Source organism: Sphingobium sp. B2D3A (assembly GCF_025961795.1).
Lineage (GTDB): Bacteria > Pseudomonadota > Alphaproteobacteria > Sphingomonadales > Sphingomonadaceae > Sphingobium.
On sequence record NZ_JAOQOI010000001.1, the window covers coordinates 2789605 to 2846066 of the forward strand.

Below are 56462 nucleotides of genomic sequence, written 5' to 3' on the forward strand. Positions count from 1 at the left end.
GCAACGAGGTGGCGGAGCGGCCGGTGCTGGCATCATGGCAGGCCCTGCTCGATTATTTGCGCGCCGACATGGCCCATCTCTCGATCGAGCGCGTGCGCGTGCTTCATCTCAACGCCCGCAACATCCTGCTGCGTGACGATCATATGGGGGACGGCTCGGTGGATGAAGCTGCCATCTACGCCCGGCAAGTTGCCCGTCGCGCACTGGAATTCGGCTCGGCCGGCGTCATTCTTGTCCACAATCATCCCAGCGGTTTGCCCGAGCCGAGCCGGCAGGACATCCTCATGACTCGCGACGTCATCGCCGCGCTCAAGCCCCTCGGCGTGACCGTCCACGATCATGTCATTGTCGCGACCGAAGGTCACCGTTCGATGCGGGCCATGGGACTGATCTGAGGTTGCGGCACGCGGACGAGGCTCTGATCAATCGGTCGACGCGCACCCATCTGCGGACGATTCGCTTTATGTCGCCGCGACCACCCACCACGGACAGCATTGATTTTTATCGCCATATCTCAGTACCTTGAGTCATAGCCACCGCCATCACCCGCGCGATTTGCCCGTTTCGCCGCAGCCTGCTAGGGGCAGGCCGTCTCCAATCTGTCTCATCAGGAACCCGCCTCATGGTGCCTCGTTACGCTCGCCCGCAAATGACCGCGATCTGGGAGCCGGAAGCGCGCTTCCGGATCTGGTTCGAGATCGAGGCTCATGCGACCGAAGCGTTGGCCGAACTGGGCGTGGTGCCCAAGAGCGCCGCCAAGGCGCTGTGGGACTGGTGGGCGACCAATCCCTCCATCGACGTGCCCGCCATCGATGCCATTGAGGCCGTGACCAAGCATGACGTGATCGCCTTCCTCACCTGGGTGGCCGAGCAGGTCGGCGATGAAGCCCGCTTCATGCACCAGGGCATGACCAGCTCGGACGTGCTGGACACCTGCCTCAACGTGCAACTTGCCCGCGCGGCCGATCTGCTGATCGCCGATCTCGATGCGCTGCTGGAGGCGATCAAGCGCCGCGCGTTCGAGCACAAGCTCACGCCGACCATTGGTCGCAGCCACGGCATCCACGCCGAGCCGGTCACCTTCGGCCTCAAGATGGCGGAAGCCTATGCCGAGTTCTCCCGGTGCAAGGCGCGGCTGATCGCGGCCCGTGAAGACGTCGCCACCTGCGCAATTTCGGGCGCCGTGGGCACCTTCGCCAATATCGATCCCAAGGTGGAAGAGCATGTCGCGGCCAAACTCGGCCTTACGGTCGAGCCGGTCAGCACGCAGGTGATCCCGCGCGATCGCCATGCGATGTTCTTCTCGACGCTGGCGGTGATCGCCGGCTCCATCGAGCGGCTCTCGGTCGAGGTGCGCCACCTGCAGCGCACCGAGGTGCTGGAGGCCGAGGAATATTTCTCTCCCGGCCAGAAGGGCTCGTCGGCGATGCCGCACAAGCGCAACCCGGTGCTGACCGAGAATCTGACCGGCCTTGCCCGCATGGTGCGCGCTTATGCCCTGCCCGCGCTGGAAAATGTCGCGCTGTGGCATGAGCGGGATATCTCCCACTCTTCGGTCGAACGCTTCATCGGCCCCGACGCCACGATCACGCTCGACTTCGCCCTAGGCCGGCTCACGGGCGTGATCGACAAGCTGCTCGTTTACCCCGAGCGCATGATGAAGAACATGAACCGGATGGGCGGCCTCATCCACTCGCAGCGCGTGCTGCTCGCCCTCACCCAGGCTGGCGTGAGCCGCGAGGACAGCTATGCGATGGTCCAGCGCAACGCCATGCAGGTGTGGCAGTCGGATGGTGCCCATTCGCTGCTCGATCTGCTCAAGGCCGACCCGGCCGTTTCCGCGCATCTCTCCGGTCCGCAGCTCGAGGCACTGTTCGACCTCGACTATCATCTGAAGCATGTCGACACGATCTTCACGCGGGTGTTCGGAACCGCTGGCTGACCCGCCCGTTCCGGAAGCTCCCATGTCCGCAGAGAGGCGTTGAAACGCGCCCCTAGGCAAGCCGTCACGGCGCGCTTATGGTCAGGCTCTACGGACCAAGCAGAGGAAGACAAGCCATGCAGTTCCTCCGGACAGCCTTCTGGGTCGTACTGGCGATCATTATCGTCATTTTCAGCTTCGCCAACTGGACCCCCGTGATGATCAATCTGTGGGGCGGTCTCCAGCTGGAAACCAAGCTGCCGGTTCTCGTGATCGTCGCGTTTCTCGCCGGTTCGCTGCCGTTCTGGGCGCTGCATAAGGCCACCAAATATCGGATGCGCCGGCGGCTCGACAGCGCAGAGCGTGCGCTCGCGGCTTCCGCGCCGGCGGCGACGGCGCCAGTGGTTCACACCCAGGACCACCCCGCGCCAACCGCCACGCCCGATCACATCACCCCAGCGGGATTCGACCCCGCACCGCCCGTTCGCACGATCGACGTGCGGGTGGACGACGATCTCAAACCGGCAGGCAGAACCGACACTCCATGACCAGCATTATCTATATCGCCATCGACACGCCGTCCCTGCCCCATGCGCAGGAGCTGGTTCAGAAGGTCCGCAACCATGTCGGCGGCATCAAGCTGGGGCTGGAATTCTTCTGCGCCAATGGCCACCATGGCGTGCATGAGATGCGCAAGTTCGGTTTGCCGATCTTTCTCGACTTGAAGCTGCACGACATCCCGAACACCGTAGCCAAGGCGGTTCAGGCCCTGCACGCGCTCGAACCGTCGATCCTCACCGTCCATGCCTCTGGCGGACGGGCGATGCTGGAAGACGCCAAGGCTGCGGCCGGGGTCCATACCAAGGTCGTCGCCGTGACGACGCTCACGAGCCTTGACCAGACCGATCTGGAGGAAACCGGCGTCCATGGCGGTCCGCAGGAACAGGTCGAGCGGCTGACGTTGCTCGCAAAGGAGGCTGGTCTCGACGGCATCGTCTGCTCCGGCAATGAGGTCGCCCGCGCGCGCAAGCTGTGGCCCGCCGGCTTCTTTGTCGTGCCTGGCGTGCGCCCCAGCGGCGCCAGCAAGGGCGATCAGAAGCGCGCGGTCACGCCGCGTGAAGCGGTGGATGCCGGCGCCTCGCTGCTGGTCATTGGCCGTCCGATCACTCAGGCGCCCGAGCCTGACATGGCGGCCCGCGAGATCGAGGCGACGCTTTAGGCGACAGACGAAATACTCCCCTCCTCTTCAGAGGATGGGCCAGGGGGGGTTGGCGATGCGCAGCATCGCTCTATCGGTGAACAACCGCGAGGTTGCTGCACCACCCCAACCCCTCCTCTGAAGAGGAGGGGCTAAATCCGGCCCTGAATACTTTGCGTAATTCAACAGCGGGATGTGCTTGGGCAGCACGGCCCTCGTCGCCCACGACTCCGGCGTAGATCCGGCCCATTGCCCGAGCCGCGTCCCACCGCAAATACGCAAAACCTCGTATCAACAGCAGCGAGCCGCAGGCCGATCACTGGCTTCGCGACGAGGTGCTGCACAGGTTGGTGCGAGTCGGGTCAAGGCCCGGTTCGCCCACCATGGCTCCCCTCACGCAAAGGGGTGACATGGGATATAACCACATATGACAGACACTAACGCGCTGCGCATGAGCAAGCGTGATCTGCTGGCGCTCATTGGAACCACGGCGGGCGCATCGGCGATGTACATGGCGATGTCGAGCCTCGGCCAGGCTCAGGCCTCGACGTTCAAGGGACCGATCAAGCTGGAGGGCGGCGCCAAGGGCGCAAGCGTGCTCATTCTGGGCGCCGGCGTCGCGGGGATGACCGCCGCGCTGGAACTCAGCCGCGCCGGCTACAAGGTTCAGGTGCTGGAGTATAACGACCGCGTGGGCGGGCGCTCCTGGACGCTCAAGGGCGGCGACACCTACACTGAACTCGGCGGCGCGACACAGAAGTGCGACTTCGCGCCGGGCAATTACATCAATCCCGGCCCGTGGCGCATTCCATGGCACCACCATGGCATCATGCATTATTGCCGCGAACTGGGCGTCGCGCTCGAACCGTTCATGCAGGTCAATTACAACGCCTATGTCCACTCGACGAAGGCGTTCGGCGGGGCCCCGCAGCGCTACCGGCATGTGCAGGCCGATTTCTACGGCCATGTCAGCGAATTGCTCGCCAAGGCGGTCAACAAGAATGCCCTGGCGGATACGCTCAGCAAGGAGGATGGCGACATCCTGCTGGAATCCCTGCGGAGCTGGGGCGCGCTCGACAAGGACATGCGCTATGTGAAGGGCCGCGAGTCCAGCAACCGCCGTGGCTGGGATAAGCAGCCGGGCGGCGGCCTGACTGCCGAGCCGATCCCCTCCGAGCCGATGACCGCCGAAACGGTGCTCCGTTCACGCCTGTGGCGCTCGATTGGCGGCAACCTCACCTGGGATCATGAGTTCGCCATCTTCCAGCCGGTTGGCGGCATGGAAATGGTCGCCAAGGGCTTTGAGCGGGCCGTGGGCCATCTGGTTCGCCTCAACAGCAAGGTCACTGCGATCAAGCAGGGCGCGAAAGGCGTCACGGTCGATTATGTCGACACCAAGTCCGGTGCCGCCGCGCAGGCCAAGGCTGACTGGTGCATCTGCACGATCCCGCTGCCTATCCTCGCGCAGATCGACATGAATGTCGGCCCCAAGCTGGCCGGCGCCATCCGTGCCGTGCCCTACTCGACCAGCGTCAAGGTCGGGCTGGAGTTCAAGCGGCGCTTCTGGGAGCAGGACGACCAGATCTATGGCGGCATCACCACCACGGATCTGCCGATCTCGCAGATCAGCTACCCCAGCAGCAATTATGGCGCCAGCGGCCCGGGCGTGCTTCTGGGCGCTTATACCGGCGGCTCGACAGGGTTCGAACTGACCGCGCTGCCGCCGGAAGAGCGCGTCAAGCGCGCGCTCGAATGGGGCGCGCAGATCCATCCGCAATATAAGGCCGAGTTCATGAACGGCGTGGCCGTCGGCTGGCACCGGGTACCCTGGGTGCTCGGCTGCTTCGGGCAATGGACGGAGGAAGCGCGCGCCGAGCACTACCGGAATATGTGCGAATTCGACGGGCGGATCGTCCTGGCGGGCGAACATACCTCCTATATCGGCGGATGGCAGGAAGGCGGTATCACCTCCGCCATCGATGCGATTACGCGGCTCCATCAACGTGTCACCGCGAGCTAATATCATGAAGATCAGCACATTGGCCTTTGGCCTCGCCGCCGGCATTCTCACCGGCTCGGTTTCCGTCGCACTCGCGCAGGATGCTGCCCAGCCACGCCAGGGCGATCCCGCCGCTCTGGTCGCCCAGCAAGGTGATGCCGACGGGGCATTCGTGATGCCGGGGCGGTTCAGCGAACCCGACGGCGAAAAAATGTACAGGCGGGTCTGTGCCGCCTGCCACATGCCGGACGCAGCCGGCGCAACGGGCGCTGGCAAATATCCCGCGCTCGCCAACAACCCCAATCTCGCCGCCAGCGGCTATCCCATGCTGGTGACGCTCAAGGGCCTGAACGGCATGCCGCCGGTGGGGGAGATGATGACGGACCAGCAGGTCGCCAATGTGGTGAACTATGTCCGCACGCATTTCGGCAATCATTATGAGGACGCGATCACCGCCGAGGACGTCAAGGCGATGCGCTGAGCCGGTGCAAGCCCCGCCCTTAACGGCGGGGCTTGCGCGTCGGCGCATGGAAGTCCGCCGACTTGCCGGCAACCCAGCGCAGAAAGGCAGCGAGCGCGGGATCACCGCGCAACGCCGCCTGATCGCGCCCCATGCGCGCCAGCTGGCCATTGCTGAAATGCGCGTGGATCGCGCGATGACAGATCGGATGCAGCGGCACCGTCTCCCGGCCGCCCTTGGCCTTGGGCACGGGATGATGCCATTCGATGCGTGCGCCCAATGGCCGCTCGCACAGCCAGCATGAATCAGGCGTGCGCTCCAACGCGTAGCTCAGCGCGCCAGCTTTTCCGCCCGCACCCGCCACGCGTCGGCGAGGACGCGGGTCTCGGCCAATTGTGCGACGCCCGCCGGATCGGCCTTATGTCCGCCTGCGATCAGCAGGTTGAACACCCGAGCAATCGGCCAGTCTTCCAAGGGGCGCTCCAGCAGGATCATCGCATCGCCCGCCTTGGCCTCACCCTGCTCGATCACGCGCAGATAGAGACCGCAATGGCCGCTCGCGATGGCCTGACCCAGCACGTCTTTGCGGCCGAAGCGCGCGTTGAGCTTGGCGCAGGGCTGGCGGCCGTGGCTGATTTCCAGCACAGCGCTGCCCAGCGCGAACCGGTCTCCCAGACACAGATTGGCCTCGGTTGCCCCGCGCGTCGCAAGATTCTCGCCGAACGCGCCCGGCGTCTCGAGCAGCGGATGATCGTCCAGCGCGCCGCGCCACCAGGCATAATGCTCGTGCGGCACGAGATGGACGGCCTTGTCATGGCCGCCATGATGAAGGGGGTCAGCGACACTGTCGCCCTCCAGCCCCAGCCAGCTGATCCGGACCGGCCCGCGAACGGGTTGTTTGCCCATGGCACTCATCACGCCGGGCGCCAGCAAGGCGGGCGACCCGACCAGCAGCGCGTCGACGGAAAGGGAAAGGGATGGCTCGTCCATGTCCTGTCATGGCACGACCCTTGTGAGTCGCGCCAGTGCAACAACGGTCGGACAAGTTCCCGCCGATGGCGCAGCAGCACTTTGACCGCACGGCCGGCCTCGCTATAGGGCCTCGATGCTCCCCAGCGACCTCCGCATTGCCCTGTTCAGCGGCAACTATAATTACGTCCGCGATGGCGCCAATCAGGCCCTCAACAATCTGATGGCCTCTGCGCTCGCGAGCGGCGCCAGCGTGCGTGTCTATTCCCCCACCATCGATCCGCCGGCGTTCGAACCGGCTGGCGAACTGGTGTCGGTGCCGAGCTGGTCCATGCCGGGCGGCCGGGGCGAATATCGGCTCGCCAAGGGGCTTTCAGCGCAGACTCGGGCGGACCTGGCAGCTTATGCCCCCAATATCGTCCACGTCTCTGCGCCGGACATTTTAGGGCATCGCGCATCGAGCTGGGCGCGGCGAGAGGGCATCCCCTGTGTCGCCTCCCTTCACACGCGCTTTGAAACCTATCCGCGCTATTATGGCCTTGGCGTCATCGAGCCGTTGCTGGTGCGCCTGCAGACGCGCTTCTACAATCGCGTCGACCAGGTGATGGTGCCGAGCGGCAGCATGGCGACGCTGCTGCGCGAATGGGGCGTGACGACGCCGATCGGCATCTGGTCGCGCGGCATCGATCATGCCCGGTTCAACCCGCAGCGGCGGGACAATGGCTGGCGGCGCTCGCTCGGCATCGCCGATGACGAGATCGCCGTCGGGTTCCTTGGGCGGCTTGTTCTGGAAAAGGGCCTCGGCGTCTTTGCCGATGTGATCGCGGCGCTCAAGGCGCGCGGCGTTCGCCACCGGGTGCTGGTGATCGGTGAAGGACCCGCGCGCCAGTGGTTTGCGGAGCGGGTGCCGGAGGCGGTGTTTGCGGGTTTTCAGGGCGGCGATGACCTCGGTCGGGCGGCCGCCTGCATGGATATCTTCTTCATGCCCTCGGTCACCGAGACTTTTGGCAATGTGACGACTGAAGCCATGGCGGCGGGCGTGCCGGTGGTCGCTGCCCGCGCCACAGGCGCGATTGATCTGGTCGCGGACGGTGAGACCGGCTTCCTAGTTCCGCCGCGGGACGTGCAGGCTTATGCCGACGCCATCCAGCGCCTCATCGAAGACCCCGCCTTGCGCGCAGCGGCGGGGCAAGCCGGGCATCTGCGGGTGCAGGATTACAAATGGGATCAGGTGAACGCCGCGATGATCGAAACATATTGCGGCTTGGCGAAACGCCGCGCCGGCTGAGCACACGGCGACGAAGACTGAGTGTGACTGCGTGCAACCGTTCATCTCTCGGCGCGTTATGTGTTCGATGAGACAAAGGCCGCCCCTGCCCCGAATTGCGCCATTCCTTTCGCCGCGGCTCGCAAGATCACGCGTTGTATATTGCCGGCACGCGCTGTAAATTCACGGCAATGTCTTTCGATACTGATCCCGGCGTGGCGGAAATCCCGACAACAGCCGCGGCTCAGCCAGTGGCCTTCCATCAAGTCCTGAAGAAAGAGACGCGTGCCGACCACGACGAAGTCGACAGCCTGTTCAGCCAGTTCGATCTGACGAGCCGTGCGAGTTACGGCCGTTTTCTGTCAGCCCATGCAGCGGCGCTGGTGCCGCTGGAGCGCTGGCTGCGTTCAACCTCGCCGAATATCGACGCGGCCGCGCGCGTACAGGCCCTGACAGCCGACCTCGACGCCTTGGGCCAGGCCGTGCCCGAGGCCGAGCCGCTGACATGGGCCCCGAGCACGGCGGCTCATTGGGGTGCCGCCTATGTGACGGAAGGCTCTCGCCTTGGCGGCGCGATGCTCGCGCGCCGCGTGCCTGACGATCTACCGCGTGATTATCTGAGCGCCGTGCATCCCCAAGGCGCGTGGCGCGCCTTCATCGCCGCTCTGGAGGATCAGGCCCTGACTCACGGCCCCGTCTGGCAGCGCGAAACCCGCGCAGCAGCGACCCGGACCTTCGCCCTTTACCGAAATTGCGCCATCGCGATGGGAGCCAGACTTGGCCAATGATCCTGCCGGCTTTCGGGTCGATCTCACCAATTGCGACCGCGAACCGATCCATATCCTCGGGACGATCCAGCCGTTCGGTTTCCTGATGGCGGTCAGTGCCGATTGGATGATCGGTCGCGTATCGGACAATATCGCCGGGTTCACGGGCAAATCGGCGGATGCGCTGCTCGGTTCCAAGCTCACCGATCTCATCACGCCCGCTGCCCAGCATGACATCCGCAACCGGATCTCCATGCTGCGCGGCAATGATTCCGTGGAGCGCCTGTTCTCGCAGCCGCTGTTCGACGATGGCAAGCTCTACGATGTCGCCGTGCATTTCTCGGGCAACAGCATCGTCATCGAATGCGAGCCCGCGCTCGAAGATCCGGGTGAAGCTGCGACGCTGGTCCGCACGCTCATGTCGCGCCTCGCCCAGGCCGATACGCTCACCTCCTTCATTCGCGAGAGCGCCCGGCAGGTGAAGGCGATCACCGGTTTCGATCGGGTTATGGTCTACCGTTTCGATGCCGAAGGCTCGGGCGAGGTTGTTGCCGAGGCGCTGAGCGCTGGCGTCGACAGCTTCCTTGGCCTGCATTACCCCGCATCGGATATTCCGGCACAAGCGCGGCAGCTTTATGTGCGCAACCCCTTCCGCATCATCGCTGACGTGAATGCAGAGCCTGTGCCGATCGTGCCGCAGACCGACCCGAGCGGCGCGGTCCTCGACCAATCCCTGTGCCTGCTCCGGGCGGTTTCGCCGATCCATGTCGAATATCTGCGCAACATGGGCGTCAGCGCGTCGCTATCGATCTCGATCATCGTCGAAGGCAAGCTCTGGGGGCTCTTCGCTTGCCACCATTATCAGCCGCGCCTGCCTGGCCTCGCCATGCGCACGGCCGCCGAGCTGTTCGGCCAGATCTTCTCGCTGATGCTCGAGAGCCGGGAACGCAGCGAGAATGCCGGCTATGAGTCGCGCGCACGCGGCGCCACCGATCGCTTGATGGCCTCCATCGCGCAGGATGGGAACCTGCTGCGAGACGCGGACTGGCTCGGCGAGGTCGTGTTCGATACCATTCCTGCCGACGGCGTCGGGGCTTATGTCGATGGCTCCGTCTCGCTCAGCGGGCTGACGCCCTCGCGCGAGCAGTTCATAAGCCTCGTCTCCATCCTCAATCAGCTTTCGCACGGCGAGGTCTTTGCGACGGACTGCATTTCATCCGTCCTGCCCGAGGCGGCCGCTTATGCGGATGTCGCCGCCGGCCTGATCGCCATCCCGCTCTCCCGAAAGCCGCGGGACTATGTGGTGTTCTTCCGCAGCGAGCAGATGCGCTCGGTGCGCTGGGGCGGCAACCCGGAGAAACCGGTCGAACTCGGACCCAATGGCGACCGACTCACGCCGCGCAAAAGCTTCGAAAGCTGGTCGCAACTGGTGAAGGGCCGCAGCCTGCCGTTCACCACGGTCGAGCGCCGCGTTGCCGAAGCGCTGCGGGTCGGCATGCTGGAAGTGCTCATCCGCCTTTCCGAGAGCGCAGGCGAGGAGCGGCAGCGTGCGCAGGAGCGGCAGGAGCTGCTGATCGCCGAGCTCAATCACCGCGTGCGCAATATCCTCTCGCTCATTCGCGGCCTCGTGTCGCAGACCCGCGACGGGGCGGCCAGCGTCGAGGATTTTACGCGCAATCTGGACGATCGCCTGCAGGCGCTCGCCCGTGCGCACGACCAGGTAACGCGCGATCGCTGGGGTCCGGCGCGGTTGCGGGATCTTATCGACATCGAGGCCAATGCCTTCCTGCGCGACAAGCGCACCAATGTGGAGACCAAAGGCTCCAACATCCTGCTTCAGCCGGTCGCCTTCACCGTGCTGTCGCTGGTCTTCCACGAGCTCATGACCAATGCCGCCAAATATGGCGCGCTCTCCGATAGCGGCACGGTGCTGATCAGCTGGCAGCAGGACGAGGATGGCAGCCTGTTGATCGACTGGTCTGAACTCGGCGGACCGGCGGTCACCCCGCCCTCGCGCCGCGGCTTTGGGTCGACGGTGATCGAAAAGACCGTCCCCCACGATCTGGGGGGCGATGCCAAGATTCACTACCGACTGAGCGGTGTGAAGGCGCATTTCTGCATTCCCTCCCGCTTCGTGGCCGGCGTCGCGCCGGAGGACCGGATCGACGCGACGGACGGCGCGTCCGCCGATCTGCGCGAGCCGGCGAAGCTGCCGCTTGCCGGGCAGCGCGTGCTGCTGGTGGAAGACAGCCTCATCATCGCACTCGACGGGCAGGACGCTTTGATGGAACTCGGCGCCGAGAAGGTCGAGGTCGCCTCCAGCGTGACGGCCGCGCTGCGCGCCTGTGCGACCGTTCCGCTGGATGTGGCCATGCTCGATTATAATTTGGGCGCGGAGACGAGCGAGCCGGTCGCCAGGGCACTGGCCGAACGCGGCATCCCGTTCGTCTTTGCGACGGGCTATGGCAGCGGTCTCGATTCCTCGCGCTTCCACGCCGTGCCGATCGTCACCAAGCCTTATGGCACGGCGCAGATCGCAGCCGCTCTTGCAGAACTGAAGACCGAACCGGCGGACTGATCGCGCCGGTTCAAACCCTCACAACCAGGGAAAGCTGAGCGGCGCCTCACGGAACGCGAAGCGATCGAGATGGCGGGCGACCGTGTTTTTGAGGCCTTCGAGATGCTCCGGGCTGCTGGCGTCGATGGTCACGTCGAGCGTGTCGGGTTGCGCGACCATCGTCACCAGAGCGTCAGCCGGCCAATCGGCGCCGCGCGCGTCGCGCGGAAACACGATCGTGCCGCGCTCAGGTGTGAACTCCACCTTGAGGTTGTGCGACCAGTGCTTGCACAGTTGCTGGAGATAGCGGCTACCGCTCTGCGTAGGCACCTTGGCTGTTGCGCTGTTCATGACATTGTCTTTCTGTTGGTGCCTCCACCGTCCGGCGGTGGAGCGATTGGAATTATGCTGTGCAGTCTTACAACCGCTCGATCTTCCGCGCTGCCTCATCGAGAATCGCGGCGATCTCATGCGGCAGATCGTCTGTGGTCTCGCCTTCGCGCAGCCGGCCCATCAGAGCCGTCTTGAGATTGCCCATGGCGCGGCGGACCGGGCCGCTGTTCGATCGATGCTGCTCGGCGCCGAGGCCGGCCAACCGGTCCATCAGGCCGCCGATCTCGTCAGCCTTCTCGGCAAGATGGGCCTCTCCTGCGGGGGTAATCGCGTACAGCTTGCGCGCCCCTTCGCTCTCGCTGTCGGCGATGAGGTCCATCTCCGCCAGCAGGGTGAGCGTGGGATAAACGACGCCGGGGCTGGGCGCATAAGCTCTGCCGGTCAGTTCCTCGATCGCACGGATGAGGTCATAGCCGTGGCGCGGCCCCTCGCCGATCAATTTGAGCAACACGAGTCGCAACTCGCCGCCATCAAACAGGCGTCCGCGTCCGCGACGGCCACCGCGCGGACCGCCATGACCGCCCTGCCCGTCCCACTCTGCGCCGCCCCAGCCGCCGCCAAAACGACCGCCCCGGCCCATCATGGCCTTGAGCGCGTGACGGTGCCCATTCGGGCCGCACCGTCCATGTGTGCGTGTGTGAAACATCAAAGATTCAATCCTTCCAAAATTCAGATTGATCTAAGATATATCTTAGACTGATTTCCACAAGGTCCTTTTGCAATTTTTTTGAGCGTGCCCGCGAATGGCCCGCAATGCGATGCAAGCTGGCCCGTGCAACCGGTGACGGGCCGACCTATATGAGTCCGCATGTCTGATCTCTTCGGCGGCCTTGCCGCCGCCTCCAGCCCTGCCGAGCCTCGCGCGGATGCGCCGCTGGCCGATCGTCTGCGCCCGCGCACGCTCGATGACGTGGTCGGGCAAGACCACCTCACCGGTGCTGATGGCGCCATCGGGCGCATGGTCGCGGCGGGACGGCTCTCCTCGATGATCCTGTGGGGACCGCCGGGCACCGGCAAGACCACGGTGGCGCGACTGCTGGCCGAAGCGGTGGACATGCGCTTCGCGCCGATCTCCGCGGTCTTTTCCGGCGTGGCGGACCTCAAGGCTGCCTTTGCCGCCGCGCGCGACGCCGCCCGCGCCGGGCAGCGCACGCTTCTGTTCGTGGATGAAATCCATCGCTTCAATCGCGCGCAGCAGGATGGCTTCCTGCCTTATGTCGAGGATGGCACCGTCACGCTGGTCGGCGCCACCACCGAAAATCCGAGCTTTGCTCTCAACGCGGCGCTGCTCAGCCGCGCGCAGGTGCTCATCCTGCGCCGGCTGGACGAGACCGCGCTCGATACGTTGATCTCCCGTGCAGAAGCTCTGACCGGCGCACCGCTGCCGCTGACCGACGATGCCCGCGCCGCGCTCGTGGCTTCGGCTGATGGGGATGGCCGCTTCCTGCTCAATCAGGTGGAGACGCTGCAGGGCATTGGCCTCACCCAGCCGCTGGACCCGGCGGGCCTCGCCGCCCTGCTCCACCGCCGGATGCCGGTCTATGACAAGGATCGCGACGGGCATTACAATCTCATTTCCGCGCTCCACAAGGCGCTGCGCGGCTCCGATCCGCAGGCCGCGCTCTATTATCTCGCGCGGATGCTGGTCGCAGGCGAGGAACCGCTTTACGTCCTGCGCCGGCTGGTGCGCTTCGCCAGCGAAGATGTCGGCCTGGCCGATCCGCAGGCGCTCACTCAATGCCTGGCTGCCAAGCACGCCTATGAATTCCTCGGCTCGCCCGAAGGCGAGCTGGCGATCGTGCAGGCCTGCCTGTATCTCGCGACCGCGCCCAAATCCAACGCCGCCTACAAGGCGCAGAAGGCCGCCTTCGCCAGCGCCAAGCAGACCGGATCGCTGATGCCGCCCGCGAACATCCTCAATGCGCCGACCAAGCTCATGAAGGAAATCGGCTATGGCAAGGGCTATAGCTACGATCATGATGTGGAAGGCGGCTTCTCCGGCGACAATTACTGGCCCGAGAAGATGGCGCCGCAGACCTTTTACGCGCCCACCGAGCGCGGGTTCGAGAAGCGGATCGCCGAGCGCATCGCCTGGTGGGATGAGCGTCGGCGCGACTTGCGCGGTGACTGATCCCGCCCGCCACCCGTGAGCCGCTTCCGCCATTTCGCCGCAATCGACTGGTCGGGCGCACAGGGGCCGCGGCAGCCGGGCATTGCCGTCGCCATCTGCGACGCGGATAGCGGCGCTGGCCCGGCGCTGGTCCGGCCCGGCCATATCTGGTCGCGCCAAGATGTTCTCGACTGGATGCGCAAAGACATGCCGCGCGACACGCTCGTCGGCCTCGACCTTGGCCCCTCCCTCCCCTTTGCCGACAAGGGCGCCTTCTTTCCCGGCTGGGATCGGTCCCCGCCCGATGCGCGCCAGCTCTGGGCCTTGGTCGAGGACATCTGCGCCGAAGAGCCGCATCTGGGGGCCGGCGCCTTTGTCGATCACCCGGAGGCCGCGCGGCATTTCCGGCGCCATGGGGCCCGGGAGGGTGATTTGTTCGGCGGCGGACGCGGGCGCTTGCGCCAAACGGAGTTGGCCCAGCAGGCACAGGGCCTCAATCCCTGCAGCAACCTCAATCTCGTCGGTGCCGCGCAGGTCGGCAAATCCAGCCTGACCGGGATGCGGGTGCTGCACCGTATCCAGGCGGACATGCCGGTCTGGCCGTTCGATGCCGACCCCGGCTCAGGCAGTCTGATCGTGGAAATTTACACGAGCCTTGCCGCGCTCGCCGCCGGCAAGCGCAAGGGCCAGACCAAGGTTCGCGAGGCCGAATTGGATGCCTGCCTTGCGCGTCTCGCCAGCGGACCGCATGTGCGGTTCACCGGCCGATACAGCGACCATGCCACCGATGCGCTGCTCAGCGCGGCCTGGCTGCGGCTGGTGCATCGCGAGCCGGCCCTGTGGGCACCACAGGCGCTGACGCCGGAACTGGCGCGGACGGAAGGCTGGACCTTCGGCGTGCTTTGACGCGCAGACGACCGCGCGGCCTGCCGAGCTAAACTATCACCCCTGCAAAGATCGCTTGATTGCCGGTGCCGCACCTCCCGGCTTAAACCCCTTTTGTCCGGAATGACGGGCGGCGCTGCCGCCTCCAGCCCGGAACGCGGCTTTTGATGTTTGTCAGCTTGCTCCGCGTCACCAACCGCTAAAGCGCACGAATCCCACGCGACAACGCCGGCTTCGTGCTCCGTATTGGAGAAACGATATGGCTATCCGTTCCATTCCCCGCCGTAACCGTAATCATGCCCAGCGAGCCGGCCGCGCGCTGGCGCCGCTTCCGCACCCGAGCTGGCGACTGGCGCCTGCGGCCCCGCACGACTCGCCGCCCCTCGCCAGTGCCAGTGACTTCTGGTCGCGCCTCGGCCTCTGACGCTCATTTCGAGAGGCCAGTGACGATGAAGCGCGCGCTTGTGATTCGGCACGTCCCCCATGAGGGCATGGCGGGATATCGAGAGCCGGTGGAAGCGGCCGGCTATGCGATCGACCGGATCGACGTGACTAACCCCGCCTTCGCCACGCTGGACCTGCGAGAACCCGATCTGCTCATCATGATGGGCGGGCCGATGGGGGTGTATGAGCAGGATCGCTATCCGTGGATCGCCTGCCAGCTGCGCCGCCTGGCGCTGCGGCTGGCGGCCGACCGCCCCACGCTGGGCGTGTGCTTCGGCGCGCAGATGATCGCGGCGGCGCTCGGCGCGAAGGTCTATCCCGGCCCGGTCAAGGAAGTCGGCTTCCATTCGGTCAAGGTCAACGATGCCGGTCGCACCGGCCCGCTCTGTCATCTTGTCGACGTGCCGGTGCTGCACTGGCACGGCGACACGTTCACCCTGCCGGAAGGCACCCAACTGCTTGCGTCCAGCGACCGCTATACGCATCAGGCCTTCCGGCGGGGACAACATGTGCTTGCCCTACAATTCCATGCCGAAATGGGCGAGGATGCGCGCTTCTATCAATGGATGGAGGAATGGCCGGAAGCTGCGGCGGAATCCGGCGGCTGCAACGACAGCCTGCGCGCCGCGCATGATCGGCTCGGGCCTCGGGCCGTCTCCGCCGGGCGCGCCATGCTCGGCGACTGGCTGGCGGGACTGAAAGCGGCCGCGTGATTGCGCCCGCATGATCGTCACATCACCAGTCTGACCAGCGCGCGGGCCATGCGTGCACACCGCCTTTTGCAAGCCTCTCGCAACAACGCGATCCAGCGGTTTGCGCTTGCCAGCCGCGCAAAAAATAGGCAGTAACACAAACGAATTTCAGCAACGAAAGAAGACTTGGGAGACCCGCGCGCATGAGAGACGCCAAAGCCGATCGGCTGGACGAGATCATCGCGAGCCATAGCCGCCGCGAAGGGCCTCTTCTCCCCATCCTCCATGACGTGCAGGCCGAGTTCGGCTGCGTGGACGAGGCGTCCAAGCGCCAGATCGCCCTCGCGCTCAACCTGAGCCGTGCAGAAGTGCATGGCGTGGTGAGCTTTTATCATGATTTCACCGCCGAGCCCAAGGCGGCGCCGGTGCTCAAGCTGTGCCGTGCGGAATCCTGCAAGGCACGCGGCGTCGAAGCTCTGGTCGATGGCGCGGTTGCCGCGGCCGGCGAGCGCGTGAAGATTGAAACCATTTATTGCCTCGGCCTGTGCAGCGTCGGCCCCAATGCGATGATCGGCAATGCCGTTCACGCCCGGCTGGACGCGCCCAAGCTCGACAAGCTGATCCGGGAGATTGCCTGACATGGTCATGGTGCGCATTTCCGACGACGCGCTGGCCATCGCCTGCGGTGCCGACGCGGTTGCCGATGCCTTTGCAAGAGCCGGCGCAACCGTCGAGCGGGTTTCGAGCTGGGGCATGCAGTGGCTGGAGCCGCTGGTGGAAATGGACGGCAAGGGCTTCGGCCCGGCGACGGCCGATGATGTTGCGGCGATTCTGGACGGCTCGTCGCCGCTCGGCATCGGCGTGATTGCCGAGCATCCGTTCATTGCCAAGCAGCAGCGGCTGACCTTCGCCCGCGCCGGCAAGACGCGCCCGACCGAGCTTGGGGACTATGAAGCGACCGGCGGATGGAAAGGCCTCGCCCGCGCTCGCGAGATCGGCGCCGAGGCGACGGTCGAAGAGGTCGTGGCCTCGGGCCTGCGCGGTCGTGGTGGCGCGGGTTTCCCCACCGGCATCAAGTGGCGCACCGTCGCGGCGGCCGTGGCAGACCAGAAGTACATCGTCTGCAATGCCGACGAAGGCGACAGCGCGACTTTTGCCGACCGCATGCTCATGGAAGGCGACCCCTATTGCCTGATCGAGGGCATGGCGATTGCCGGCCTCGCGACCGGCGCGACCAAGGGTTATATCTACGTCCGCTCGGAATATCCCCACGCCATCGCCAAGCTGGAAGAAGCGATCCGCCGCAGCGCGCATCTCGTTGCGCCCTTCGTGCTGGAAGTGCGCGTCGGTGCGGGCGCCTATGTGTGCGGCGAGGAAACCTCGCTGCTCAACAGCCTGGAAGGCAAGCGCGGCGAAGTGCGCGCCAAGCCGCCAATCCCGGCGCTGGTCGGTCTGTTCGGCAAGCCCACCATCGTCAACAATGTGCTGAGCCTTGCGGCTGTACCTTACATTCTGGCCGAGGGCGCCAAGGCCTATGCCGATTATGGCATGGGTCGCTCGCGCGGCACGATGCCGATCCAGCTTGCCGGTAACATCAAGCATGGCGGCCTGTTTGAAACGGCGTTCGGCATCACGCTTGGCCAGCTCGTCAACGAGATTGGCGGCGGCACGGACGACGGCTCGCCGGTCAAGGCCGCGCAGGTCGGCGGCCCGCTCGGTGCCTATCTGCACCCGGACCAGTTCGACATTCCGTTCGACTATGAGGCTTATGCCGCCGTCGACGCGCTGATCGGCCATGGCGGCATCACTGTGTTCGGCCAGGGCGCGGACATGGCCGGCATGGCGCGCTTCGCCATGGAATTCTGCGCGGCGGAAAGCTGCGGCAAGTGCACGCCCTGCCGCATCGGCTCGGTGCGCGGCAAGGAATTGATCGACCGGATCATGGCGCGCGTGCCGCGCCAGCGCGATACGCTCGAGGGCCTGCCGCAGATGCACAACGCCCCCACCGCGCCGCGCAGCCTGGAGGATGAGATCGTTCTGCTGGAAGATCTGTGCGAGACGATGAAGTTCGGTTCGCTCTGCGCTCTGGGCGGCTTTACGCCCTATCCGGTGATGAGCGCGCTCAAGCACTGGCCCGAGGATTTCGGCGCCCGCCAGAGCCTCCCCGAGGCGGCTGAATGAGCTGCTGCGTCGGCCTGCTTCCCATCGATCGCGCGGCCGTCCTCGGCGCGGTAATCGCTGGCGGCAAGTCGACGCGCTTCGGCAGTGACAAGGCCGTGGCGACCTTTCACGGTCGCGCCCTGATTGATCACGCCATCGACGCCGTGGCCGTGCACAGCGCGCAGACCATCGTGGTGGGGCGTGAGCATGACGGCGTGGCCAGCATCGCCGACCAGCCCGCGCCGCACATGGGACCGCTGGCGGGACTCGCTGCGGCCTTGCTCGAAGCGCAGGCGCGCGGGCTCCCCGCCGTGCTGAGCGTGCCGTGCGATGCCATCGATCTGCCGCAAGACCTCTTGCAGCGCCTGTCGCCATATCCAGCTTATGTCGAGAGCCTGCCGGTGATCGGCCTGTGGCCCGCCTCGGCTGCCGGCGACGCGCTCGACATCCTCAAGAGCGAGGGCGTGCATTCGATGAAGGCCTTCGCGAACCGTATTTCCGCGCGCGCCGTGCAATTGCCGCGCGAACCTGTTAATATCAACACTGCTGCTGACCTGGAGAGAGTTGAACGTCATGGGCTATGAACCTCAGGCCGATTTCGGCACGCCCGCTTCCACATCGGAGAAGATGGTCACGCTGACCATCGACGGTCGCTCCGTCACCGTCCCGGAAGGCACGAGCGTGATGCGCGCGGCTGCCGAATGCGGCGGCGACATTCCCAAACTCTGCGCCACAGACAGCGTGAAGAGCTTCGGCTCCTGCCGCCTCTGCCTGGTCGAGGTCGACGGGATGCGCGGCACCCCCGCCTCCTGCACCACGCCGGCGATGGACGGCATGACCGTTCACACCCAGACCCCGCGCCTGCAGAAGCTGCGCAAGGGCGTGATGGAGCTCTATATCTCCGATCACCCGCTGGACTGCCTGACCTGTTCGGACAATGGCGACTGCGAACTGCAGGACAATGCGGCCGCCGTCGGCCTCCGCGATGTGCGTTATGGGTACACGGGCGACAATCATCTGGGTCTCCAGAAGGACACGTCCAACCCCTATTTCGATTTCGACCCCAGCAAGTGCATCGTCTGCTCGCGCTGCGTGCGCGCCTGTGACGAAGTGCAGGGCACCTTCGCGCTCACGATCGATGGCCGCGGCTTCGGCTCCATGGTGTCTGCGGGTGTCGCGTCCGACGATTTCCTCTCCTCCGAATGCGTGTCATGCGGCGCCTGTGTGCAGGCCTGCCCCACCGCCACGCTTCAGGAAAAGGCGATGGTCGAGATCGGCAAGCCCGAGCGGGCCGTCGTCACCACCTGCGCCTATTGCGGCGTCGGCTGCACCTTCCGCGCGGAAATGCGCGGTGAGCAGCTGGTGCGCATGGTGCCGTGGAAGGACGGCAAGGCAAATCGCGGCCATAGCTGCGTCAAGGGCCGCTTCGCCTGGGGCTATGCCAACCATCAGGACCGCATCACCCAGCCGATGATCCGCAAGAGCGTGGATGATCCCTGGCAGGTGGTGAGCTGGGACAAGGCGATTTCCTACGCCGCATCTGAACTCAAGCGCATCAAGGCCGCCCACGGTGCGCGCGCATTGGGCGGCATCACCTCGTCACGCTGCACCAATGAGGAAACCTTCCTTGTGCAGAAGCTGATCCGCGCAGGTTTTGGCTCCAACAATACCGACACCTGCGCCCGTGTCTGCCACTCGCCGACCGGCTATGGCCTCAAGACCACCTTTGGCACGTCCGCCGGCACGCAGGATTTCGACAGCGTGATGGACAGCGACGTGATCCTGATCATCGGCGCCAACCCGACGGACGGCCACCCGGTGTTCGCAAGCCGGATGAAGCGCCGCCTGCGTCAGGGTGCCAAGCTGATCGTCATCGACCCGCGCCGCACCGACATGGTCAAATCGCCGCACATCGCCGCGCAGCACCATCTCGCGCTGCAGCCCGGCACCAACGTCGCCGTGCTCACCGCCCTGGCGCATGTGATCGTGACCGAAGGCCTGGCCGACGAAGCGTTCATCCGTGAACGCTGCGACTGGGACGAGTATCAGGACTGGGCCGCCTTCGTTTCGCAGGAGCGCAACAGCCCTGAGACGTTGGAGCCCGTCACCCGCGTGCCCGCCGAGGAATTGCGCGGCGCGGCCCGCCTGTTTGCGACTGGCGGTAATGGCGCCATCTATTATGGCCTTGGCGTCACCGAGCATAGCCAGGGCAGCTCGACGGTGATGGCCATCGCCAACCTTGCGATGGTAACCGGCAATATCGGGCGCCGCGGCGTAGGCGTGAACCCGTTGCGTGGCCAGAACAACGTGCAGGGCGCTTGCGACATGGGCAGCTTCCCGCACGAATTGCCCGGCTATCGCCACATCAGCGACGATGAAACGCGCGCGCTGTTCGAGGCGGACTGGGGCGTGACCCTGGATGCCGAGCCGGGTCTGCGCATCCCCAATATGCTGGACGCCGCGATCGACGGCACGTTCCGCGCGATCTATATCCAAGGCGAGGACATCCTTCAGTCCGACCCCAATACCGCGCATGTCGCGGCGGGCCTCAAGGCGATGGAGTGCGTCATCGTGCAGGACCTGTTCCTGAACGAAACGGCGAACTACGCGCATATCTTCCTGCCGGGTTCGACCTTCCTTGAAAAGAACGGCACCTTCACCAATGCAGAGCGGCGCATCCAGCCGGTCCGCAAGGTGATGGAGCCCGCCAATGGCTATGCCGACTGGGAGATCACCCAGCTTCTCGCCAACGCCATGGAGCTTGGCTGGAACTACGAGCATCCCAGCGAAATCCTGGCCGAGATCGCCCGTCTCACCCCGTCCTTCGCAGGCGTATCCTGGGCGCGTCTGGAGCGCGAGGGATCGTTGCAGTGGCCGGTCAAGGACGAGACCCACGAGGGTTCGCCGATCATGCATGTGGACGGTTTCGTGCGCGGCAAGGGCAAGTTCGTAGTCACCGATTATGTACCGACGGACGAGAAGACCGGCCCACGCTTCCCGCTGCTGCTGACCACCGGCCGCATTCTCAGCCAGTATAATGTCGGCGCCCAGACACGGCGCACCGGCAACACCGCCTGGCACCCTGAGGATCTGCTGGAAATCCACCCGACGGATGCCGAGAATCGCGGCCTCAAGGATGGCGACTGGGTAAAGCTCTCCAGCCGCACCGGCGAGACGACGCTGCGGGCGACGATCACCGAACGGGTTGCCCCGGGCGTGGTTTACACCACCTTCCACCACCCCGCCACGCAGGCCAATGTAGTCACCACCGAATATTCGGACTGGGCCACCAACTGCCCCGAGTACAAGGTGACGGCTGTTCAGATCACGCCTTCCAACGGCCCGACCGATTGGCAGGAGGATTATAACAGCTGGTCCGAGCGCTCGCGGCGGATCGTGGCCAGTCTGACAGCCGAAGCGGCGGAGTAAGCGTCATGGAAGCAGAGCGCCTCATTTACATGGCGAATCAGATCGCGCGGAATTTCGAAGCCCTGGGTCACGACGAAGCGGCCCTCGCGACCGCCGACCATATCAAGATGTATTGGGATCCACGGATGCTCGCCGGTATTCGGGCTGTTGACCCCGCTGACATGTCGCCGCTCGCCGCACGCGCCATCGCGATGTTGGATGGGCCAGTGCCGCACATGACTCGGGCGACCGAATTCGCAAGCGCGGATGAGAATGATCCTGGCTACAACGACGCCGGCTGACCTCGTCGCCCTTCGACCGGATGGCTCCAGCCGTCCGGTCGCGCGCCCTTTTGCGCCGGAAGTGCCAGTCGCGCTGGAATATAACGGCCTTTCCTATGCCGTGATGATGGCCAGTCCGTTTGACCTGGATGACTTCATCACCGGCTTCGCGCTGACCGAGGGCCTGGCCGCGCAACCGGGCGATGTCACCGGCATCGATATCGTGGAGACCGACCTCGGTTGGATCGCGCGTGCGACCATCACCTCCCTGGCGCTCGAAAAGCTTGAAGAGCGCGTGCGCGCGCGCGTGGCCGAGTCGAGCTGCGGGCTGTGCGGCATCGATAATCTGGGAGCCGTTTCGCGCGCCCTCCCTCCCGTCGCCGCGCATGAGGCGCTCGCCCCGGCGGCTATTTTCGCGGCGCTGGAGGGCCTGCGCGCGCATCAGCCCGGCAATCGCGCCACCGGGGGGATGCACGCCGCTGCCTTCGTGGCACCGGATGGGGCGATCCTGATGGCCCGCGAGGATGTCGGCCGGCACAATGCGCTGGACAAGCTCGTCGGCGCCATGGCCCGCGCAGGGCAGACGATGGCCGCCGGTTTCGTGCTTTCCACAGCGCGCTGCAGCTATGAGATCGTGGAGAAAACGGTCCGCGCCGGCGCGCGCACCCTTGTGACCATCTCGGTCCCGACCAGCATGGCGGCAGCCCGGGCTGAGGCTGCCGGCCTCTCGCTCTATGCGCTGGCCCGGCCGGATGAGGTGCTCCGCGTCACGGCGGGCTGACCGTCTCGACCGCCTGCTCTCGTCACATCGTCAGTATCTGATGATCCGCCGCCCCGCATGGACGGGGGCGGCGGCCCCATATCTCAGGCCTTGGCCTCGGCTTGCGCAATCGCATCGCCATCACGCATCGGCAGCAACAGCAGCATGAAGATGGCGCACACCGAGCCCAGGCTCATGATGAGCGACACGGTGAGCAACTCGCCCTTGCCCAGTACGTCAAAGAGCAGCCCGGCGACGATGGGCGAGCCAGCCGCGCCAGCGCGCCCCACGCCGAGGACAAAGCCCGTACCCGTGGCGCGGGCATAAGCCGGGAAGCCCCGCGCGAAGGCGGCATAGAAGCCCACAATGGCCGCGTTGAGGAAGAACATCGACAGGAATGCCGCCACGCGCCATTCGCCAAGCTCACCATGCCCCATGCCGAACCATGCCACCGCAACCACGCCGGCAATCATCATGGCAATCGTCGGCCCCTTGATGTCCCACTTCTTGAGCAGGAAGCCGAACAGACCGCCACCAATCGCACCGCCGATATTGGCCCAGGTGAGCGTGCTGGCGGCATCCGCCTGCGAGAAGCCGGAATCCGCGACGATCTGCACCGCGAACTTGAGGATGTAATAGAAGGTGAGCGTGTGGAACATGTAGCCGAAGGCCAACAGCCAGGTGACCTTGCGCAGGCCCGGCTTGGACAGGATGTCGGTCACCTTGGGCTGCGGCCCCTCCGTGCGCAATGGCGGCAGCGCCTCAATGGTCCGCTTGCGCAGCGCGCGAAGCGAGCGGTTGACCTTCTCGATCACGTTCGCGGGCCGGCGCGCGGCGTAGAATGCAGGCGTCTCCGGCACGAGGAAGAAGACAAGCGGGATCATGATCGCGGTCACCACGGCGCCGAACATGAACACCGCACGCCAGTCATATTCCACCAGCAGCCAGCTCTGCGCGGCAAAGCCGCCTACCACGCCGCCGATCGGGTAGCCTATGACGTAAAGCGCCATGGCGAGGCTGCGGGAGGATTTGCTGGTCGATTCCGCCGTCACGGCGTTGGTCGCCGCCAGCATCCCGCCGATGCCGAGGCCGGTGACGAAGCGCCATACCGTCAGGAGCGTCACGCCGGTCGCAGCATGGGCCAAATACATGCCGATCGCCATGACGAAGAGGCAGATCAGCATCGTGTCCTTGCGGCCGATGCGGTCTGCGACACCACCGAGGATGACCGAGCCGAAGCCCATGCCGACCAGCTCGGCCGAGAGGACTATGCCCAGCGCCGAGCGCGGGATGCCCCATTCCGCCGAAATGCCCGGCGCCGCGAAGGCGCTCGACAGCACGTCGAAACCGTCCAGCGCGTTCAGCAGGATCATCAAGACCACGACAATCCACTGCCGAACGGACATCGGCGACTCATTAATGATCTCAACAGGATCAGACGATGACATGGTTGGGCTTTCCTCTCCAGGCAGTGGACCGCATCGGCGACCTCACAGGCCGAATCTACTCGTGAATACGGCGCAATAACTCGATGAGCAACGTGGCTTCTTTCTTGGTGAAACGGGACTTGAGCCATTGCTCATGCTCGTCGATGCAACGCCGCGCGTCGCTAAGGGCCGCCTGCCCGTCGGCGGTCAGCGTGAGCGTCTGCCGGCGCCGATCCAGCGTGGAGGCGCCGCGCACCAATAGGCCGCGCGCTTCCAACCGGTTGATGATCGCCATCGTTGTCGCCCGGTCCATCTGCAGGCGGCGGCCGATATCGGCCTGCGCGATGTGCGGATGATCGCTGATCAGCCAGAGGACGGAGACCATCTTCTGGGTCAGCCCAAGCTCGGAAAAAGTCTCGGTGAAATGCCGGTAGGCTGCGCCATGGGCAAGGCGGATATGGAAGCCGATAATGTCGTCGATCGCGCCGATATCATCGTCGATCTGCGCGGGCGCAGGCGATGGCGTCGCACTTCCACCACCCTTGGCGGCCACAAGAGGACGTTGACGTGCGCGTGCTTCCAAAATCTTTACCCCCGAGAACCGGAACGGTTCGGCCATTGATTAAGCAATGGGAATTGCCCAATTGGTATGCATAGCATACAAACCTGCGCAAGAGGAGCAAGCTATGGCGCAATTCCCCAATACCCCCGCTTTCACAGGTTTCAACAGCCCGTCGCGCATCGAATGCGACATTCCGAATCTCGTGCATGAGGGCACGATTCCGCCCGAGCTGAATGGCGCCTTCTTCCGCGTGCAGCCGGACCCGCAATTCCCGCCACGCCTGGGTGATGACATCAGCTTCAACGGCGATGGCATGATCACGCGCTTCCACATTCATGATGGCCAGTGCGACATCAAGCAGCGCTGGGCCAAGACCGCCAAGTGGAAGCTGGAGAACGAGGCCGGCAAGGCGCTCTTCGGTGCCTATCGCAATCCGCTGACGGACGATGAATCCGTCAAGGGCGAGTATCGCTCGACCGCGAACACCAACGCCTTTGTGTTCGCCGGTAAGCTCTGGGCCATGAAGGAGGACAGCCCGTCCCTCGTCATGGAACCGGACACGATGGAGACCATCGGCTTCGAGAAGTTCGGCGGCAAGATGACCGGCCAGACCTTTACTGCGCACCCCAAGATCGACCCGCACACGGGCAACATGGTTGCCATCGGCTATGCCGCGAGCGGCCTGTGCTCCGACGATGTGTGTCTGTATGAGGTCAGCCCTGAGGGCGAACTGGTCCGCGAACTGTGGTTCAAGGCGCCCTATTACTGCATGATGCACGACTTCGGCGTGACCAAGGATTATCTGGTCCTGCACATCGTGCCCTCGATTGGCAGCTGGGAGCGCCTCGAGAAGGGCCTGCCGCATTTCGGCTTCGATACCACCCTGCCCGTCTATCTCGGCATCATTCCCCGCCGTGACGACGTGAAACAGGAAGACATCCGCTGGTTCAAGCGCGACAATTGCTTCGCGTCGCATGTGATGAATGCCTATCAGGACGGCACCAAGGTCCATATCGACGTGCCGGAAGCGGCGAACAACATGTTCCCCTTCTTCCCGGACGTGCATGGCGCGCCCTTCAACCCGCAGCAGGCGGCGAGCTACCTCACCCGCTGGACGGTCGACATGGCGTCCAACAGCGACGAGTTCGACAGCGTCACCCGCCTCACGGAGACGTCGGGCGAATTCCCCCGGATCGACGACCGCGTCACCGGCCTGCCCTATCGCTATGGCTGGATGCTGGAGATGGACATGAAGCGTCCGGTCGAGCTCAAGGGCGGCAGCGCCGGCGGCTTCCTGATGAACTGCCTGTTCCTGATCGACCACCAGACCGGCAAGGAGCAGCATTGGTGGTGCGGCCCCACCTCCTCTCTGCAAGAGCCGGCCTTCGTGCCGCGCTCCAAGGACGCGCCGGAAGGCGACGGCTGGATCGTGCAGGTCTGCAATCGCCTGGCCGACCACAAGAGCGACCTGCTGATCTTCGAAGCGCTGGACATCGAGAAGGGACCGGTCGCCACGATTCATATCCCCTTCGCGCTGCGCTTTGGCCTGCACGGCAACTGGGCCAGCGCGGACCAGATCGGCCTCGAACGCGAAGCCGCCTGACCCTAGCGATCATCCAGCCACAACCCCGGCGCGCGCTCATGGGTGCGCGCCGGGGCTGCCGCCTCAAACTTCAAGTCTCAAGGAAGCACGTTCATGATTCAGCCCGGCCTGGAATTCGTCTATGAAGCCGGCGGCGATCTCGGCGCGCCGGTGCCGCTCGGCAACACCGTTGATGGCACCCGCCGCATCATCCCGATCTTCGAGGGCGGCCGTGTCGAAGGGCCGCTGATCAAGGGCAAGCTGCTCGGCAATGCCGCCGACTTCCAGCTCACCCGGCCGGACGGCGTCACCGTCGCCGATGCCCTTTACGCGCTGCAGACCGATGACGGCGTCGTCATCCAGATCCGCAATCGCGGTCTGCGCCATGGCCCGCCCGATGTGATGGCGCGACTGGCGGCAGGCGAGGAGGTCGATCCGGCGGATTATTATTTCCGCACCGTGCCGGAATTCATCGCGCCGGAAGGCAAATATGACTGGATGAACCGCAGCATCTTCGTCTGCTCGGGCGCGCGCTACAAGGCGGGCATCAAATTGTGGGTCTGGCGCGTCACCTGATCCCCAAGCCCCCCGCCTGCGACCGGTTGCGCAGCGGGGATGCCGATCCCATCTTGGATTGATGACCAAACTCAGCTTCCTCGACCTCGTCAACGTTGTCGAAGGCGAGAGCGCCGGCGATGCGATCAAGCGCGTCGGCCCGCTCGCCGCCCATGCCGAAGCGCTCGGCTATCATCGCTACTGGATCGCCGAACATCACGGCATGGCCGGCGTGGCAGCAGCGGCCACCGCGCTCATCATCGCCGAGGCCGGGCGGGCGACCAAGACCATCCGCGTCGGCTCGGGCGGCATCATGCTGCCCAATCACTCGCCCTATATCATCGCCGAGCAGTTCGGCACGCTGGATGCACTCTTCCCCGGCCGTGTCGATCTCGGCCTGGGGCGTGCACCCGGCGCCGATGGCCGGCTGGCCCGCGCCATCCGCCATGACACCCGGCAGGAGGCCGAGGAGTTTCCCCGCAGCGTGGTGGAATTACGCGCTCACTTTACCGGCGAGCCTGACCTCGGCCTGCTCGCCGTGCCCGGGCGCGGCGCTCAGATCGACATGTGGATTCTGGGCTCCAGCCTGTTCGGCGCGCAACTCGCGGCGGCACTCGGGATGCCCTACGCCTTCGCCTCACATTTCGCGCCCGATCTGCTGGATGAAGCGCTGACCATCTATCGCCGCGATTTCCGCCCGTCCGCCTCTCTGCGCGAACCCTATGCGGCGGCGGCGATGAGCGTCGTCGCTGCCGACACGGTGGCGGAGGCGGAATATGTCGCCAGCTCGATGATGCAGAACTTTGTCGCGCTGCGCACCGGTCGCCCCGGCAAGCTACCTCCGCCGGTGGAGAATTATGTCGCGAGCCTCGATCCGTCGCTCAGCGCAATGCTGGGGCATGTCATGCAATGCAGCGCGTTCGGCACGGTCGATGATGTCGCGCGTAGCCTGCGCCAGTTCGTCCAGCGGACGCAGGTGGATGAGGTGATCGTCCACAGCCCAGCCTTCGATCCGCAGGCCCGCACCAAGTCGCTCGCGCTGATCGCGCAAGCCTTCCATGAAATGACCGAAGCCGCCTGACGCGCAGGCGGCCTCGGTCTCCGTTCAGCAATAAGACCGCACGCTGGCCCGTTCAGGCCGGCGCGAGTTCCTTCGCGTCTTCCAGGATCATTTCCGATCCCTTCTCGCCGATCATGATCGTCGCGGCATTGGTGTTGCCGGAGACGATCTTGGGCATGATCGACGCATCGACCACGCGCAGGCCCTGAACGCCATGGACGCGCAGGCGCGCATCGACCACCGCCTTGGGGTCGCTGCCCATGCGCGCCGTGCCGACCGCATGATACAGCGTGCCGCCGGCGACCTGCGCATAGAAGAACATCTGATCGTCCGTCTCACCGAACGGATCGGGGCCAGCCAGATATTTGGCGATTGCCGGCTGCTGCCAGATTTCGCGAATGATCTTGAGCTGCGTGACGGCCATCTGCTGGTCGATCGGATCCTGCAGATAATTGGGCGTGATCTTGGGGGCCTGCGTGCCATCGGGCGAGCGGGCGTGGATGTGCCCGCGCGATTCCGGGCGCAGCTGGCAAGGGTTGGAGGCCATGCCCGGCTCCTTCTCCAGCGCCAGCTGCTGCTTGGCGTTCAGCACTTCCAGATCCATGGACGCCGCCATGGTGTGGATCTGGATGTCCGGCGTCTCCAGCCCTTCGCGCGAGCGCAGGAAGGTGCAACCGTGCGCCACCGCGTAGGAGAGCAGGCCCTTGCGGGTCATGCCATATTTGAGCACCTGGCCGATCAGCGGCAGGCCGCTGGCCATGGAATTGACCGACGGCGTGCCCGGCTTCAGCCGCGCCTGGCAGCCGATCATATAATGGTCCTGCAGGTTCTCGCCGACGCCGGGCAGCTCGTGCACCAGCTTCACGCCCAGCTCCCGGACGACCCCGCCCTGCCCGATGCCGGAGATTTCCAGCAGCTTGGGGCTCTCGACCGCACCGGCGGCAAGGATCACTTCCTTGCGCACCTTCACGCGGCGGAGGCGACCATGCTGGACGAACTCAACCCCCACCGCGCGCTTGCCCTCGAAGAGGATGCGCGTCGTCATGGCGCGCAGTTCGACCGTGAGATTGACCCGGTCCATGACCGGATGGAGGAAGCCCACCGCCGTCGAGCAACGCTTGCCGTTGCGCGCGGTCATCTGGAACCAGCTGGTCCCCTCCTGATCGCCGTCGTTCAGATCATCCTTATAGGCATAGCCGGCCTCGACGCAGGCATCGATGACCGCCTTGCTGATCGGGTGATGCTCGGGGAAGTCGGAGACAGCCAGCTCACCGCCCTGCGCATGACCTTCCATGGCGCCACGGGTCTGGTCTTCGCTCTTCTTGAAATAGGGCAGCACGTCGTCCCACGCCCAGCCCTCATTGCCCATCTGGCGCCAGCCATCATAGTCGGCCGACTGGCCGCGCACATAAAGCATGCCGTTGAGCGACGACGAGCCGCCCAGCACCTTGCCCTTGGGCCATTTGTGGGGGCGGCCCCCCGAGCCCTCGTCGACCTCGGTCTCGTACAGCCAGTTGACCTTGGGGTCGTTCAGCGTCTTGCCGAAACCGATCGGGATGTGGATCATCATGTTGGAGCGGAACTGGCTCAATTCCCGCGTCGGGCGGTCATCGCCGCCAGCCTCGAGCAGGACGACTTCCGTGCCCCGATCCGCCGAGAGCCGGTTGGCGAGAACGCATCCCGCGCTGCCCGCTCCGACGATCACGTAATCGACAGTTCTCTCGTCCGTCATGCTCTTGTCATCCTCTCATTGCACCGCGCACGTCCCCCGCGCGGCTCGACTCAGTTCTTATGACACAAAGCGCCATTTCGAACAAAGTCAACAATGAGAGGATGCTGAGCAGGTCAAAGCATCAGACAGGTTCTCCTGCATCCCGGGCGCGGACCAGAATGAGGCTCTCGTCCTTGCGGATGCGGGTGAGGAGAATGACCAGCAGGACGATGATGGGAATCGCCATCCAGTTGACGCTGAGGATCGCGGTGCGCAGATCACCCGTGGCATCCGAGATCATCCCGACCAGATAGGGCCCCATGCCGAGGCCGAAAATGGTGGAGATGATGAGATAGGTGCTCGCGGTGATGCCGCGCATGCGAGGCAGCACAAGTCCGTAGATCAGCGAGTAGAGCGGCGGCATCCAGCAGGTGAGGATGACGCTGTAGAGCACGAAGCGGCTGTAGAAGCCGAACGCGTCCGGCGCATGATAGGTCCAGACCCCGATCAGCGGCGAGACGCCGAGCGCGAACAGGGTGAGATACACGCGCCCGGTCGCCGGCATGGACTTGTCGAACCAATCAGCCAGAGGCCCCGAAATCATCGGGCCGATCACGCCAATCACTAGCGAGAGCAGGCCGAAGGTGACGCCCGTCTCAGCGGGCGAAGTACCATAGGTCTGCATGATGAAGGCGGGCGTGAAGCCCATGATGCCGTAATTGATCACCGTCTGCAGCGCGCCGACCGCAATCGCGATCATCAGGGCCGGCGAGCGCACCGTCACCTGATAGGTCGGCGGATCGGCAAGCGCCAGCCGCTGCAACAGGTTGAAGATCACGATGATGCCAAAACCCATCACGCCCCATTGCAGGATGTGGGGATTGAGCGGCACGCCACCGAAACTGAGCGCCGGGCGCGGCGAGAAAGCCGAAGCCAGATGCACGAACAGCGTCATCAGGCCGACCACGAGCACCATGACGCCGATATTGGCGGTCCAGTGGCGGGCACTGGCCTTGCTGGCGGCGAGGCTCAGCAAATTGGTGCCGGGCGTCACTGCACCGAGCAGCGCGAGGCTCGAGCGGAACGGCGCCGGATCGGGCCGGGACGCGATGCCATCCATCGCGCCGCGCTGAGGCTCCTTGAGGTGCCATAGCAGCAATGCGAGCAGAAATCCGGGCACCGAGGCAACCAGGAACGCGAACTGCCAGCCGGCAAGGCCCAGCGGCGCTGACTGAGCGGAAGGATAAAGCCCTTCCCACCAGCCCGCCGCGACCCCGCCGACCACGTTGGACATGCCAAGGCCGACGGCAATGGAGGCAGCAATCGTGCCCATCACGAGACCGCGCCGATGCTTAGGGAAATAATCGAACAGCAGCGATGTCCCCGCCGGCGACGTCGCTCCCTCGCCGATCCCGACCCCGAGGCGGGAAATGGCAAGCATGGCAAAGCCGCTGGCGAAGGCAGCGAGACCGGCGGAAAAGGACCAGAAGCCGATGGCGATGGCCAGGATGCGCGTGCGAATCCAGCCGTCCGACAGGCGACCGAGCGGCAGGGAAAACAACGCATAGAACAGCGCGAACACCGTTCCGTACAGCAGCCCCAGCTCGGCATCGCCAATCTGCAGATCCGCCTTGATGCGCGGCGCGAGAATGGCGAGGATGTTGCGATCCAGCAGCGACATGGCGTTGGTGAGAGCCACCAACGCCAGCGCATACCAGGCGGTGCCGGTCACCCGGCCCGACACCGGCGGGGTCGTCACAGGTTAAAGACCCGCTCGGCGTTGGTCTGCATCAGCTTCTTCTTGGCTTCTGCAGAAATGTCGAGATTGTCGTGCGTGCGCACCTCATCGGCGACATATTCATAGGGATAGTCCATTGCGTACATCACCCGGTCCTCACCCAGCTGATCGATGCACAGCTTGATCGCGAGCGGACAGGCCATGCCGCTCGTCGTCACGCAGACATTGTTGCGCATGTAGTGGAACAGGTCGTGGTTGAGCGGCTTGAGGCGCTCATAGCGCTTCGAGCGGACGCCTGCCTGATGCATGTAGTTCATGCGGAACAGCCAGTAGGGGATCGCCTCGCCGCCATGGCCGACGCACACGGTCAGGTTGGGATAGCGGTCGAACACACCCGTCGTCAGGATGCGCAGCAGATGATAGCCGGTCTCGACACCGAAGCCGAAGATTGCGCCATCGAGGCCAGCCTCGACCATGCCGGCGATCATCGCATCCGGCGGCGACTGCGGGTGGATGTACAGCGGCAGATTATTGTCGGCGCAGGCCTTCAGGATCGGGTCGAACTGCTCTTCATCGAGATAGTGACCCTTGGTGTGGCTGTTGACCATCACGCCCTTGAAGCCCAGCTCGTTCTTGCCGCGTGCGATTTCCTCGACGGACCACTGCACGTCCTGCGGGACGATGGAGACCATGCCGACATAGCGCGACGGGTGGCGCTCGCAGGCGGCCTTCAGAACGTCGTTGGCGTTGCGGACCAGCGTCTTGGCTTCATCGGTCTCAAATGCCTGTCCACCCGGCGATGTCAGCGACAGAATGGCGACGTCGATTCCGGTCTCGTCCATGGCCTGAATCCGCAGATCGTCCAGATCGAGCAGCCGATCGCGAATGAACTGAGTCCGCTCGGAAGGCGAGGTACCGTAGAAACCCCAGAGCGACGTGGTCGCCTTGTCGGCCCGGCCCTCTTTGACCAGCTTCAGAAAGGCGTCGAGCTGTTCGGCCGTCGCAAAAGCCTCTTCGGTCGCAATGCGAAGATAGCCGCGATCGCCGCCGGTGTTGAGCGCGTGAGTCATGTTACTCTCCTGAGAAATGGGGAAAGAAAGCCCCGGCACCTGCACGGGCACCGGGGCTTGTATTCTGGATCAGCCTTCGTGGACGACCTTGGTCACGAGGCAGGCGTGGAGGCCCTCGGGGCCATCCTCATGGCCGTGGCCCGACCACTTGACGCCGCCGAACGGCGAGTCCGCACCGCCGATGGCAACGCTGTTGACGCCGAGCATGCCGGTCTCGACCTCCCGCGCCACGCGGCGCTGCAGCTTGACGTCGTCCGTCCAGCTATAGGCGGCCAGGCCATAAGGCAGGCGATTGGCTTCCGCGATCATATCGTCCACCTTGCCGAACGGATTGATGAGCGCGACCGGGCCGAACGGCTCCTCGTTCATGATCTCGGCATCGAGCGGAATCTCGCTGAGCACGGACGGGGCATAGAAGAAGCCCTGATTGCCGATGCGCTCGCCACCCGCATTGAGCTTTGCGCCGCTGCTGACCGCGCCACCGATAAGGCGCTCCATGGCATCCGGGCGACGCTCATTGGCCATCGGGCCCATTTGGATGCCATCCTCAAGGCCGTTGCCGACCTTGAGCGCCTTGGCACGGCTCGCGAACCCGTCACGGAACCGCTCGTAGACATTTTCCTGCACGATGAAGCGGGTCGGCGAGACGCAGACCTGGCCGGCGTTGCGATATTTGTGACCGACCATGACATCCAGCACGCGATCCACGTCGACATCATCGAACACCAGCACCGGGCCGTGACCGCCCAGTTCCATCGTGGTGCGCTTCAGGTCTTCGGCAGCCAGCTTGGCGAGGTGCTTGCCGATCACGGTCGAGCCGGTGAAGCTGAGCTTGCGGATGATCGGCGAAGCGAGCAGGTGGCGCGACACCTCATCGGGCACGCCGAACACGGCCTGCGCGACGTCCTTGGGCAGGCCAGCATCGAGCAGGCACTGCAGCACGCCGAGCGCGGACGCCGGGGTCTCTTCGGCAGACTTCATGATCACCGAGCAGCCCGCCGCAATCGGCGCGCCCAGCTTGCGGCCAGGATTGCCGAGCGGGAAGTTCCAGGGCGAGAAGGCCGCAACCGGGCCGACCGGCTCATAAGTCACCGTCGAGCGCATGCCGGCCGGGCGAACCAGCGCGCGGCCATAGAGGCGCGAAACCTCACCCGCGTAGAAATTGAACAGGCCGGCGACCATCATCACTTCGATGCGGGATTCAGGCAGGGTCTTGCCCTGCTCCATCGTGGCGATGCGAGCCAGCGTCTCCTGCCGCTCCATGAGCAGACGCGCTGCGCCGGAGAGCACGGCAGCACGCTCCTGCGCCGTGGAGTTGCGCCAGCGATTGAACCCGCGCTGCGCGGTTTCCAGCGCGCGGTCGAGATCCGCGGTGGTGGCCAGCGGCAGCTCGCCAAGGGTCTCGCCTGTCGCAGGATTGACGATGGTCTGCGTTCGGCGATCACCGCCGGTCACGGCCTCGCCTTCGATGATCATGTGCAGGGCAGGATAATTGGTCATAGCCATCCTCTCGGGACTCTCAGCGAAACAGAGTGACGCCGGACCAAAGCCCGGCGTCGCGCAATATCCCCTGTGAGAACTCAATGATGAGTCGTCAACTCCCCGCAGGCATTGCTTTGTTCACAGCCGCAGCTTCTGCTGCCTCCAGGCGCTCGATTTCCTCACGATAGGGCTTGCACGCGCGCCACATGCTGATCGTGGCGAGCGGAAGCAGTACGAGCGCGGTGATGAAGATCGCCTGCCAGAGCCGCGCTTCATCCCGCACGACATATTGCGCCACGACGCCGATCACGAGGCTGCCCATCGCGCCGAAAAAGGTGAACATGAACAGATACAGCGCCGTCACCTGTCCGCGCATGGCCTGCGGCGCGACCCGCTGCACGGCGGCGTTCTGCGCCGGTGCGCCCGCGAGGCCGAAGAGCGTCGCTACGGCCATTGCGCCCATGGCGAGGTGCCCGGTCGGCATCAGCGGCGCGGCTAGCGTGCAGATGGTGACTGCGGTGAAGCAGATCGCCGCCGTGCGAACGTTCGCATCCTTATACTTGCGGCCGAACCACGAGACCATCAGGCCACCGAGCACGAGGCCGGCGAGCTGCGCGACCAGCAGCATGGGCGCGAGCACAGCGCCGATCTGCGCCTCGTCCATGCCATAGGTCCGCACGAGGAAGGGAACGCGCCAGAAACCGATGCCCTGGCTTTCCGTCGCGCTGAGCGCCAGCGCGATGAACAACGGGTAATAGACCATGCCCTTCGCCTGAATGCCGCGAATGGCGTCAAAGCCCATGAACGTGGCGATCTTGCGGCCGAAGCTGGCTTTCTGCGGCACTGCGATCGGGTCGGCGACCGCGGCACGGCGCGCCGGCTCCTTCACCAACAGGAACAGCAGCGCCGCCGGGAAGGACAGCAGGCCGAGGCCGATCAAGATCCACTGCCAGTTGAAGATGCGCAGGCCCCACACATAGCTGGTATCCCAATGCGATACCGCGCCGATCATCATCCCGCCGAACAGCACGCCAAGCGTGGTGCCGCCGATGAAGCCGAACTGCAGCAGCGCGAAGGCAATCGGGATTTTCTTCGGCCGGAACATGTCGACGATGAGAGAATAGGAGCCGGGGCCATGGGCCGATCCGCCCGCGCCCAGCAGCATCCGCGCCGCGATGAACTGGCCGAAGCCCTGCGCCAGACCGCTCAGCATGGTGACACCGCCCGTCACCGCCGCGCTGATCGCGAGGATCATCTTGCGCGGATAGATATCCACGAGCCGGGCCAGCGGAATGCCGACGAACACGTAGAAGATGATGCTCGCCGGGCCGCCCAATATGCCAAGTTGCGTATCGGACAGGCCGAAATCGACCTTGATCCGCTCCGCCAGCATTCCGAACACGGTGGCATCGAAAAAGCTCAGGAAGGTGGCGATGATGATGACAGTCAGCGCGAAATAGGCGCGCGGGCTGGAGGGCCATTGCTGCGACGCGGCCCCAGCATCGTCGCCCGGCACGGAGTGTGCCGCCTGAGGTGCCATTGCCATGTCGTGAATTCCTCTCTGCTCGCCCTGGCGCCGCACCGGTTTCATTTCCTGCGGCTCGTTATCCTGCCAGTTTCAACCGCTGAGATTGATTCTGTCCAGCTTTAATTGCACAGGCGAAGCCCCTCGTCTAACCTCTTGCGAGCCTGCGCCATGGCACAGGCAGAGGAGAGGACATCATTATGCCGAACGAAACCGGGCGCCCTACAGCGGCGCAGGAGGATTATGCCGCCGATCGCGCCGCGATCATGCAGCTTGAAGCCGAGTATCTCATGGCGCTCGATTGGGGCGATGCCGAAAGCTACGCCGCCCTGTTCGCGCCCGAAGGCGTGCTGGAATGGGCAGGCGGCACCGCCGTCGGGCCGGAGGAAATCTACAAGGAAATCGGGGTCTACAAGGAAGCCATCAAGCAATATTATGGCGACGACGGCTCAGGCCAGCCTGTCACGCTGCGCCACTTCATCACCAATCAGGCCATCTATGTGCATGGCGATACGGCCAAGGGCGTGATCTACTGGTTCGAGGTAGCCAATAACGGCACGGGACATACACCGCATATCGGCAGCTACGGCCATTATGAGGACAGGATGCGGAAGGTGGATGGCGCCTGGAAGTTCGTCAGCCGCAAGATTTTCAACGAACAATTACCGAGCCGTCGCGCCGGCGCCGAAAATCCGGGACGGGCGGCGCGGCTGCCATAAACGTGTCATGACGCTTGTGCTCCTGCGAAGGCAGGAGCCCAGGGCAGCCAAGCGCTGAATTAGCTTAGTGAAACGGGGCGCCCGTACTAGGCGCCCCGCCCTATCTCAGTCCCGATAGCAGACCTTGCGGGCAGCCTTCACGACCCGCGCCGCATCGATCAGCGCCGCCTTTTCGAGATTGGCCGCATAAGGCAGCGGCACATCCTCATTGGTCACGCGCAGAACCGGCGCATCCAGATCGTCGAAGCCCTGCTCCATGCAGACCGCCGCAATCTCACTGGCGATGGAGCAGACCGGCCAGCCCTCTTCGACCACCACGAGGCGGTTGGTCTTCTTGAGGCTTTCCAGCACCGTCGCCGTGTCGAGCGGACGCAGCGTGCGCAGGTCGATCACCTCGGCATCGATGCCATCGGCGGCGAGCGTTTCCGCTGCCTCCAGCGCAACGCCGACGCCGATGGAATAGCTCACCAGCGTCACATCCTTGCCGGGGCGGACGATGCGTGCCTTGCCGATCGGCAAAACATGATCGTCAAGCTGCGGGACCTCGAAGCTGCGCCCGTAGACCAGCTCGTTCTCGAGGAACACGACCGGGTCTTCACTGCGGATCGCCGCCTTGAGCAGGCCCTTGGCATCCGAGCTGTCATAGGGCGCGATCACGATCAGGCCCGGCACGGCGGCATACCAGGGGCCGTAATTCTGGCTGTGCTGCGCGCCAACCCGGCTCGCCGCCCCATTGGGGCCGCGGAACACGATCGGGCAACGCATCTGGCCGCCGGACATGTAATTGGTCTTGGCGGCCGAGTTGATGATCTGGTCCATCGCCTGCATGGCGAAGTTGAAGGTCATGAACTCGACAATTGGCTTGAGACCGCCCATCGCAGCGCCGGCACCGATGCCGGCAAAGCCATGCTCGGTGATCGGCGTGTCGATCACGCGCTTGGGGCCGAACTCGTCGAGCAGGCCTTGGGTGACCTTGTAGGCGCCCTGATATTCGGCGACTTCCTCGCCCATCAGGAACACGCGCGGATCGCGCCGCATTTCCTCGGCCATGGCATCGCGCAGCGCCTCGCGGACGGTCGTCTTGACCATCTGCGTGCCTTCGGGGATCGCCGGATCCGTCACAGCGCTCGCCTTGCTGCCCGAGAGATTGGCGGTGCCGCTCTCGGCCTTCTTGGGGGCCTCGGCCTCGTCGGCAGCCTTGGGCGCAGCTTGCGCTTCGGCCTTGGGGGCTTGCGCAGCCGGTGCGGGCGCTTCTTCGCCTTCGCCGGAGAGCATCGCGATCACGGTGCCGACCTTCACATTGTCGGTGCCCTCGGCGATCAAGATTTTCTCGATGGTGCCTTCATCGACAGCCTCGAATTCCATCGTCGCCTTGTCGGTCTCGATCTCGGCCATGATGTCGCCGGCCTTGACCTCATCGCCTTCCTTGACGAGCCACTTGGCCAGCGTCCCCTCTTCCATCGTCGGCGAGAGGGCCGGCATCTTGATCTCGAGACCCATCAATACTGCTCCACCAGCACATCGGTATAAAGTTCGGCCATTTCAGGCTCGGGCGAGGTTTCCGCGAAGTCCGCCGCCTCGCTCACATCCTTGCGGATCTTCGTATCGATGGCCTTCAAATCCTCTTCCTTCACGCCGGCATCGGCGAGAATCTTCTTGAGGCCCTCGATCGGATCGGACGTGTCGCGCATGTGCTGCACTTCGTCGCGCGAGCGATATTTCGCCGGATCGGACATCGAGTGACCGCGATAGCGATAGGTCTTCATTTCCAGCAGGATCGGCCCCTTGCCGGAGCGGACATATTCCAGCGCCGCCTCGGTCGCGCCGCGCACGGCCAGCACGTCCATGCCATCGACCTGGATGCCCGGAATGCGGAAGCTCTCGCCGCGACGATAGAGCTGATCCTCGGCCGAGGAGCGCGCCACGGAGGTGCCCATGGCATATTGGTTGTTCTCGATCACATAGATGATCGGGAGCTTCCACAGCTCGGCCATGTTGAAGCTCTCATAGACCTGGCCCTGATTGGCCGCGCCGTCGCCGAAGTACGCGACGCACACGCCGCCATCCTCGTTATATTTGTGACCGAACGCCAGACCGGTGCCGAGGCTGACCTGCGCGCCGACGATGCCATGGCCGCCGAAGAACTTGTGCTCGACGCTGAACATATGCATCGAGCCGCCCTTGCCGCGCGAAATGCCGGCTTCGCGGCCCGTCAGCTCGGCCATGATGATCTTGGGGTCGATGCCGTAAGCGAGCATGTGGCCATGATCGCGATAACCGGTGATCACGCTGTCCTTGCCGGGCGTCAGCGCCGACTGGATGCCGACCGCAACCGCTTCCTGACCGATATAGAGGTGGCAGAAGCCGCCAATCAGGCCGAGACCGTAAAGCTGCCCGGCCCGCTCCTCGAAGCGGCGGATGAGCAGCATCTGACGGTAGAATTCGAGCAGCTCTTCCTGGCTCGCGTCATAGGGATTGGGCTCACCGGGGCGCTCCCGGTTATGGTCCGCAGACGGCGCCGTGGCAGTGGATGCAGGGGCATTTTGCGCGCGTCTGGAAGCTGGCTTCGCCAATGTTTCAGGTCCTTCTCGCGTGGCTGTTACAGCCAGCTATAGGCACGGCACCGGCAGGAGCGCAATGTCCAGATAGGTTAAATGGGTGGCGAAATCTGGTTAGTCGACCGCACCCATGTTCATTTCATTGGAACGACGACTTCATCGGGGTGCGTGACGCCGAGCTGCTTGCGGACCAGCTCGTCGACCATATCCGGATCAGCATGGCGCGGATCGAGCAGCTTCACCCGATTCTCCAGCGCGGCCTTCTGCTTGTGCAGCGCCGACAACTCGGCCTGCCGCTGCTTGAGCTGCCGGCTGTAATCGGACCAGGCGAGAATGCCGTTCGGGCCAATGATGGCATAGCCGATGAAGAGCAGGAGCAGGAAAATGGCAATGGCCGGCGTGAACGCCGAACCAAGAAGAAACCTCAATTTTGCCAGATGCGCCATGGGCCCTTGGAATCACGCCGACCGTCGCAATGCAAGCCCAAAATGAACGAATGCGACAAATTGCATTAACTTTGTAGACAAGCCGTCGACCCGGGGGATGCGCAACGGATCGTTCGCCTCCACCCGGACCGTTAAAACGCCTCAGCGGAAAATCGACGTTCCCGCATAATAAGCGCGGTCGCCCAGCTCTTCCTCGATGCGGATGAGCTGGTTGTACTTGGCGAGCCGGTCAGAGCGCGCCAGCGAGCCCGTCTTGATCTGACCGCAATTGGTCGCCACCGCCAGATCGGCAATGGTCGCGTCCTCGGTCTCCCCCGAGCGGTGCGACATCACATTGGTGTAGCGCGCCCGGTGCGCCATATCGACGGCAGCCAGCGTCTCGGTCAGCGAGCCGATCTGGTTGACCTTGACCAGCATGGAGTTGGCCAGCCCCTTCTCGATGCCCATGGCGAGGCGCTTGGGGTTGGTGACGAAAAGATCGTCGCCCACCAGCTGGCACTTGTCGCCGATCTTGTCGGTTAGGATCTTCCAGCCCTCGAAATCGTCCTCGCTCATGCCGTCCTCGATCGACTTGATCGGATAGCGCGCGACGAGATCGGCGAGATAGTCGGCCATTTCAGCCGGGGAGAGCGTCTTGCCCTCGCCGGAGATCACATAGCTGCCATTCTTGAAAAACTCGGTCGCTGCGCAATCGAGCGCCAGCACGACATTCTCGCCCGGCTTGTACCCGGCCTTCTCGATGCTCTGCATGATGAAGTCGAGCGCTTCGACCGTTGAAGCGATGTTGGGCGCAAACCCACCCTCGTCGCCCACGCCGGTCGCAAGACCCTTGTCGTGCAGACCCTTCTTGAGCGTGTGGAAGATTTCCGAGCCGATCTGCACGGCATGGGCGATGCTCTCCGCGCCCACCGGCATGATCATGAACTCCTGGAAGTCGATCGGATTGTCGGCATGTTCGCCGCCATTGATGATGTTCATCATCGGCACCGGCAGCACATGGGCAGAGACGCCGCCGACATAGCGATACAGCGGCAGGCCGCGCGCATCGGCGGCCGCCTTGGCCGTCGCGAGGCTTACGCCGAGAATGGCGTTGGCGCCGAGCCGCGCCTTGTTCTCCGTGCCATCCAGCTCGATCATCGCGGCATCGACATCGCCCTGATCCTCGGCATCCATGCCGGTGATCGCTTCGGCTATCTCGCCATTGACCGCATCGACGGCCTGGAGAACGCCCTTGCCGAGATAGACGGACTTGTCGCCATCGCGCTTCTCGACCGCCTCATAAGCGCCAGTGGACGCGCCCGAGGGAACGGCGGCGCGGCCGAAGCTGCCGTCTTCTAGCAACACGTCGACTTCCACCGTCGGGTTGCCGCGGCTGTCCAGGATCTGGCGGGCGTGAATGTCGAGAATTGCGGTCATGGCTGTGCCTTCCCCTTCCGTCTGGCAAATTATCGGCGCGGATTAGCGAGCGCACTCCCTCATGGCAATGGCGGGCGGCTCGGCTTATCTTGCTGTTTCTGTGCAATGGCGGGAACATTTGCCGCCGCAGGTCTGTTAAAGAGGGCGAGCCTTGCTATAACAGGCAAGCCTGTTCTGTATCACAAGAGGAACCCGCCATGGCCGAGACCAATAGCACTGGAACGACCCGCAAGAGCACGTCGAAGGCGACGTCGGCGCGCAAGGCTGCATCGGATGCCACGAGCGCGAAGTCGGCTGCGCTGTCCACGGCAGCAGAGGCGCGGGGCGCGGAGACCGGATCGAGCACCGACTGGCGCGAGCAGGCCGGCGAATTTGCCGAGCAGGCTAAGGCCACCGCACGCGGTGCCGCCACGACGGCCAAGAACACGACGGGCGATGCCCTCCATGGCCTCTCGAAGCTGATCGCCGAGACCGCCGAGACCGTCGATTCCAAGCTCGGCCCGCAATATGGCGATTATGCCCGCAAGGCTGCGGAAACCGTCGCTGGCGCGGCGGACTCGCTGGATGCCAAGGATATCGACCAGCTGACCGAGGAAGCGCGCAACTTCGTGCGTAAAAGCCCTGCGGTGGCGATCGGTGCGGCGGCCGTGGTTGGCTTTGTGCTCATGCGCATGATGCGGGGCTCATCGAGTGAAAGCTAAGGCTGCAAGGACCGGCCGGCATTGATCGATGAGTGATCCCGACACCATGCACACTGCGGCGGGCACCCCGCCGGACCCTGAAGACGCGCTTGAAAAGGAGACCATTGGCGAGAGCTTTTCGCGGCTGATTGCATCGGGCCGGGAACTCGCCGAGGCGGAATTGACGTGGGCGAAGCTTAAAGCGGCACTGATTGCCGCGGCGGCCCGCCGCGCGGCGCTGTTCGGCGTCCTCGCCTTTCTGTTCGTCAGTCTGGCGCTTGTTACGCTGGTCGCGGCAGCCGTGATCGCGCTCGCGCCTTCTGTCGGTTGGCTCGGCGCCGCTCTGATCGTAGCCGGAGTCCTCCTGCTGCTCGCTGTACTTTGCGGCCTGATGGTCAAGCGTGCCCTCTCCCCCCTCAGCAAGGCAGACCGGCCATGAGCAGCGCGCCCTCCCCCCTCGAGCTGGCCGAGGCCCGCCAGCGCGCGGATGGCGCAAGAGAGCGCTTCCGCTCTGCACTGGACGGGGTTCGCGAGCGGTTGAGCCCGGCGCACTTGAAGGACGACGCCGTCGAGGCGGTTCAGCAGAAGGTGTCGCAGGCGAAACAGGCCGCGCGCGGAACGCTGCGTCGCCATCCCGTCCTGACGACGCTGGGCGCGACCGGTGCGGTCGGCCTTCTCTTCTGGCGCCCTGTGCGATTCATCTTGCTCTACGTGATGCGTGGTGCTTGGCTCGTCTGGTTGAATCGCGCTCTGTGGAGCCAGAAAGAGGACAGTTGATCAGACGATGACCGCCCCGAAGACGAAGAAAGGCCGCCCAACGGCTTCTACGCTTGATCAGGTCAAGGACAAGGTCGGGAGCACGCTTGCCACGGTGCGCGAGCGGGGCGAGGACGTGGTCGCTGACACGCGCGAAAAGGCCTATCGCGCGGCCAATGAAACCAACCGTATGTTTCAGGAGCATCCCATCGCGGCGGTGGCCGCGGCGGCCGCAGCCGGGGCCGTCATCGCCATTTTCCTTCCCAAGCTCGCCATCGGATCAGCTGCGGACAAGGCCGGGCGCGCCGCGCAGCGCGCTGTGCGCAACTCCGGCGTGCGCCAGGCTGCGCAGACCATGTTCGCCAATCTTGCAAAGACGGAAAAGGCCGCGCTTCAAACGGCGGCGGTCGAAGCCGCCCGCCTGATCGGCAAACGCATCAAGAAGCCGCGTTCGGACAAGAAATCGGACGCCTAGGATCGCAAGGCCAGTGTCGCCATTCTTGGCAGAACCGGCCGAGGCTGCTAGCAAATCGACAACGCCCAGGCGCCTCTTGCCGGGCATAAATCCGGAGCACTTTCTTGAGCCTCATGCACCTCGTGATGGGCGGTCGCGTCAAAGACCCGCAAAAACTCGAATTTGAAGATCTGAATGCCATCGACATCGTCGGCATCTTCCCGAACTATGCCAGTGCCGAAGCGGCCTGGCGCGGCGCGGCGCAGCGGACCGTGGACGATGCGGAAATGCGCTATGTGATCGTCCATCTGCATCGCCTGCTCGATCCGAGCACGGATGATGCCGAGGATCACGCTCACTGACGGATTGGCTCGGGTGGCAGTGCTAGACCAGCGCTGGCACGCGCCCGTCAGGACGCCCGAAACCGCCGGGCCAGCAAGGGGCGTGCGAGCAGCAGGCCGGCGATGAAGCCGCCGATATGGGCGCCAACGGCGATCCCGCCGAAGAAACTGTCGAACCCGCCGGCCAGCGCGATCAGCAATTGCAGGATGGTCCACGCTGCGCCAAGCCAGACCATGCGGACGATATAGGCCGGCACAGGCCCGATCGCCTTCACGCCGCGCTGGCTGTAGATGAACGCATAGGTTCCGAGCACGGCGGAAATCGCGCCGCTTGCGCCGATCATCGGCACCCAGCCCTCCCCTTGCGCATAAAAGAAACTCGAAAGCCATTGCCCGAGCGCTGCGGCATACGCGCCGACGACATAGATCACCACGAGCCGACCTGGACCGAGCAGATTTTCAACGAAGCGGCCGCAGAAGATCAGCATCAGCACATTGAAGCCCAGATGCATCCACCCGCCATGCAGCAGCGTGGCGGTGAGCGGCGTGATCCACAGCGGCAGCCACGGCACGTTGAAGGTCAGCGCTTCGGACGACGAGAGCAACGTGACGCGCTCTGAAATGAACCCGGCAATCAGCGCTGCGCGCCCCATCTCCCCGGTGAGATACAACGGCAGGAAGACGATGACGATGATCGCCGCCAAAATGTTGGTCGCCGGACCTTTGGGAAGCTGCATCGCGATTTCAGCCGGCTGCGGCGCGAACCGACAGCGTGAACGCTGCCGGTGCGGCAACCAGAAAAGACATAATCATGGCGCGGCTGCGGATCAGATGAATTCGATCTTGTTGACCAGATAGAACTTGTCGCCGGACGGCACCGTCACCTCGACATCCTCGCCGACCTGACGACCGATGAGGGCGCGGCCAAGGGGGCTGTTGTAGCTGATCATGCCCAGCTTCGCGTCCGCCTCGGCCTGACCGACGATCTGGTAGCGCACCGGCTTGTCATCCTCGTCCAGCAAGGTGACCGTGGCGCCGAAGATGATCTTGTCGCCCGACAGCGTGGTGGGATCGATAACCTGCGCGCGCGAGAGCTTGTCTTCCAGATCGGCGATGGTCGCCTCGACCTGGCCCTGACGCTCCTTGGCGGCGTGGTATTCGGCGTTTTCCGAAAGATCGCCATGGGCGCGTGCCTCCTCGATCGCATCGACGATCTTGGGACGCTCGGCCTTGAGCGCGCGGAGCTGGTCGGTCAGCTTGTCATAACCGACTTGCAGCATCGGCATCTTCTCAACGGTCGCCATCTCGACTCCCTATTTCCAGCGCAACAATGCGCGAACTCCCTAGTCCGCCGGGGATCCGGTCGGCCCGCAACTGATTTCTTGTGTTCTGGAAGATCAGTCGTGCGACGCCTGATAATAGGATTGCAGCGACTTCACTTCAAGAGGACGCGCACGCAAAGCCTCAATTGCGTCCACAGCAGCCAGACTTGCCGCCGCAGTCGTGAAGCTCGGCACCTTGCCGCGCAACGCGCTCGTGCGGATCGCCTTGCTGTCCTTGAGCGACTGCCAGCCTTCCGTGGTGTTGAAGATGAGATCCACCTCGCCATCTGCAATGCGATCCACAATATGCGGACGGCCCTGCGCGACCTTGTTCACCTTCTCCACCGGCAGGCCGTTCTCTGCGAGGAAATCGGCCGTTCCACCCGTTGCGACGATCTTGAAACCGAGATCGGCAATCTTGCGGGCCCCGGGCAGGATCACGCTCTTGTCGCTATCCTTGACGGAGATGAAGACCGTCCCCTGCTTGGGCAGCACCGTGCCCGCGCCGATCTGCGCCTTGGCGAAAGCAGTCGCGAAATCGCTGTCGATGCCCATGACCTCGCCGGTCGACTTCATCTCCGGGGAAAGGACCGGATCGACGCCGGGGAAGCGATTGAACGGGAACACGGCTTCCTTGACCGCAATATGGCGGATCGCATTGCGGTCGATCTTCGGCAGGCTCGCGAGCTTCTCGCCGGCCATCACCCGCGCGGCGATCTTGGCGATCGGCGTGCCGATGGCCTTCGCCACGAACGGCACGGTGCGCGAGGCGCGCGGATTGACCTCGATGAGGTAGACCAGCCCATCCTTGACCGCGAACTGGATGTTCATGAGGCCCCGCACGGAGAGCGCGCGGGCCAGCACATCGGCCTGCCGCTCGATCTCGGCGATGAGATAATCGGGCAGGCTGTAAGGCGGCAGCGAGCAAGCGCTATCACCGGAGTGGACGCCGGCTTCCTCGATATGCTGGAGCACGCCGGCGACGACGACATCCTCACCATCGCACAGCGCATCGACGTCAACCTCAACGGCATCGCGCAGATACTGGTCGATCAGCACCGGCGAGTCGCCCGAGACCTGCACCGCCGTGGCGATATATTCCTCGAGCTGCGCCTGGCCGTCGACGATCTCCATCGCCCGGCCACCCAGCACATAGCTCGGGCGCATCAGCACCGGGTAGCCGATGCGATTGGCGACCGCGATGGCCTCTTCCCGGCTGCGCGCAATGCCGTTGGCTGGCTGGAGCAGGCCCAGTTTCTCGATCAACGCCGCGAACCGCTCGCGATCTTCGGCAAGGTCGATGGCATCCGGCGAGGTACCGAGGATGGGAATGCCGGCCTCTTCCAGCGCCTGCGCCAGCTTGAGCGGGGTTTGCCCGCCAAACTGCACGATCACGCCGACGAGCTCGCCCTTCGACTTCTCGACATGCAGGATCTCCAGCACGTCCTCCGCCGTCAGCGGCTCGAAATACAGGCGGTCGGACGTGTCATAATCGGTGCTCACCGTCTCCGGGTTGCAGTTGATCATGATCGTCTCATAGCCCGCATCTTCCAGCGCGAAGCAGGCGTGGCAGCAGCAATAATCGAACTCGATACCCTGGCCGATGCGGTTGGGTCCGCCGCCCAGGATCACGACCTTCCGCCGGTCGCTCGGCTGGCTCTCGTCCTCCGGCTCGCCGAAGCTCGGCGCCTCATAGGTCGAGTACATATAAGGCGTCTTGGCCTCGAACTCGGCCGCGCAGGTGTCGATCCGCTTGAACACCGGGCGCACGCCAAGCTTGTGCCGCAGCGCGCGCACTTCCTTCTCGGTGACGCCGCCAGTCATCGCCACCACGGCATCGCGGACGAGGCCCGAGCCGCGCTTGATCGCGTTGTCCATGCCGCCGGGAATGTTGGCCGACTGCAGCGCCAGCCAGGCAAGACGCTTGTCCGAGAAGCCCATGGACTTGAGCTTGCGCATGGCCTCTGCATCGCGCGGCAGGCCATTGGCCAGCACACCCTTCTCGGCCTCGACGATCTCGGCAAGGCGCTGCAGGAACCAGGGGTCGAACTTGGCGACGGCATGGATTTCATCCACGCTCAGCCCTTCACGCAGCGCCTGCGCTGCGATCAGCAGCCGGTCCGGCGTCGGCTGACCCAGCGCCGCGACAATCTGCTCCTTGGGCGCCCCGACCAGATGATCGACCTGATTGAAACCGGCGAGGCCTGTCTCGAGTCCGCGCAGGGCCTTCTGCATGGATTCGTGAATATTACGGCCAATTGCCATCACTTCGCCGACAGACTTCATCGCGGTTCCGAGCAGCGGCTCGGCGCCCTTGAACTTCTCGAAGGCAAAGCGCGGGATCTTCGTCACGACATAATCGATGGTCGGCTCGAAGCTCGCCGGCGTAACACCGGTGATATCATTGGTGATCTCGTCCAGCGTGTAGCCGACCGCCAGCTTGGCCGCGACCTTGGCGATCGGGAAGCCAGTGGCCTTGGATGCCAGCGCCGAGGACCGCGACACCCGCGGGTTCATCTCGATGACGATCAGCCGCCCATCCTTGGGATTGACTGCGAACTGTACGTTGGAACCACCTGTTTCCACGCCGATTTCGCGCAACACCGCGATGCTCGCGTTGCGCATGATTTGATATTCCTTGTCGGTCAGCGTCAGCGCCGGCGCGACGGTGATGGAGTCGCCCGTGTGGACGCCCATCGGATCGACATTCTCGATCGAGCAGATGATGATGCAATTGTCCGCGCGGTCGCGGACGACTTCCATCTCATATTCCTTCCAGCCGAGCAGCGATTCCTCGATCAGCACTTCGGTGGTCGGCGACGCATCGAGACCCGAGGTCACGATGCGCACGAACTCTTCTTTGTTATAGGCGACGCCGCCGCCGGTGCCGCCCATGGTGAAGCTGGGGCGGATGATCGCCGGCAGGCCGGTGAACTCCAGCGCGGCCATGGCTTCGTCCATGGTGTGCGCGATGCGCGACCGGGCGCTTTCAAGGCCGATCTTGTCCATCGCGTCGCGGAATTTGAGCCGGTCTTCCGCCTTGTCGATCGCCTCGGCATCGGCGCCGATCATCTGCACGCCATATTTCTCCAGCGTGCCATCGTTGAACAGGGCCAGCGCCGTGTTCAGCGCGGTTTGCCCGCCCATCGTCGGCAGGATCGCGTCGGGGCGCTCCTTCTCGATGATCTTGGCCACGATTTCCGGCGTGATCGGCTCGATATAGGTTGCATCGGCCATTTCCGGATCGGTCATGATCGTCGCGGGATTGGAGTTGACCAGAATGATCCGGTAGCCCTCTTCCTTCAGCGCCTTGCAGGCCTGCGTGCCCGAATAATCGAACTCGCACGCCTGGCCGATGATGATCGGGCCAGCGCCGACGATGAGGATCGAGGAGATGTCTGTTCTTTTTGGCATTATTTATTCCGAGCCTCGTTCCCGGTGGAACCGATTTGAAGATCCTTGCGCGATCGCACCTTGTCGAGCGCGCATTGAAGGGCATTGGTCTCGCTGACCGATGGCGGGGCCTCGCGTCGCAGCATGTCAAAGCTCACCCGATCGGTGCCATGAGCCACCAGCCGGACGACCTGATCGGCGCGGCAGGTCGCGACCATATGATCAAGCTGACGCTGCAACTGGCCCTGATCGCCTGCCGCGCCCGCCGCAAGGAGCGCGAGCGCAATCACGCCAGCCCCTCCACGAACCGCTGGAACAGGTAGAAGCTGTCCTGCGGCCCCGGCGAGGCTTCGGGGTGATACTGCACGGCGAAAGCCGGCTTGTCCGTAAAGGCGATGCCGCAGTTGGAGCCATCGAACAGGCTCACATGGGTCTCGACGACATTGGCCGGCAGCGTGGCCGTATCGACCGCAAAGCCGTGGTTCATCGAGGTGATTTCCACCACGCCGTCTTCCAACCGCTTGACCGGGTGATTGGCGCCGCGATGGCCCTGATGCATCTTGGTGGTCTTCGCACCGGCGGCCAGCGCCAGCAGCTGATGACCAAGGCAGATGCCGAAGATCGGGACATTCTCGTCGAGCAGCTTGCGGATCACCGGCACGGCATAGTCCGCTGTCGCCGCAGGATCGCCCGGGCCGTTTGAGAGGAACACGCCAGCGGGCTTGAGCGCCTTGATCTGATCGTAGGAGGCCGTGGCCGGCAGCACCGTGACCTTCGCGCCGGCCTTAACGAGGTTGCGGAAGATATTGTCTTTCGCGCCAAAATCCATGGCGACGACATGGGGCCGCTCGCCCGCTTCCATCGCCTCATAGCCAAAGCCGAGGCGCCAGGCGCCGCCGGTCCATTCGCGTTGCGCGCCGGTCACCTCGATAGCGAGGTCCATGCCTTCCAGCCCGGGCCAGGCCTTCGCCTTCTCATGCAGCGCCGCGAGATCGAACTGGCCCTGCGGATTATGGGCGATCACCGCATTGGGCGCGCCCTTCTCGCGGATCAGGCGGGTCAGTGCCCGCGTATCGACACCGGCGAGACCGATCCGGCCGTTGGCCTTCAGCCAGGCATCGAAGGGCTGGACGTTGCGGAAGTTGGACGGCGCAGTCACATCTTCACGCACGATGCACCCAAGCGCCCAGGGCTGCTGGCATTCGACGTCATCGGCGTTGGTGCCGACATTGCCGATATGCGGGAAAGTGAAGGTGATGATCTGCCCGGCAAAGCTCGGGTCCGTCATGATTTCCTGATAGCCGGTCATCGCGGTGTGGAAGCACAGCTCGCCAACCGCGTCTCCCTCGGCACCGAATCCGCGCGCGAAGACGACGGTGCCATCGGCTAGAACCAATACCCCCGTCGCTCCTTTGGGCACGGTCGGGTATTTGGCGTTCGCCATGGCTGTCTGATCCTTCGCTTTTTGCTTTCTGGCAGGCGCCCCAAGCGCCCGGCTAAACGGCCGGCTCACTATGGGTTCGCACATGCACGGTCAATCTATTAAAAATTCCGCATCGCCGCTATATCTGATCCTTTCCCGCACGGTGACTCGGAGATTACGTGATGATTCGCGACGGCATCAAGGCTGCCCAGATTGAGGCGATGAAGGCCGGCGACAAGGCGCGGCTGGCCGCTGTGCGCCTGATCCTGGCCAAGCTGAAGGACCGCGACATCGAACTGCGCACCGCCACAAGCACGCCCGATGACGACGTGATCGTGGTCGATGTGCTACAGAAGATGGTCAAGCAGCGCCGCGAATCGATCACCATGTTCGAGCAAGGCGGCCGTGCAGAACTCGCCGCGCAGGAGCAGGCCGAGCTGGAGGTGATCGAAGGCTTCCTGCCCAAGCAGATGAGCGAGGACGAAACCCGCGCCGCGATCGAGGCCATCAAGGCCGAAGTCGGCGCGTCGTCGGTGAAGGACATGGGCAAGGTGATGGCCGTGCTCAAGGACCGCCATGGGACGGTGCTGGACATGAGCAAGGCCAGCGGCTTGGTGAAGGCGGCGCTGGGGTGATTGGGGGGACGGGAGTTTCAACCTGCTCTCTCTGACATTACTCCCCTCCCCGTTCGTGTCGAGCGAAGTCGAGACACGGCTGGCACGGCGCTGAGGTGTCTCGACTTCGCTCGACACGAACGGGAAGAGTTGGGCACCACGGATAGAGGTTTTGGATGGCCTTCTGGACGTACATTCTGCGCTGCCGCGACGGCCGATACTATACGGGGCATACCGACGACCTTGAGCGTCGCATTGGCGAGCATCAGACAGGTGGCTTTTGCGCGTTCACGTCCCCACGTCGCCCGGTGACATTGATCTGGTCGGAAGATTTCGGATCGCGTGAAGAAGCCCTACAAGCGGAACTGATCGTGAAAAAATGGTCGCGCGCCAAAAAGGAGGCTTTGGCCGCCAGCGACTGGGCCAGATTATCGCACTTCTCCCGCCCGCCCTCAGAGCGTGTCTCGACTTCGCTCGACACGAACGGCGGTTTAGGGGCCGCCCGCGGAGGGGAGCGATCCGTCTCTGATGGGCAAACACCATGAGCCTCACCCCGCAATGGCTGGACGAACTCCGCGCCCGCACCACCCTCTCCACGCTCATTGGCAAGACCATCAAGGTCCAGAAGGCCGGGCGGGAATACAAGGCCTGCTGCCCTTTCCACAACGAGAAGACGCCCAGCTTCACGATCAACGACGAGAAGGGCTTCTACCATTGCTTCGGCTGCGGGGCGCATGGTGACGCGATCCGTTGGATGACGGATCAGCGCGGCCTGCCCTTCCTGGATGCGGTCAAGGAGCTTGCCGCCGCCGCCGGGATGGAGGTGCCCGCGCCCGATCCGCGCGCCGCCAAGCGGGCCGAGCAGGCGAAATCGCTGCATGACGTGACCGCCGCGGCGCAGAACTGGTTTGAGGATCAGCTTGGCGGGCTCGATGGCGCCGAGGCGCGCGCCTATCTGCATAAGCGCGCGCTTACGGACGCGACCCGCCGCGCGTTTGGGCTGGGTTTCGCGCCGGATAGTCGCGGCAAGCTCAAGACCGCGCTACGCGACTTCCCCGAGGACATGCTGGTCGAGGCCGGCATGCTCATCCGGCCGGAAGACAGCGAGCGAGACAGTTACGATCGTTTTCGCGGGCGGCTGATGATCCCCATCCGCGACCAGCGCGGGCGCGTGATCGCCTTTGGCGGACGGATTCTGGGCCAGGGTGAGCCCAAATATCTCAACTCGCCCGAGACGCCGCTGTTCGACAAGGGTCGCACGCTCTTCAACCTCGACAACGCGGCGCCTGCCGCGCGCAAAGCGGGCCGCATCATCGTCGTCGAGGGTTATATGGACGTGATCGCCATTGCCCAGGCCGGCATTGCCGAGGCCGTAGCCCCGCTCGGCACGGCGCTGACGGAGGCGCAGATCGAGAAATTGTGGAGCATGGTGGAGACGCCCATCCTCTGCTTCGATGGCGATGGCGCCGGCCAGCGCGCGGCAATCCGCGCTGCCCACCGCGCGTTGCCACTGCTGCGCCCCGGTCATAGCCTCGCTTTTGCGACGCTGCCGGCCGGGCAGGATCCTGATGATCTGTTGCGCGCCGAGGGGCTCCAAGCCTTCGAGGCCGTGCTCGCAAGCTCGATCCCGCTGGCGGACCTCATCTGGCGCAGCGAGCATGATGCCGCGCCGCTGGCCACGCCGGAAGAACGCGCTGGCCTCAAGCAGCGTCTCAATGCGCTCGCCGCCACAATCGCCGATAGCGACATCCGGGCGCTCTATTCTCGCCTGTTCAAGGAGCGTTACGACGCGCTGTTCTTCGCGCCGCGCGCCGCGTCCAACGCCCGCCTCGAGGGACGGCCCGCCGGTCGCGGCGGCGGCACGATGAAGGGCGGCCGCTGGATCGCCCCGCCCCCGCCGGCTACACAGGATGCCAAGGCGATCCGCGAAACCGGCGGAGACATGCTGCTTTTACGAGCCGTTCTGGCCGGCCTCCTGCGCTTTCCGGGCGAGATCCTCGTCCACCGCGAGGCACTGGACAGCCTGTCGCCGCCCGACTCCGGGCTGGCAAAGTTGCTCGATGCTCTGCTCAAAGCGGCCGATCGCCAAGAAACTGTTGAAACCGAGGCGCTCCTTACCATATTGGGCAGCACTGAGCTGTATAATATGGCGAAGGGGTTGCTCCGCGCCGACGCGCTGCATTTCACCTTCACCCAGGCCGAAGCCGACGGATGGCGTGCACAGCGCGATCTGGCGGAAGCCATCGGGGTGCTGGTGGCGATGCCGCGAATCGAAGCGGAGCTGGCGGCGGCGACGAGAGCGATGGCGGAGAATCTGGACGAGGCGAGTTTCGCCCGCCAGCAAGCCCTGCGCAAGCTCAAGGAAGACCTGGCGGCACGAGCCGCCGAGCTGGCCCAACCCCTCGAAGAGTGAATAACAGGCCCGCGCAGCATTGCGCTTGGCCCGGAGCAAGGCAACGCATGGCGACGAAGATCAATGGAAACGCTGGAAACCCGGAGAGTGGCGAAGAAGGCGGCGATGCCCCCCTTCTCGATCTCAACGAAGCGTCCATCAAGAAGCTGATCGCCCGTGCCAAGAAGCGTGGCTACATCACCTATGACGAGCTGAACAGCGCCCTGCCGCAAGGCGAGATGTCCTCAGACCAGATCGAGGACATCACCTCGGCGCTTAGCGACATGGGCATCAACATCGTCGAGAACGAAGAACAGGGCGATGACGGCGAAGAGCAGCCCGAATCCGAAGTCGAATCCATCGACAATGGTTCGGACGAGGAAGACGGCTCAGGCAACGTCGCCGAGAAGAAGCAGACGACGACCGACCGCACCGACGACCCCGTGCGCATGTACCTGCGCGAAATGGGCGCAGTGGAACTTCTCAGCCGCGAGGGCGAGATTGCCATCGCCAAGCGCATCGAGGCCGGTCGCGACACCATGATCCTCGGCCTGTGCGAAAGCCCGACGACGTTCAACGCGATCATCGGCTGGTCGACCGCGCTCAACAATGGCGAAATGCAGTTGCGCGAGATCCTCGATCTCGATGCCATGCTTTCCAAAGACCCGGCGCCGGAAAGCCTGTCGGAAGACGGCGAAGACGACGATGGCGAGATTTCCGAAAAGACCGCCGGTCCCTCGTTCAAGGACGAGGACGAGGTGAAGGACGAGCCGGAAGCCGACGGTGACGACGATGATTCCATGGTTGAACGCCGCACGGCGCGCCAGGAAGAGGACGACGAGGAGGATAACACCCTCTCGCTCGCCGCCATGGAAGAGTTGCTCAAGCCCGCCGCGCTCGAAAAGTTCGCCAACATCACCGAGCTGTATGGCAAATTCGGCAAGATCCAGCAGGCCCGGCTGGTCGCGCTCGGCAATGGCATGGAATTCCCCGCCAAGGACGAAGCGACCTATCACAAGCTGCGCGAAGACCTGACGGCGGAAGTCGAGAGCGTCCAGTTCCACCAGCAAAAGATCGAATATCTCGTCGATCAGCTTTACGCGTTCAACCGGCGCCTGACGACGCTGGGCGGCCAGATGCTGCGCCTCGCCGAGCGCCACAAGGTCCCGCGCAAGGACTTCCTCGACCAATATGTCGGCCAGGAGCTGGACGATGGCTGGCTGGAGAAGGTCAGCAAGCTCGACAAGAAATGGGCGGCCTTTGCAGCCAATGAGGTCGATGCTGTCGAGCGCATCCGCGCGGAAGTCTCCGAAATCGCGCAATCGACCGGCACGTCTCTGCCCGAGTTCCGCCGCATCGTGAACATGGTGCAGAAGGGCGAGCGCGAGGCGCGGATCGCGAAGAAGGAAATGGTCGAGGCCAATCTCCGGCTCGTGATCTCGATCGCCAAGAAGTACACCAATCGCGGCCTGCAATTCCTGGATCTGATCCAGGAGGGCAATATCGGCCTGATGAAAGCGGTGGATAAGTTCGAATATCGCCGCGGCTACAAGTTCAGCACCTATGCGACTTGGTGGATCCGCCAGGCGATCACCCGCTCGATCGCCGATCAGGCCCGCACCATCCGTATTCCGGTGCACATGATCGAGACGATCAACAAGCTGGTCCGCACCAGCCGCCAGTTCCTCCACGAGCAGGGCCGCGAGCCGACGCCGGAGGAAATGGCGGAGCGCCTCTCCATGCCGCTCGAGAAGGTGCGCAAGGTGATGAAGATCGCCAAGGAGCCGATCTCCCTCGAAACGCCGATCGGCGATGAGGAAGATTCGCACCTCGGCGATTTCATCGAGGACAAGAACGCGATCATTCCTGTGGATGCCGCCATCCAGGCAAACCTCAAGGAAACGGTCACCCGCGTCCTGGCGAGCCTTACCCCGCGTGAGGAGCGCGTGCTGCGCATGCGCTTCGGCATCGGCATGAACACCGATCACACGCTGGAAGAAGTCGGCCAGCAATTCTCGGTGACGCGCGAGCGTATTCGCCAGATCGAGGCGAAGGCACTGCGCAAGCTCAAGCACCCGAGCCGCAGCCGCAAGATGCGCAGCTTCCTAGACCAGTAAGGTCCGAAATCAGATCAGGCGGCGGAGGCGTTGCGCGCTTCCGCCGCCTTTTTCGTGCGCGCATTACCTGCCAGCCCCAAGAACCTTAGCACGTCTGCGCGACCGAGCTAATACTCTGAAATAAAACAGGCTCGCGTTGCTTGGTTGGAGCGTTTTCAACATCTTGTTAACTTCCTGCGCGTTACATCGCGGCGGGGAAAATTGCCGGCCTGTCGGTTCGGCATTCTGAGGCTTGATATGGACCCGCGCCCGCTTGATTTCGTTGAGACCGGCCTTTCCGCCCGAGTGCTTGCGCTCGTGGAGAGCGAAGGGTCCGCGACACATTCTTACTGCGCGCCCGTGCTGGCCGGCGAGCGGATATCCTTTGCGCGGCGCTCGGCCGACTTTGCGGACTTCATCCACCTTCTCGTTCTGCTCCACGGCCAGATCCCGGGCGTTGTCGATCATGCCGCTGTTCACACCGCAGAGCCGGTCGCCCGCGATTGGCTGATCCGCTCGACCAGCGCCTTTGCCGAAGAACGCGACTATATGCATCGCCTCTGCGCTGCGGCCGGGCCGGTGCCGAGCACGCCGCGCCATAGTGAGGCGACTGCGGCCATCGCCCAGCAAAGCCACGCGATTGAAATGCTTGCCCAGTCGGAACGGCGCGGTTGCGCGCTCGGCACGGCGATCACGCTGGTGCTGGAATGGCAGGCCATCCGCAAGATCCTCGACGTCGGTGCGCTCAGCCTCGGCATCGAGCCGGCCGAAACCACCCTCCCCAGCCAGTCCGATACCGTGGCTCTTCTGGACGACCTTCCCCAGGTCGAGCGCTTCTCGCGTGCCGTGCAATTCGGCGCCGATCAGTTGCTCGTGCAGCATCGCGGCATGTGGAACTTGCTCAAGGCCAGGGCTGGCGCGCGACAGAGCAGTCAGTAAGATCGATTGAACGCCGGACTTATGCCGGCATGGCCTTTCTCCTGCTCATCACCGACCCCATGCTGGCCGTCACAACCATCGCAATGCCGGCGAGTTGGATGGCGCTGAGACGTTCACCCAGCATGAACAGCCCAGCCAGAACGGCGAAGGCCGGTTCGAGACTGGTCAGCACCGCAAAGTTGCGGGCTGGCAACCTGGGCAACGCATAAAGCTCCAGCGACAAGGGAATGGCTGCGGACAGGATCGCCACCAGCAGCGCGAGCGGAAGCAAGGCAGGCGCGAAGAGCCCCATCCCGTTCTGCATCATGCCCAGCGGTACGACGAGAAGCGCGGCCACGCAGAGCGACAAGGCCGCACCCCCGGCGCCGAATGATGTTGCAACCCTGCGGCCGCACAGGATGTAGCCCGCCCAGCAGGCTGCAGCGATGAGCGCGAATAACAGTCCCACCGGTTCCAGCGCGCCTTTTGCGCCATCGGCACCCACCAGGCACCAGATGCCGAGGCCCGCCAGCGCGACCCATAACAAGTGGAGGGCACGCTTCGCCATGCAGGCGGCGAGCGTCAATGGCCCTAGAGACTGGATGGAGATTGCGATGCCCAGCGGCAGGTGCGCGATGGCGAGGTAGAAAAAGAGAATAGCCCCCGCAACGCAGGTACCAAGGCCAAGCAGCGCCAGCCAGTCCGGCCGCGCAGGCCACGCCCGCCACGGCCGGACCAACACCAGCAGAATGAGCGCCGCGAACAGGATGCGCAGGGCTGACGCGCCGATCGGCCCGACCGAGGGATACAGCCCCTTGGCGAAAGCCGCCCCGAACTGGAAGCAGGCCGTCGATCCGACCACAGCCAGCACCGGCAACAGCGCCAGCCCTGCCGCCGGTTCTGAGCCACCCTTCATCCTCCCACCGCTCAGTAAAGCAGATGGGCCGCGCGGGTCTCCGCCCAGGCACGTTCGTCGGCCCCCGCAAGGCCATCGAGGTCCGCTGGCGTCGCCGCACCATCATCCACCCACTCGCGCAGCAAGGGCGATCCGTTGATCACGTCTATGGGCAGCTTGCCAAGCTCATACTCATAGGGAAAATCGCGCCAGAGCGGATAGTCCGGGTACAGTGCCCGGATCGCCTTGAAGGCCAGTGCCTGCACCCGCCATGGGCGGAAGGTGTGGTGCACGTAAGCCGACCCTTCGGCGTGGATATGGACGCCGGCGCACAAGGCGCCGACATGCTTGTGAAAGGTCGGCTCGAACCAGCAGTCGCGCAGGATGCATCCTGCCAGCCAGTGCGACGCCAGCGCCTGCATCTTGCCGATCACCTTGCGCGCATCGATATCCGGCGCGCCGAACAGCTCCAGCGGGCGGGTGGTGCCGCGCCCTTCCGATAGCGTCGCGCCTTCCAGCATCACCGTCCCGGCATAACAGCGGGCCATGTTGAGATTGGGCGCGTTGGGACTGGGATTGACCCAGATGCGCTCAGTGGGCCAGCCGAAGCCCGGCGCCGCCTCGGGCGCGTAATCCTGCATGGCGATCACGCGATAACCCACGTTCAGGCCGAAATGCGCAATGAACCACTGCCCCAGTTCGCCCATGGTGAGGCCATGGCGCATGGGCATCGGCCCGGCACCGACGAAGCTCTCCCAGCCCGGCCGGAGGGTTAGCCCCTCGATAGGCCGCCCGGCGGGATTGGGCCGGTCCAGCACCCACACGCTCTTGCCGGCCTTTTCCGCCGCCTCGAGCAGATAGAGCAAAGTCGTCACGAAGGTGTAGATGCGGCAGCCTAGATCCTGCAGGTCGACGAGGAATATGTCGGCCGAGTCCATCATCTGCGCCGTCGGCCGGCGGACCTCGCCATAAAGGCTGAACACCGGGATGCCGTGAGCAGGATCGATGAAATCCGGCGATTCCATCATATTGTCCTGCTTGTCGCCCCGCAGGCCA

Annotated in this window: 55 protein-coding genes (2 of these 55 only partly in view); 33 read left to right on the forward strand and 22 right to left on the reverse strand. The window is 64.3% G+C overall.

The genetic code is table 11. The features are described from left to right. The 6 genes from radC to M2337_RS12970 form a co-directional block, all read left to right on the forward strand. On the forward strand, nt 1-395 hold the 3' portion of the coding sequence (radC, locus tag M2337_RS12945) for a RadC family protein (RefSeq protein WP_264570580.1). It extends 310 nt beyond the left edge of the window; only the last 395 of its 705 coding nucleotides appear in the window; the start codon falls outside the window, past its left edge; it ends in the stop codon at nt 393-395. A 227-nt stretch (nt 396-622) separates the two neighbouring features. Continuing rightward, entirely contained in the window at nt 623-1942 is a 1320-nt protein-coding gene (purB, locus tag M2337_RS12950; protein ID WP_264570581.1) for an adenylosuccinate lyase, read from the forward strand. A 116-nt stretch (nt 1943-2058) separates the two neighbouring features. Continuing rightward, a complete protein-coding gene (locus tag M2337_RS12955) occupies nt 2059-2469 on the forward strand; it encodes a LapA family protein (RefSeq protein WP_181559884.1) in 411 nt (136 codons plus the stop codon). Further along, nucleotides 2466-3140: an orotidine-5'-phosphate decarboxylase gene (gene pyrF, locus M2337_RS12960; RefSeq protein WP_264570582.1), complete on the forward strand. Its 675-nt coding sequence runs from the start codon at nt 2466-2468 to the stop codon at nt 3138-3140. The genes M2337_RS12955 and pyrF overlap by 4 nt, the downstream gene beginning before the upstream one ends. Before the next feature lie 406 nt (nt 3141-3546). Beyond that, on the forward strand, nt 3547-5139 hold the full coding sequence (locus tag M2337_RS12965) for an NAD(P)/FAD-dependent oxidoreductase (protein ID WP_264570583.1): 1593 nt from the start codon (nt 3547-3549) through the stop codon (nt 5137-5139). A 4-nt stretch (nt 5140-5143) separates the two neighbouring features. Further along, on the forward strand, nt 5144-5599 hold the full coding sequence (locus M2337_RS12970; RefSeq protein WP_181559886.1) for a c-type cytochrome: 456 nt from the start codon (nt 5144-5146) through the stop codon (nt 5597-5599). Between the two features lie 19 nt (nt 5600-5618). Here M2337_RS12970 and M2337_RS12975 read toward each other — a convergent pair whose 3' ends face one another. Both M2337_RS12975 and M2337_RS12980 read right to left on the reverse strand, forming a co-directional pair. After that, nucleotides 5619-5900: an HNH endonuclease gene (locus M2337_RS12975; RefSeq protein WP_264570584.1), complete on the reverse strand. Its 282-nt coding sequence runs from the start codon at nt 5898-5900 to the stop codon at nt 5619-5621. A gap of 8 nt (nt 5901-5908) precedes the next feature. After that, nucleotides 5909-6568 carry an MOSC domain-containing protein gene (locus M2337_RS12980; protein ID WP_264570585.1) on the reverse strand — a complete coding sequence of 220 codons (660 nt, stop codon included), beginning with the start codon at nt 6566-6568 and terminating at the stop codon, nt 5909-5911. A gap of 115 nt (nt 6569-6683) precedes the next feature. Between M2337_RS12980 and M2337_RS12985 the strand changes: the two genes are divergently transcribed. From M2337_RS12985 to M2337_RS12995, 3 genes are all read left to right on the forward strand, one after another. Beyond that, on the forward strand, nt 6684-7835 hold the full coding sequence (locus M2337_RS12985; RefSeq protein ID WP_264570586.1) for a glycosyltransferase family 4 protein: 1152 nt from the start codon (nt 6684-6686) through the stop codon (nt 7833-7835). Nucleotides 7836-7930: 95 nt separating this feature from the next. Then, nucleotides 7931-8602, forward strand: a complete 672-nt coding sequence (locus tag M2337_RS12990; RefSeq protein WP_264570587.1) for a biliverdin-producing heme oxygenase — start codon at nt 7931-7933, stop codon at nt 8600-8602. After that, the gene (locus tag M2337_RS12995) at nt 8592-11159 is read left to right on the forward strand and encodes an HWE histidine kinase domain-containing protein (RefSeq protein WP_264570588.1); all 2568 of its coding nucleotides are present in this window, start codon (nt 8592-8594) and stop codon (nt 11157-11159) included. Before M2337_RS12990 ends, M2337_RS12995 begins: the two co-directional genes overlap by 11 nt. Before the next feature lie 18 nt (nt 11160-11177). Here the strand turns inward: M2337_RS12995 and M2337_RS13000 are convergent, their stop codons facing one another. Both M2337_RS13000 and M2337_RS13005 read right to left on the reverse strand, forming a co-directional pair. Then, nucleotides 11178-11489 carry a DUF2218 domain-containing protein gene (locus M2337_RS13000; protein ID WP_264570589.1) on the reverse strand — a complete coding sequence of 104 codons (312 nt, stop codon included), beginning with the start codon at nt 11487-11489 and terminating at the stop codon, nt 11178-11180. A gap of 67 nt (nt 11490-11556) precedes the next feature. Beyond that, nucleotides 11557-12177 carry a PadR family transcriptional regulator gene (locus M2337_RS13005; protein WP_413716201.1) on the reverse strand — a complete coding sequence of 207 codons (621 nt, stop codon included), beginning with the start codon at nt 12175-12177 and terminating at the stop codon, nt 11557-11559. Nucleotides 12178-12339: 162 nt separating this feature from the next. On the opposite strand from M2337_RS13005, the gene M2337_RS13010 reads away from it, so the two are divergent. From M2337_RS13010 to fdhD, 10 genes are all read left to right on the forward strand, one after another. Beyond that, a complete protein-coding gene (locus M2337_RS13010; protein ID WP_264570590.1) occupies nt 12340-13662 on the forward strand; it encodes a replication-associated recombination protein A in 1323 nt (440 codons plus the stop codon). Nucleotides 13663-13677: 15 nt separating this feature from the next. Beyond that, a complete protein-coding gene (locus tag M2337_RS13015) occupies nt 13678-14547 on the forward strand; it encodes a hypothetical protein (protein ID WP_264570591.1) in 870 nt (289 codons plus the stop codon). A gap of 238 nt (nt 14548-14785) precedes the next feature. Further along, nucleotides 14786-14950, forward strand: a complete 165-nt coding sequence (locus tag M2337_RS13020; RefSeq protein ID WP_264570592.1) for a hypothetical protein — start codon at nt 14786-14788, stop codon at nt 14948-14950. Between the two features lie 25 nt (nt 14951-14975). After that, nucleotides 14976-15683 carry a glutamine amidotransferase gene (locus tag M2337_RS13025; protein ID WP_264570593.1) on the forward strand — a complete coding sequence of 236 codons (708 nt, stop codon included), beginning with the start codon at nt 14976-14978 and terminating at the stop codon, nt 15681-15683. 182 nt (nt 15684-15865) lie between these two features. Beyond that, nucleotides 15866-16300 (forward strand): NAD(P)H-dependent oxidoreductase subunit E, encoded by a 435-nt coding sequence (locus M2337_RS13030; protein WP_181559896.1) that lies wholly within the window; start codon nt 15866-15868, stop codon nt 16298-16300. A gap of 1 nt (nt 16301) precedes the next feature. Then, nucleotides 16302-17843, forward strand: a complete 1542-nt coding sequence (locus M2337_RS13035) for an NADH-ubiquinone oxidoreductase-F iron-sulfur binding region domain-containing protein (RefSeq protein ID WP_264570594.1) — start codon at nt 16302-16304, stop codon at nt 17841-17843. After that, nucleotides 17840-18406, forward strand: a complete 567-nt coding sequence (locus tag M2337_RS13040; protein WP_181559898.1) for a molybdenum cofactor guanylyltransferase — start codon at nt 17840-17842, stop codon at nt 18404-18406. The genes M2337_RS13035 and M2337_RS13040 overlap by 4 nt, the downstream gene beginning before the upstream one ends. Continuing rightward, on the forward strand, nt 18396-21251 hold the full coding sequence (fdhF, locus tag M2337_RS13045; RefSeq protein WP_264570595.1) for a formate dehydrogenase subunit alpha: 2856 nt from the start codon (nt 18396-18398) through the stop codon (nt 21249-21251). Before M2337_RS13040 ends, fdhF begins: the two co-directional genes overlap by 11 nt. Before the next feature lie 5 nt (nt 21252-21256). Further along, nucleotides 21257-21532, forward strand: coding sequence for a formate dehydrogenase subunit delta (locus tag M2337_RS13050; protein ID WP_264570596.1), 276 nt, complete (start codon nt 21257-21259; stop codon nt 21530-21532). Then, on the forward strand, nt 21498-22292 hold the full coding sequence (gene fdhD / locus M2337_RS13055) for a formate dehydrogenase accessory sulfurtransferase FdhD (RefSeq protein ID WP_264570597.1): 795 nt from the start codon (nt 21498-21500) through the stop codon (nt 22290-22292). Before M2337_RS13050 ends, fdhD begins: the two co-directional genes overlap by 35 nt. 83 nt (nt 22293-22375) lie before the next feature. Here the strand turns inward: fdhD and M2337_RS13060 are convergent, their stop codons facing one another. Together M2337_RS13060 and M2337_RS13065 are read right to left on the reverse strand one after the other, a co-directional pair. Further along, nucleotides 22376-23677, reverse strand: coding sequence for an MFS transporter (locus M2337_RS13060; protein ID WP_264570598.1), 1302 nt, complete (start codon nt 23675-23677; stop codon nt 22376-22378). Nucleotides 23678-23774: 97 nt separating this feature from the next. Further along, nucleotides 23775-24317 carry a MarR family winged helix-turn-helix transcriptional regulator gene (locus tag M2337_RS13065; RefSeq protein WP_264570599.1) on the reverse strand — a complete coding sequence of 181 codons (543 nt, stop codon included), beginning with the start codon at nt 24315-24317 and terminating at the stop codon, nt 23775-23777. A 67-nt stretch (nt 24318-24384) separates the two neighbouring features. Between M2337_RS13065 and M2337_RS13070 the strand changes: the two genes are divergently transcribed. The 3 genes from M2337_RS13070 (at nt 24385) to M2337_RS13080 (ending at nt 27478) form a co-directional block, all read left to right on the forward strand. Next, a complete protein-coding gene (locus tag M2337_RS13070) occupies nt 24385-25863 on the forward strand; it encodes a carotenoid oxygenase family protein (protein WP_264570600.1) in 1479 nt (492 codons plus the stop codon). Nucleotides 25864-25956: 93 nt separating this feature from the next. After that, nucleotides 25957-26418: a DUF3237 domain-containing protein gene (locus M2337_RS13075; protein WP_264570601.1), complete on the forward strand. Its 462-nt coding sequence runs from the start codon at nt 25957-25959 to the stop codon at nt 26416-26418. 61 nt (nt 26419-26479) lie between these two features. Then, nucleotides 26480-27478, forward strand: a complete 999-nt coding sequence (locus tag M2337_RS13080) for an LLM class flavin-dependent oxidoreductase (protein ID WP_264570602.1) — start codon at nt 26480-26482, stop codon at nt 27476-27478. A 52-nt stretch (nt 27479-27530) separates the two neighbouring features. On the opposite strand, the gene M2337_RS13085 is transcribed toward M2337_RS13080, so the two are convergent. The 5 genes from M2337_RS13085 to M2337_RS13105 all read right to left on the reverse strand — a co-directional run bounded on the left by M2337_RS13085 (nt 27531) and on the right by M2337_RS13105 (nt 35004). Continuing rightward, nucleotides 27531-29189, reverse strand: coding sequence for a GMC family oxidoreductase (locus M2337_RS13085; RefSeq protein ID WP_181559906.1), 1659 nt, complete (start codon nt 29187-29189; stop codon nt 27531-27533). A 121-nt stretch (nt 29190-29310) separates the two neighbouring features. After that, nucleotides 29311-30927 (reverse strand): MFS transporter, encoded by a 1617-nt coding sequence (locus tag M2337_RS13090; protein WP_264570603.1) that lies wholly within the window; start codon nt 30925-30927, stop codon nt 29311-29313. Then, complete coding sequence (locus M2337_RS13095) at nt 30924-31976, reverse strand: amidohydrolase family protein (protein WP_264570604.1); 1053 nt, start codon at nt 31974-31976, stop codon at nt 30924-30926. Before M2337_RS13095 ends, M2337_RS13090 begins: the two co-directional genes overlap by 4 nt. 69 nt (nt 31977-32045) lie before the next feature. Next, entirely contained in the window at nt 32046-33476 is a 1431-nt protein-coding gene (locus tag M2337_RS13100) for an NAD-dependent succinate-semialdehyde dehydrogenase (protein ID WP_264570605.1), read from the reverse strand. 94 nt (nt 33477-33570) lie between these two features. Next, nucleotides 33571-35004 carry an MFS transporter gene (locus tag M2337_RS13105; protein ID WP_264570606.1) on the reverse strand — a complete coding sequence of 478 codons (1434 nt, stop codon included), beginning with the start codon at nt 35002-35004 and terminating at the stop codon, nt 33571-33573. 179 nt (nt 35005-35183) lie between these two features. On the opposite strand from M2337_RS13105, the gene M2337_RS13110 reads away from it, so the two are divergent. Continuing rightward, the gene (locus tag M2337_RS13110; protein WP_264570607.1) at nt 35184-35702 is read left to right on the forward strand and encodes a nuclear transport factor 2 family protein; all 519 of its coding nucleotides are present in this window, start codon (nt 35184-35186) and stop codon (nt 35700-35702) included. Between the two features lie 105 nt (nt 35703-35807). Here the strand turns inward: M2337_RS13110 and M2337_RS13115 are convergent, their stop codons facing one another. From M2337_RS13115 to eno, 4 genes are all read right to left on the reverse strand, one after another. Further along, the gene (locus M2337_RS13115; RefSeq protein ID WP_264570608.1) at nt 35808-37202 is read right to left on the reverse strand and encodes a pyruvate dehydrogenase complex E1 component subunit beta; all 1395 of its coding nucleotides are present in this window, start codon (nt 37200-37202) and stop codon (nt 35808-35810) included. Beyond that, nucleotides 37202-38275: a pyruvate dehydrogenase (acetyl-transferring) E1 component subunit alpha gene (gene pdhA / locus M2337_RS13120; protein ID WP_264570609.1), complete on the reverse strand. Its 1074-nt coding sequence runs from the start codon at nt 38273-38275 to the stop codon at nt 37202-37204. The genes M2337_RS13115 and pdhA overlap by 1 nt, the downstream gene beginning before the upstream one ends. A 119-nt stretch (nt 38276-38394) precedes the next feature. Continuing rightward, nucleotides 38395-38706 carry an FtsB family cell division protein gene (locus M2337_RS13125; RefSeq protein WP_181559912.1) on the reverse strand — a complete coding sequence of 104 codons (312 nt, stop codon included), beginning with the start codon at nt 38704-38706 and terminating at the stop codon, nt 38395-38397. A gap of 141 nt (nt 38707-38847) precedes the next feature. Continuing rightward, nucleotides 38848-40122: a phosphopyruvate hydratase gene (gene eno / locus M2337_RS13130; protein ID WP_264570610.1), complete on the reverse strand. Its 1275-nt coding sequence runs from the start codon at nt 40120-40122 to the stop codon at nt 38848-38850. 197 nt (nt 40123-40319) lie between these two features. Between eno and M2337_RS13135 the strand changes: the two genes are divergently transcribed. The 5 genes from M2337_RS13135 (at nt 40320) to M2337_RS13155 (ending at nt 42374) form a co-directional block, all read left to right on the forward strand. Then, complete coding sequence (locus M2337_RS13135) at nt 40320-40823, forward strand: hypothetical protein (protein ID WP_264570611.1); 504 nt, start codon at nt 40320-40322, stop codon at nt 40821-40823. Between the two features lie 28 nt (nt 40824-40851). Further along, the gene (locus M2337_RS13140) at nt 40852-41241 is read left to right on the forward strand and encodes a phage holin family protein (protein WP_264570612.1); all 390 of its coding nucleotides are present in this window, start codon (nt 40852-40854) and stop codon (nt 41239-41241) included. Beyond that, nucleotides 41238-41579, forward strand: a complete 342-nt coding sequence (locus tag M2337_RS13145) for a hypothetical protein (protein ID WP_264570613.1) — start codon at nt 41238-41240, stop codon at nt 41577-41579. The genes M2337_RS13140 and M2337_RS13145 overlap by 4 nt, the downstream gene beginning before the upstream one ends. Nucleotides 41580-41586: 7 nt before the next feature. Next, nucleotides 41587-42033: a hypothetical protein gene (locus tag M2337_RS13150; RefSeq protein ID WP_264570614.1), complete on the forward strand. Its 447-nt coding sequence runs from the start codon at nt 41587-41589 to the stop codon at nt 42031-42033. Nucleotides 42034-42137: 104 nt separating this feature from the next. Continuing rightward, the gene (locus M2337_RS13155) at nt 42138-42374 is read left to right on the forward strand and encodes a DUF4170 domain-containing protein (RefSeq protein ID WP_264570615.1); all 237 of its coding nucleotides are present in this window, start codon (nt 42138-42140) and stop codon (nt 42372-42374) included. A 47-nt stretch (nt 42375-42421) separates the two neighbouring features. On the opposite strand, the gene M2337_RS13160 is transcribed toward M2337_RS13155, so the two are convergent. The 5 genes from M2337_RS13160 to carA form a co-directional block, all read right to left on the reverse strand. After that, nucleotides 42422-43090 (reverse strand): rhomboid family intramembrane serine protease, encoded by a 669-nt coding sequence (locus M2337_RS13160; RefSeq protein WP_264570616.1) that lies wholly within the window; start codon nt 43088-43090, stop codon nt 42422-42424. Between the two features lie 90 nt (nt 43091-43180). Next, a complete protein-coding gene (gene greA / locus M2337_RS13165) occupies nt 43181-43657 on the reverse strand; it encodes a transcription elongation factor GreA (RefSeq protein WP_181559920.1) in 477 nt (158 codons plus the stop codon). 93 nt (nt 43658-43750) lie between these two features. Next, a complete protein-coding gene (gene carB / locus M2337_RS13170; protein WP_264570617.1) occupies nt 43751-47089 on the reverse strand; it encodes a carbamoyl-phosphate synthase large subunit in 3339 nt (1112 codons plus the stop codon). Beyond that, on the reverse strand, nt 47089-47358 hold the full coding sequence (locus M2337_RS13175; protein WP_264570618.1) for a hypothetical protein: 270 nt from the start codon (nt 47356-47358) through the stop codon (nt 47089-47091). Before M2337_RS13175 ends, carB begins: the two co-directional genes overlap by 1 nt. Further along, entirely contained in the window at nt 47355-48512 is a 1158-nt protein-coding gene (carA, locus tag M2337_RS13180) for a glutamine-hydrolyzing carbamoyl-phosphate synthase small subunit (RefSeq protein ID WP_264570619.1), read from the reverse strand. The genes M2337_RS13175 and carA overlap by 4 nt, the downstream gene beginning before the upstream one ends. 161 nt (nt 48513-48673) lie before the next feature. Here carA and M2337_RS13185 point away from each other — a divergent pair, with 161 nt between their 5' ends. From M2337_RS13185 to M2337_RS13205, 5 genes are all read left to right on the forward strand, one after another. Further along, on the forward strand, nt 48674-49126 hold the full coding sequence (locus M2337_RS13185) for a GatB/YqeY domain-containing protein (protein ID WP_264572265.1): 453 nt from the start codon (nt 48674-48676) through the stop codon (nt 49124-49126). 155 nt (nt 49127-49281) lie between these two features. Further along, a complete protein-coding gene (locus M2337_RS13190) occupies nt 49282-49650 on the forward strand; it encodes a GIY-YIG nuclease family protein (RefSeq protein WP_264570620.1) in 369 nt (122 codons plus the stop codon). Then, a complete protein-coding gene (dnaG, locus tag M2337_RS13195) occupies nt 49647-51518 on the forward strand; it encodes a DNA primase (protein WP_264570621.1) in 1872 nt (623 codons plus the stop codon). Before M2337_RS13190 ends, dnaG begins: the two co-directional genes overlap by 4 nt. A gap of 47 nt (nt 51519-51565) precedes the next feature. Further along, on the forward strand, nt 51566-53614 hold the full coding sequence (gene rpoD, locus M2337_RS13200; protein WP_264570622.1) for an RNA polymerase sigma factor RpoD: 2049 nt from the start codon (nt 51566-51568) through the stop codon (nt 53612-53614). A gap of 237 nt (nt 53615-53851) precedes the next feature. Then, nucleotides 53852-54532 (forward strand): DUF6975 family protein, encoded by a 681-nt coding sequence (locus tag M2337_RS13205; protein WP_264570623.1) that lies wholly within the window; start codon nt 53852-53854, stop codon nt 54530-54532. A gap of 19 nt (nt 54533-54551) precedes the next feature. Here the strand turns inward: M2337_RS13205 and M2337_RS13210 are convergent, their stop codons facing one another. After that, on the reverse strand, nt 54552-55427 hold the full coding sequence (locus M2337_RS13210; protein WP_264570624.1) for an EamA family transporter: 876 nt from the start codon (nt 55425-55427) through the stop codon (nt 54552-54554). 11 nt (nt 55428-55438) lie between these two features. Continuing rightward, nucleotides 55439-56462, reverse strand: the 3' portion of a protein-coding gene (locus M2337_RS13215; RefSeq protein ID WP_264570625.1) for a DUF1343 domain-containing protein. 182 nt of this gene lie beyond the right edge of the window; the window shows 1024 of its 1206 coding nt (coding positions 183-1206); the start codon falls outside the window, past its right edge — the gene reads right to left on this strand; the stop codon is at nt 55439-55441.

Excerpts from the sequence above, each read along its gene's own strand:
- purB (WP_264570581.1), top strand. The coding sequence starts at position 623 with ATGGTGCCTCGTTACGCTCGCCCGCAAATGACCGCGATCTGGGAGCCG.
- M2337_RS12955 (WP_181559884.1), top strand. The coding sequence starts at position 2,059 with ATGCAGTTCCTCCGGACAGCCTTCTGGGTCGTACTGGCGATCATTATC.
- pyrF (WP_264570582.1), top strand. The coding sequence starts at position 2,466 with ATGACCAGCATTATCTATATCGCCATCGACACGCCGTCCCTGCCCCAT.
- M2337_RS12965 (WP_264570583.1), top strand. The coding sequence starts at position 3,547 with ATGACAGACACTAACGCGCTGCGCATGAGCAAGCGTGATCTGCTGGCG.
- M2337_RS12970 (WP_181559886.1), top strand. The coding sequence starts at position 5,144 with ATGAAGATCAGCACATTGGCCTTTGGCCTCGCCGCCGGCATTCTCACC.
- M2337_RS12980 (WP_264570585.1), bottom strand. The coding sequence starts at position 6,568 with ATGGACGAGCCATCCCTTTCCCTTTCCGTCGACGCGCTGCTGGTCGGG.
- M2337_RS12985 (WP_264570586.1), top strand. The coding sequence starts at position 6,684 with ATGCTCCCCAGCGACCTCCGCATTGCCCTGTTCAGCGGCAACTATAAT.
- M2337_RS13000 (WP_264570589.1), bottom strand. The coding sequence starts at position 11,489 with ATGAACAGCGCAACAGCCAAGGTGCCTACGCAGAGCGGTAGCCGCTAT.
- M2337_RS13005 (WP_413716201.1), bottom strand. The coding sequence starts at position 12,177 with ATGTTTCACACACGCACACATGGACGGTGCGGCCCGAATGGGCACCGT.
- M2337_RS13010 (WP_264570590.1), top strand. The coding sequence starts at position 12,340 with ATGTCTGATCTCTTCGGCGGCCTTGCCGCCGCCTCCAGCCCTGCCGAG.
- M2337_RS13020 (WP_264570592.1), top strand. The coding sequence starts at position 14,786 with ATGGCTATCCGTTCCATTCCCCGCCGTAACCGTAATCATGCCCAGCGA.
- M2337_RS13025 (WP_264570593.1), top strand. The coding sequence starts at position 14,976 with ATGAAGCGCGCGCTTGTGATTCGGCACGTCCCCCATGAGGGCATGGCG.
- M2337_RS13030 (WP_181559896.1), top strand. The coding sequence starts at position 15,866 with ATGAGAGACGCCAAAGCCGATCGGCTGGACGAGATCATCGCGAGCCAT.
- M2337_RS13035 (WP_264570594.1), top strand. The coding sequence starts at position 16,302 with ATGGTCATGGTGCGCATTTCCGACGACGCGCTGGCCATCGCCTGCGGT.
- M2337_RS13040 (WP_181559898.1), top strand. The coding sequence starts at position 17,840 with ATGAGCTGCTGCGTCGGCCTGCTTCCCATCGATCGCGCGGCCGTCCTC.
- fdhF (WP_264570595.1), top strand. The coding sequence starts at position 18,396 with ATGGGCTATGAACCTCAGGCCGATTTCGGCACGCCCGCTTCCACATCG.
- M2337_RS13050 (WP_264570596.1), top strand. The coding sequence starts at position 21,257 with ATGGAAGCAGAGCGCCTCATTTACATGGCGAATCAGATCGCGCGGAAT.
- fdhD (WP_264570597.1), top strand. The coding sequence starts at position 21,498 with ATGAGAATGATCCTGGCTACAACGACGCCGGCTGACCTCGTCGCCCTT.
- M2337_RS13060 (WP_264570598.1), bottom strand. The coding sequence starts at position 23,677 with ATGTCCGTTCGGCAGTGGATTGTCGTGGTCTTGATGATCCTGCTGAAC.
- M2337_RS13065 (WP_264570599.1), bottom strand. The coding sequence starts at position 24,317 with ATGGCCGAACCGTTCCGGTTCTCGGGGGTAAAGATTTTGGAAGCACGC.
- M2337_RS13070 (WP_264570600.1), top strand. The coding sequence starts at position 24,385 with ATGGCGCAATTCCCCAATACCCCCGCTTTCACAGGTTTCAACAGCCCG.
- M2337_RS13075 (WP_264570601.1), top strand. The coding sequence starts at position 25,957 with ATGATTCAGCCCGGCCTGGAATTCGTCTATGAAGCCGGCGGCGATCTC.
- M2337_RS13080 (WP_264570602.1), top strand. The coding sequence starts at position 26,480 with ATGACCAAACTCAGCTTCCTCGACCTCGTCAACGTTGTCGAAGGCGAG.
- M2337_RS13085 (WP_181559906.1), bottom strand. The coding sequence starts at position 29,189 with ATGACGGACGAGAGAACTGTCGATTACGTGATCGTCGGAGCGGGCAGC.
- M2337_RS13095 (WP_264570604.1), bottom strand. The coding sequence starts at position 31,976 with ATGACTCACGCGCTCAACACCGGCGGCGATCGCGGCTATCTTCGCATT.
- M2337_RS13100 (WP_264570605.1), bottom strand. The coding sequence starts at position 33,476 with ATGACCAATTATCCTGCCCTGCACATGATCATCGAAGGCGAGGCCGTG.
- M2337_RS13105 (WP_264570606.1), bottom strand. The coding sequence starts at position 35,004 with ATGGCAATGGCACCTCAGGCGGCACACTCCGTGCCGGGCGACGATGCT.
- M2337_RS13110 (WP_264570607.1), top strand. The coding sequence starts at position 35,184 with ATGCCGAACGAAACCGGGCGCCCTACAGCGGCGCAGGAGGATTATGCC.
- M2337_RS13115 (WP_264570608.1), bottom strand. The coding sequence starts at position 37,202 with ATGGGTCTCGAGATCAAGATGCCGGCCCTCTCGCCGACGATGGAAGAG.
- M2337_RS13125 (WP_181559912.1), bottom strand. The coding sequence starts at position 38,706 with ATGGCGCATCTGGCAAAATTGAGGTTTCTTCTTGGTTCGGCGTTCACG.
- eno (WP_264570610.1), bottom strand. The coding sequence starts at position 40,122 with ATGACCGCAATTCTCGACATTCACGCCCGCCAGATCCTGGACAGCCGC.
- M2337_RS13135 (WP_264570611.1), top strand. The coding sequence starts at position 40,320 with ATGGCCGAGACCAATAGCACTGGAACGACCCGCAAGAGCACGTCGAAG.
- M2337_RS13140 (WP_264570612.1), top strand. The coding sequence starts at position 40,852 with ATGAGTGATCCCGACACCATGCACACTGCGGCGGGCACCCCGCCGGAC.
- M2337_RS13145 (WP_264570613.1), top strand. The coding sequence starts at position 41,238 with ATGAGCAGCGCGCCCTCCCCCCTCGAGCTGGCCGAGGCCCGCCAGCGC.
- M2337_RS13150 (WP_264570614.1), top strand. The coding sequence starts at position 41,587 with ATGACCGCCCCGAAGACGAAGAAAGGCCGCCCAACGGCTTCTACGCTT.
- M2337_RS13160 (WP_264570616.1), bottom strand. The coding sequence starts at position 43,090 with ATGCAGCTTCCCAAAGGTCCGGCGACCAACATTTTGGCGGCGATCATC.
- greA (WP_181559920.1), bottom strand. The coding sequence starts at position 43,657 with ATGGCGACCGTTGAGAAGATGCCGATGCTGCAAGTCGGTTATGACAAG.
- carB (WP_264570617.1), bottom strand. The coding sequence starts at position 47,089 with ATGCCAAAAAGAACAGACATCTCCTCGATCCTCATCGTCGGCGCTGGC.
- carA (WP_264570619.1), bottom strand. The coding sequence starts at position 48,512 with ATGGCGAACGCCAAATACCCGACCGTGCCCAAAGGAGCGACGGGGGTA.
- M2337_RS13185 (WP_264572265.1), top strand. The coding sequence starts at position 48,674 with ATGATTCGCGACGGCATCAAGGCTGCCCAGATTGAGGCGATGAAGGCC.
- M2337_RS13190 (WP_264570620.1), top strand. The coding sequence starts at position 49,282 with ATGGCCTTCTGGACGTACATTCTGCGCTGCCGCGACGGCCGATACTAT.
- dnaG (WP_264570621.1), top strand. The coding sequence starts at position 49,647 with ATGAGCCTCACCCCGCAATGGCTGGACGAACTCCGCGCCCGCACCACC.
- rpoD (WP_264570622.1), top strand. The coding sequence starts at position 51,566 with ATGGCGACGAAGATCAATGGAAACGCTGGAAACCCGGAGAGTGGCGAA.
- M2337_RS13205 (WP_264570623.1), top strand. The coding sequence starts at position 53,852 with ATGGACCCGCGCCCGCTTGATTTCGTTGAGACCGGCCTTTCCGCCCGA.
- M2337_RS13210 (WP_264570624.1), bottom strand. The coding sequence starts at position 55,427 with ATGAAGGGTGGCTCAGAACCGGCGGCAGGGCTGGCGCTGTTGCCGGTG.